This window comes from Roseateles sp. (assembly GCF_047654785.1).
Lineage (GTDB): Bacteria > Pseudomonadota > Gammaproteobacteria > Burkholderiales > Burkholderiaceae_C > Pelomonas.
This window is the reverse complement of record NZ_JASGKQ010000003.1, coordinates 279335-336496: the sequence shown is the minus strand read 5'-3', so window position 1 is coordinate 336496 and position 57162 is coordinate 279335. Positions and strand designations below refer to the sequence as shown.

At 72.2% G+C, this 57162-nt stretch carries 48 protein-coding genes (2 of these 48 only partly in view); 22 read left to right on the top strand and 26 right to left on the bottom strand.

Annotation, left to right across the window (positions count from 1 at the left end):
• The 7 genes from xrtB to QM788_RS10635 all read right to left on the bottom strand — a co-directional run.
• On the bottom strand, window positions 1-912 hold the 5' portion of the coding sequence (gene xrtB / locus QM788_RS10665; protein ID WP_415661465.1) for an exosortase B. It extends 6 nt beyond the left edge of the window; only the first 912 of its 918 coding nucleotides appear in the window; its start codon is at window positions 910-912; its stop codon lies off the left edge, out of view.
• A 7-nt stretch (window positions 913-919) separates the two neighbouring features.
• Window positions 920-1783, bottom strand: a complete 864-nt coding sequence (locus tag QM788_RS10660) for a polysaccharide biosynthesis tyrosine autokinase (RefSeq protein ID WP_415661464.1) — start codon at window positions 1781-1783, stop codon at window positions 920-922.
• A 47-nt stretch (window positions 1784-1830) separates the two neighbouring features.
• Complete coding sequence (gene epsF / locus QM788_RS10655; RefSeq protein WP_415661463.1) at window positions 1831-3276, bottom strand: chain length determinant protein EpsF; 1446 nt, start codon at window positions 3274-3276, stop codon at window positions 1831-1833.
• 44 nt (window positions 3277-3320) lie between these two features.
• Window positions 3321-4157, bottom strand: a complete 837-nt coding sequence (epsE, locus tag QM788_RS10650; protein ID WP_415661462.1) for a polysaccharide export protein EpsE — start codon at window positions 4155-4157, stop codon at window positions 3321-3323.
• A 5-nt stretch (window positions 4158-4162) separates the two neighbouring features.
• Window positions 4163-5131 (bottom strand): EpsD family peptidyl-prolyl cis-trans isomerase, encoded by a 969-nt coding sequence (locus tag QM788_RS10645; protein WP_415661461.1) that lies wholly within the window; start codon window positions 5129-5131, stop codon window positions 4163-4165.
• 207 nt (window positions 5132-5338) lie between these two features.
• Window positions 5339-6070, bottom strand: a complete 732-nt coding sequence (ubiE, locus tag QM788_RS10640; protein WP_415661460.1) for a bifunctional demethylmenaquinone methyltransferase/2-methoxy-6-polyprenyl-1,4-benzoquinol methylase UbiE — start codon at window positions 6068-6070, stop codon at window positions 5339-5341.
• Window positions 6071-6144: 74 nt separating this feature from the next.
• Window positions 6145-6537 (bottom strand): gamma-butyrobetaine hydroxylase-like domain-containing protein, encoded by a 393-nt coding sequence (locus QM788_RS10635; RefSeq protein ID WP_415661459.1) that lies wholly within the window; start codon window positions 6535-6537, stop codon window positions 6145-6147.
• 89 nt (window positions 6538-6626) lie between these two features.
• On the opposite strand from QM788_RS10635, the gene QM788_RS10630 reads away from it, so the two are divergent.
• Window positions 6627-8657 (top strand): M13 family metallopeptidase, encoded by a 2031-nt coding sequence (locus QM788_RS10630; RefSeq protein WP_415661458.1) that lies wholly within the window; start codon window positions 6627-6629, stop codon window positions 8655-8657.
• Window positions 8654-9673, top strand: coding sequence for an asparaginase (locus tag QM788_RS10625; RefSeq protein ID WP_415661457.1), 1020 nt, complete (start codon window positions 8654-8656; stop codon window positions 9671-9673). The genes QM788_RS10630 and QM788_RS10625 overlap by 4 nt, the downstream gene beginning before the upstream one ends.
• Here QM788_RS10625 and hutF read toward each other — a convergent pair.
• The 5 genes from hutF to hutC all read right to left on the bottom strand — a co-directional run bounded on the left by hutF (window position 9660) and on the right by hutC (window position 14349).
• Window positions 9660-11033, bottom strand: a complete 1374-nt coding sequence (gene hutF / locus QM788_RS10620; protein ID WP_415661456.1) for a formimidoylglutamate deiminase — start codon at window positions 11031-11033, stop codon at window positions 9660-9662. The genes QM788_RS10625 and hutF overlap by 14 nt on opposite strands.
• The gene (hutG, locus tag QM788_RS10615; RefSeq protein WP_415661455.1) at window positions 11030-11824 is read right to left on the bottom strand and encodes an N-formylglutamate deformylase; all 795 of its coding nucleotides are present in this window, start codon (window positions 11822-11824) and stop codon (window positions 11030-11032) included. Before hutG ends, hutF begins: the two co-directional genes overlap by 4 nt.
• Window positions 11821-13008, bottom strand: coding sequence for an imidazolonepropionase (gene hutI, locus QM788_RS10610; protein ID WP_415661454.1), 1188 nt, complete (start codon window positions 13006-13008; stop codon window positions 11821-11823). Before hutI ends, hutG begins: the two co-directional genes overlap by 4 nt.
• Window positions 13005-13553, bottom strand: coding sequence for a HutD family protein (locus tag QM788_RS10605; RefSeq protein WP_415661453.1), 549 nt, complete (start codon window positions 13551-13553; stop codon window positions 13005-13007). The genes hutI and QM788_RS10605 overlap by 4 nt, the downstream gene beginning before the upstream one ends.
• A 64-nt stretch (window positions 13554-13617) precedes the next feature.
• The gene (gene hutC, locus QM788_RS10600) at window positions 13618-14349 is read right to left on the bottom strand and encodes a histidine utilization repressor (RefSeq protein WP_415661452.1); all 732 of its coding nucleotides are present in this window, start codon (window positions 14347-14349) and stop codon (window positions 13618-13620) included.
• A 67-nt stretch (window positions 14350-14416) separates the two neighbouring features.
• Here hutC and hutU point away from each other — a divergent pair, with 67 nt between their 5' ends.
• The 4 genes from hutU to QM788_RS10580 are packed head-to-tail and all read left to right on the top strand — an operon-like array spanning window position 14417 to window position 19638.
• Window positions 14417-16162 carry a urocanate hydratase gene (gene hutU, locus QM788_RS10595; protein WP_415661451.1) on the top strand — a complete coding sequence of 582 codons (1746 nt, stop codon included), beginning with the start codon at window positions 14417-14419 and terminating at the stop codon, window positions 16160-16162.
• Window positions 16159-17739 (top strand): histidine ammonia-lyase, encoded by a 1581-nt coding sequence (gene hutH, locus QM788_RS10590; protein WP_415661450.1) that lies wholly within the window; start codon window positions 16159-16161, stop codon window positions 17737-17739. Before hutU ends, hutH begins: the two co-directional genes overlap by 4 nt.
• A gap of 31 nt (window positions 17740-17770) precedes the next feature.
• A complete protein-coding gene (locus tag QM788_RS10585) occupies window positions 17771-18871 on the top strand; it encodes an ABC transporter substrate-binding protein (protein WP_415661449.1) in 1101 nt (366 codons plus the stop codon).
• Between the two features lie 23 nt (window positions 18872-18894).
• Window positions 18895-19638 (top strand): hypothetical protein, encoded by a 744-nt coding sequence (locus QM788_RS10580; RefSeq protein ID WP_415661448.1) that lies wholly within the window; start codon window positions 18895-18897, stop codon window positions 19636-19638.
• Between the two features lie 21 nt (window positions 19639-19659).
• Here the strand turns inward: QM788_RS10580 and clsB are convergent, their stop codons facing one another.
• From clsB to QM788_RS10555, 5 genes are all read right to left on the bottom strand, one after another.
• Window positions 19660-20922, bottom strand: coding sequence for a cardiolipin synthase ClsB (gene clsB / locus QM788_RS10575; protein WP_415661447.1), 1263 nt, complete (start codon window positions 20920-20922; stop codon window positions 19660-19662).
• A 238-nt stretch (window positions 20923-21160) separates the two neighbouring features.
• Window positions 21161-21952: an endonuclease/exonuclease/phosphatase family protein gene (locus QM788_RS10570; protein ID WP_415661446.1), complete on the bottom strand. Its 792-nt coding sequence runs from the start codon at window positions 21950-21952 to the stop codon at window positions 21161-21163.
• A complete protein-coding gene (gene nudB, locus QM788_RS10565; protein ID WP_415661445.1) occupies window positions 21949-22419 on the bottom strand; it encodes a dihydroneopterin triphosphate diphosphatase in 471 nt (156 codons plus the stop codon). Before nudB ends, QM788_RS10570 begins: the two co-directional genes overlap by 4 nt.
• A gap of 35 nt (window positions 22420-22454) precedes the next feature.
• A complete protein-coding gene (locus tag QM788_RS10560; protein WP_415661444.1) occupies window positions 22455-22865 on the bottom strand; it encodes a PaaI family thioesterase in 411 nt (136 codons plus the stop codon).
• 51 nt (window positions 22866-22916) lie between these two features.
• Window positions 22917-25604, bottom strand: a complete 2688-nt coding sequence (locus tag QM788_RS10555) for a zinc-dependent metalloprotease (RefSeq protein ID WP_415661443.1) — start codon at window positions 25602-25604, stop codon at window positions 22917-22919.
• Between the two features lie 123 nt (window positions 25605-25727).
• On the opposite strand from QM788_RS10555, the gene QM788_RS10550 reads away from it, so the two are divergent.
• The 12 genes from QM788_RS10550 (at window position 25728) to QM788_RS10495 (ending at window position 36635) form a co-directional block, all read left to right on the top strand.
• Window positions 25728-26336, top strand: a complete 609-nt coding sequence (locus tag QM788_RS10550) for a YqiA/YcfP family alpha/beta fold hydrolase (protein ID WP_415661442.1) — start codon at window positions 25728-25730, stop codon at window positions 26334-26336.
• Window positions 26333-28372, top strand: a complete 2040-nt coding sequence (locus tag QM788_RS10545) for a ribonuclease catalytic domain-containing protein (protein WP_415661441.1) — start codon at window positions 26333-26335, stop codon at window positions 28370-28372. The genes QM788_RS10550 and QM788_RS10545 overlap by 4 nt, the downstream gene beginning before the upstream one ends.
• Complete coding sequence (locus QM788_RS10540; protein ID WP_415661440.1) at window positions 28372-29226, top strand: energy transducer TonB; 855 nt, start codon at window positions 28372-28374, stop codon at window positions 29224-29226. Before QM788_RS10545 ends, QM788_RS10540 begins: the two co-directional genes overlap by 1 nt.
• Window positions 29223-30083: a shikimate dehydrogenase gene (aroE, locus tag QM788_RS10535; RefSeq protein ID WP_415661439.1), complete on the top strand. Its 861-nt coding sequence runs from the start codon at window positions 29223-29225 to the stop codon at window positions 30081-30083. The genes QM788_RS10540 and aroE overlap by 4 nt, the downstream gene beginning before the upstream one ends.
• Window positions 30083-30799: a monofunctional biosynthetic peptidoglycan transglycosylase gene (mtgA, locus tag QM788_RS10530; protein ID WP_415662974.1), complete on the top strand. Its 717-nt coding sequence runs from the start codon at window positions 30083-30085 to the stop codon at window positions 30797-30799. The genes aroE and mtgA overlap by 1 nt, the downstream gene beginning before the upstream one ends.
• Complete coding sequence (locus QM788_RS10525; protein WP_415661438.1) at window positions 30796-31383, top strand: hypothetical protein; 588 nt, start codon at window positions 30796-30798, stop codon at window positions 31381-31383. Before mtgA ends, QM788_RS10525 begins: the two co-directional genes overlap by 4 nt.
• A complete protein-coding gene (locus tag QM788_RS10520) occupies window positions 31380-31916 on the top strand; it encodes a TlpA disulfide reductase family protein (protein ID WP_415661437.1) in 537 nt (178 codons plus the stop codon). Before QM788_RS10525 ends, QM788_RS10520 begins: the two co-directional genes overlap by 4 nt.
• Before the next feature lie 128 nt (window positions 31917-32044).
• Window positions 32045-32491 (top strand): type II 3-dehydroquinate dehydratase, encoded by a 447-nt coding sequence (gene aroQ, locus QM788_RS10515; protein WP_415661436.1) that lies wholly within the window; start codon window positions 32045-32047, stop codon window positions 32489-32491.
• 64 nt (window positions 32492-32555) lie between these two features.
• Window positions 32556-33020, top strand: a complete 465-nt coding sequence (gene accB, locus QM788_RS10510) for an acetyl-CoA carboxylase biotin carboxyl carrier protein (RefSeq protein ID WP_415661435.1) — start codon at window positions 32556-32558, stop codon at window positions 33018-33020.
• A gap of 241 nt (window positions 33021-33261) precedes the next feature.
• The gene (gene accC / locus QM788_RS10505) at window positions 33262-34611 is read left to right on the top strand and encodes an acetyl-CoA carboxylase biotin carboxylase subunit (protein WP_415661434.1); all 1350 of its coding nucleotides are present in this window, start codon (window positions 33262-33264) and stop codon (window positions 34609-34611) included.
• 40 nt (window positions 34612-34651) lie between these two features.
• Window positions 34652-35548: a 50S ribosomal protein L11 methyltransferase gene (gene prmA, locus QM788_RS10500; protein ID WP_415661433.1), complete on the top strand. Its 897-nt coding sequence runs from the start codon at window positions 34652-34654 to the stop codon at window positions 35546-35548.
• Window positions 35549-35660: 112 nt separating this feature from the next.
• Window positions 35661-36635 carry a zinc-ribbon and DUF3426 domain-containing protein gene (locus QM788_RS10495; protein WP_415661432.1) on the top strand — a complete coding sequence of 325 codons (975 nt, stop codon included), beginning with the start codon at window positions 35661-35663 and terminating at the stop codon, window positions 36633-36635.
• Between the two features lie 138 nt (window positions 36636-36773).
• Here QM788_RS10495 and QM788_RS10490 read toward each other — a convergent pair whose 3' ends face one another.
• The 7 genes from QM788_RS10490 to QM788_RS10460 all read right to left on the bottom strand — a co-directional run bounded on the left by QM788_RS10490 (window position 36774) and on the right by QM788_RS10460 (window position 46805).
• On the bottom strand, window positions 36774-37367 hold the full coding sequence (locus QM788_RS10490; RefSeq protein ID WP_415661431.1) for a histone: 594 nt from the start codon (window positions 37365-37367) through the stop codon (window positions 36774-36776).
• A gap of 209 nt (window positions 37368-37576) precedes the next feature.
• Window positions 37577-38737, bottom strand: a complete 1161-nt coding sequence (locus QM788_RS10485) for a ribonucleotide-diphosphate reductase subunit beta (RefSeq protein ID WP_415661430.1) — start codon at window positions 38735-38737, stop codon at window positions 37577-37579.
• A 155-nt stretch (window positions 38738-38892) separates the two neighbouring features.
• Entirely contained in the window at window positions 38893-41796 is a 2904-nt protein-coding gene (locus tag QM788_RS10480) for a ribonucleoside-diphosphate reductase subunit alpha (RefSeq protein WP_415661429.1), read from the bottom strand.
• 719 nt (window positions 41797-42515) lie between these two features.
• Window positions 42516-43964: a sigma-54-dependent transcriptional regulator gene (locus QM788_RS10475; RefSeq protein ID WP_415661428.1), complete on the bottom strand. Its 1449-nt coding sequence runs from the start codon at window positions 43962-43964 to the stop codon at window positions 42516-42518.
• A complete protein-coding gene (locus tag QM788_RS10470) occupies window positions 43961-45691 on the bottom strand; it encodes a sensor histidine kinase (protein WP_415661427.1) in 1731 nt (576 codons plus the stop codon). The genes QM788_RS10475 and QM788_RS10470 overlap by 4 nt, the downstream gene beginning before the upstream one ends.
• Window positions 45688-45930: a PP0621 family protein gene (locus QM788_RS10465; RefSeq protein ID WP_415661426.1), complete on the bottom strand. Its 243-nt coding sequence runs from the start codon at window positions 45928-45930 to the stop codon at window positions 45688-45690. The genes QM788_RS10470 and QM788_RS10465 overlap by 4 nt, the downstream gene beginning before the upstream one ends.
• On the bottom strand, window positions 45927-46805 hold the full coding sequence (locus QM788_RS10460; protein ID WP_415661425.1) for an inner membrane protein YpjD: 879 nt from the start codon (window positions 46803-46805) through the stop codon (window positions 45927-45929). The genes QM788_RS10465 and QM788_RS10460 overlap by 4 nt, the downstream gene beginning before the upstream one ends.
• Window positions 46806-46865: 60 nt before the next feature.
• Between QM788_RS10460 and ffh the strand changes: the two genes are divergently transcribed.
• A complete protein-coding gene (gene ffh / locus QM788_RS10455; protein ID WP_415661424.1) occupies window positions 46866-48245 on the top strand; it encodes a signal recognition particle protein in 1380 nt (459 codons plus the stop codon).
• Window positions 48246-48247: 2 nt separating this feature from the next.
• On the opposite strand, the gene QM788_RS10450 is transcribed toward ffh, so the two are convergent.
• On the bottom strand, window positions 48248-48637 hold the full coding sequence (locus QM788_RS10450) for a hypothetical protein (protein WP_415661423.1): 390 nt from the start codon (window positions 48635-48637) through the stop codon (window positions 48248-48250).
• A gap of 19 nt (window positions 48638-48656) precedes the next feature.
• A complete protein-coding gene (gene ftsY / locus QM788_RS10445) occupies window positions 48657-49859 on the bottom strand; it encodes a signal recognition particle-docking protein FtsY (RefSeq protein WP_415661422.1) in 1203 nt (400 codons plus the stop codon).
• A gap of 122 nt (window positions 49860-49981) precedes the next feature.
• Here ftsY and QM788_RS10440 point away from each other — a divergent pair, with 122 nt between their 5' ends.
• The 3 genes in view from QM788_RS10440 to QM788_RS10430 are tightly spaced (at most 21 nt apart) and all read left to right on the top strand, a layout consistent with a single transcriptional unit that may run on beyond the window.
• Window positions 49982-53881 carry a beta-galactosidase gene (locus QM788_RS10440; RefSeq protein WP_415661421.1) on the top strand — a complete coding sequence of 1300 codons (3900 nt, stop codon included), beginning with the start codon at window positions 49982-49984 and terminating at the stop codon, window positions 53879-53881.
• Complete coding sequence (locus QM788_RS10435; RefSeq protein ID WP_415661420.1) at window positions 53878-56289, top strand: glycoside hydrolase family 2 TIM barrel-domain containing protein; 2412 nt, start codon at window positions 53878-53880, stop codon at window positions 56287-56289. Before QM788_RS10440 ends, QM788_RS10435 begins: the two co-directional genes overlap by 4 nt.
• Before the next feature lie 21 nt (window positions 56290-56310).
• Window positions 56311-57162, top strand: the 5' portion of a protein-coding gene (locus QM788_RS10430; RefSeq protein ID WP_415661419.1) for a glycoside hydrolase family 88/105 protein. The gene runs 312 nt beyond the window's last position; the window shows 852 of its 1164 coding nt (coding positions 1-852); the start codon lies at window positions 56311-56313; the stop codon falls past the right edge of the window.

Sequence of the window (57162 nt, the reverse complement as noted above, 5' to 3'; positions counted from 1 at the left end):
CTTGGGCTCCTTGCGATGCGCCGGCAAAAACAAGCCCAATATTCTATCCAGCACCAACATCAACCCCAGTGCAACAATGAAGAGCACCATGCCGGCGAAACCATGCACGAATCCCTGCCCCGCTTCATCGCCAAGATAATAGGTGACCAACACAAGAATCATCACGCGCACGATATTGGCCAAGAAGGCCGTAGGCACCAAAAGAAGGGCCAGCGCAACATTACGAACCGGATTGGTGTAAGCCATGAGGTTCATGTACAACATGCCCAAGGCTTCCAGCGTGAACATACTATTCAAGCCGGCACAGGCATCAGCCACCAGCAACTGATACTGCCCCACAGTCATGACGACGCCTGAGCGTCCCACCGGATAGCCACAGATGTACAGGATCGCGCTGGCACTTGCTGACACGGCCGACTTCAATGGAGCAGTAACCGCCGCCACCAAGGCCTCGGGCAGTGGCACCATGAACAACATGAAAAACAGCGGAAACCAAAGCAACCGCAGCGCCGCTCGTCCCTTGAATATCAGCAAAAAGGACATCAGCATGCCGATCTGTGAGCCGATGGCAAATGTGATGATGTCCTGGGAGCGCCCAATCACATATAGCGCCAAACTGAACAGCAAGATCGGCCAACCCAGCCAACCCATAGGCCGCACAGGCAAAGCGGCTAATTCATGCCGGCGGACATACAGCAACCAGCCGCTCACCGCAAGGATGATCGGGCCATGGCCCTGTTCGTCAGTGGCCCAGATGGTGCTGGCCAGTCCCACCCAAGACGGCACATAGAGCAGGGCAAAACCGGCCAGCAGCAAGCCCAGAACCACCAGATCGGTCCCGGCGGGCAGGAGGGGTTTGCGCTGGCGCGACGTGGGAGGCGCCACATCGCGCGGATCTGTCGTGGCAGCCATGTACAGGTCAGAACTCGTTGAAAACCACGCCAGCCAGCGTTGCAGGTGTTTCGGCGAGATTGGCTACCAAATCTTGCAGCGTCGCAACACTTGCTCGGTCTTTGCGTGCCAACACCAGGGCCGCACCACAGCGTGCAGCGATGACCGCACTGTCACTGCCGTAACACGCTGCTGGCGTATCGACCACCACATGATCGAACTTGGAGAGCAACTCGCGGACCAATAGCCCGAATGCCGGTCGCTCTACGAGTTCAAGTGGATTTGGGGGCGTGATACCCACCGGCAATACGAACAGGCTGGGTACGCCAGCCACTTGCTGGATGACATTGGCCTCGGCCCGGCCGCTCAGGATTCCCGACAACCCTGCCTTGTTGTCCAAACCGAACACGTCGTGCTGGCGCGGATGGCGCATATCGGCATCCACCAGAAGGGTACGTCCACCGAGCTGAGCCAGCACGACTGCCAGGTTCGCGGCGAAAAAGCTCTTGCCATCGCCGGATTCGGGGCTGACCACCGCGATGGCGCGACGCTCCTGGCCCTCGTTGAAAAGCCGCATCATGAGCTGACTGCGGATGGCCCGGAAACTCTCAGCCTGTACGCCGAACGGTTGGTTCAGCGCCACCAACTCCGGGCTGGCCTCGCGGCGCTCTTCGGGGGCATAGGGGTAATGGAACTGCTGGCTCAGCGCAACCAGCACGTCATCGTTGCTGGCAAAGCCCAGCGCCACGGCGGCCTCGCCAAAGCGCACGCTCTTGTCGCGCTGGTGGCGCACGATCCTTTCGACCTGATCGGCGGACAAATTGCGCAGATCAGCCAGGATGCTGCCGATCGAGCGGTCAGCGACATTGGAATCTTGAGTGTCGACGGTCACAGGGCAGACTTTCTGTACGGCTGGGTTCGGTGATCAGACGACACAGGTCAGATACCACCAGATTGAGCGCCGGGGGCCGGAAGGCTCACGGCTCGCTGCTGAGGAATAAAGCCCAGCCCAACGGGCCGCGCTGGGTTGAAACGCTTGGCGTTCGGGGCTGGCAACGAACCAAGCACCGGCAGACCCAGTGCAAGAACCGCATCTTCAGGGTCACGGACCCGGCGATCCGCCATCTCCATCAACAGCGCGACACCCACCGCCAGCAACCCACCCAGGAAGATGGCGAGTAGCGTGTTCAGAACAATCTTGGGGCTGCTGTGCTTTGTCGGTGCCTGGGCCACGGTCAGCACGCTTGCATAGCTCTGGGTGTTCTGAGCCTCAAGAGCAGACTGGTTCATCCGCAGCACCAGGTTGTCAAATACGCGCTGCGCGTTATCGACATCTCGCTGCAGCACCAGCCCGTCATCACGTACCGCCTTCATCTGCAGCACCTTGGCACGCTGGGCATCCAGCGCTGCACGCACCTGGCCCTCACGCGCCTTGTTGATCGTGTTGCTCACGGTCACACCACTCGTGACGCGACGAGTTTCCGCATCGATCTTGCTGCGCAGTTCAGCGTTGTTCGCACGAACTTCAAGCACCTGGGGATGCTTGTCCCCCAGCCGTTGAGAAAGCTCCTGAAGCTTCGCCTCATTGCGGCTCAGGTCTGCCTTCAACCCGCTGATCAGCGGATTGTTCAGAACCTCTTGCAAACGATCACCCTGACTGCTTTGCGCCTGGGCTTGCCGGCTGCTGCTTTCGGCAGAAACCGCCTGCGACTGGGTGAATTGGCTGTTCAATTCCGCCAGACGTGCACTCTCGATGTCCAGCCGCTCGTCGGTAGCAATGATGCCATTGGCCTGCTGAAAGGCAGACAGGCGTTGCTGAGCTTGCTCCAATGCATCACGAGCCTCTTTGGTCTGCGCCTGGAAGAAGCTGTTGAACTGCTTGGCGGGATCGGAACGCAACTCCAACGTCGTGGAGATATAGGCCTGCGCAAATGCATTCGCCAAGCCAGCAGCAAACTGCGGAGACGGGCTCTTGTATTCGATGTTGATGACGTTGCTCTGCTGGCTCGGCTTCACATCCAGCTGCCTCTGCAGAAACTGCACCAAATACTGCTCCAACGTGCCTTCGCCATTGGTCTCAGCCTGCCATTGCTCACGGATGCCCGGACTCTCTGTCAGCTTCAAATCACGAATGACCCGCAGCGCGACCCGCTCGCTTTGCAAGATATCGACCTGAGTGGCCATAAACCCTGGCGTGGTCAACCCTTGGAACGCCGTCACCGACACCGGATCGGGCTTGATATCCACCACCACGCTGGACGCGCCGGTGTACTGCTTGGGCAGCAACAGGCTGACCACCACGGTTATCACCACCACGAGAGCAAACACGAACAACGCGGCCCACTTTCGCGCACGCAATATCGACAAAAACTGTGCAAAAGTCATTCAAAAACCCTTCATTCCATTGGCCGCAGCCAAGTGCAGCTCGTTCAGAACAAGCTTTCCTTGACGTACACCACGTCGCCATCCTTGACGCCATCGTCCATCGCCGGCTGCAGGACCTGCACCTTGCCGTCGCCGCCCTTGCGGTGCAACCGGATGCCGCGCTCGGTGCCGCGCTGGTTCAGGCCGCCGCCGGACGCCAGCACCTGCATCAGCGTCATGCCGCGCTCCAGCCGCATCGGGCCGGGGCGCTGCACTTCGCCGTAGATGTAGACCAGCGGTGCGCGGTCCACCCACAGCACGTCGCCGTTCTGGATCAGCACGTCGTTGATGCGGCCCTGGTCGCCGTTGGGGCCGAACACGCTGGGCAGGTCGATTTCCATGCGCATCGGCTTGCCGTTGCGCATGCCGGTCAGCACCAGCTGGTCGCCGCCGCTGCTGGCGACGCCGCCCGCGTAGGCCAGCAGGTCGGTCAGCCGCATGTCCGCGGTCTCGATGGGGTAGCGCCCCGGGCGGTTGACCTGGCCGAGCACGCTGGCCTGGTTGCCCTTGACCTGCAGCAGCGCGAGCGTGACCTGCGGCGCCTTCACGAAGTTGCCGTTCTTCAGGCCGTCGGCGATCAGCTTCTCGGCGGCGCTGACGCCCAGCCCGCCGATGCGGATGTTGCCCAGCAGCGGGAAGCTGATGACGCCGGTCTCGGAGACGCGGGTCTCCAGCGTCAGGTCGGGGTTCTGGTAGACGACGATGCGAATCACGTCGCCGGCGCCCAGCCGGTATTCCGGCGACACGGCCGGGGCCGCTGCCGCAGCGGCGGGTGCCTGCGCGTGGGCGGCGAGGGAAGCCAGGCCCAGCGAGGCGGCGAGGAGGAGGGAATTCAGACGCATCTTCATCATTTCAGGCCCATGCCCTTGGAGATGGAAGCAGGATCCAGGCCACTGGCCGCCGGGGCGGCGGGCGCGGCCGGTTCGGCGGCAGGCACCGACTCCAGGGCCGGCGCGCTGGCGGCGGCCGGGGCCGGCTCGGCGAACTTGCCGACGTATTCGATCTTGGAGCTTTCGCGCAGCGCCTTCAGGTCCTTCTGCACCACTTCGGCCTTGCGCTGATTCATCAGGAAGGCCTCGATGGCCGGGCGGGCGCGGGCTTCGTCCACGGGCTGGCTGCGCGAGCCGACGAGGGTGAGCACGGTCAGCCCGGCGGGGCTGGCGCTGACGACTGAGTCGCCGTCCTTCATCTTGGCGATGGCGTCCAGGTTGGCCAGCGGCAGCTGCTCGGCGGCGCGCACGGCCTGGTTGCCGTTGAAGCGGTAGTCGCCCGCCTTCAGGAACTCGACGAACTCGGCCAGGTTCTTGGCCTCGGCGAGCTTGGCGCGGATGGCGCCGGCCTGCTCGGGCCGGGCCTCGATCTGCAGCTCCTGCAGGCTGTAGATGCGGCGGTCCTTGAACAGTGCCGGCTTGTCGGCGTAGTACTTGGCGATTTCCTCGTTGCTCGGCTTGGCCACGCTCTCGCCGACGCGCTCGACATAGGCCCGGGCGATGATCTCGCGCTTGGCGGCCTCGATCTGCTGCACCACGCGCGGGTCGCGGTCGAGCTTCTGCTCCTCGGCCTTCTGCACGGCCAGTTCCTGGTCGATCAGGCGCTCCAGCACCTGGCGGCCGGCGGCCTCGGCCTGCTCGGGCTTGAGGCCGGGCTGGCGCTGCAGCACGAAGTTGATCTGGTGGACGGTGATCTCTTCCTTGTTGACCTTGGCGGCCGTCTGGGAAGCCTTCTCGCCCTTGTCACCACCGCAGGCCGCGAGCAGCGCGGCGGCCGCGACGGCGGCCAGCAGCGAAGCGCGGGGGTTGATCAGTCGCTTTGCCATCTTTTCGAGGTCCTTGTCGTGCGTAGAAGGGCGTCCAGCCCAGGGAACCCGGGAGTGTAGCGGCCGGGCATGACGCATCTGCGGCCGCCCGGCCCTCCCGGGGGGTCGGATTGACCAGCGGTTAGAGCCGTTTCAAGGGACAAGTTCCCGCACCCCCGCGTTCTTGGGGGGTGCGGCCGGCGCGCGGCTCAGGGCCGGCTCACGGCGTCAGCATTTGATGCCGGCGTGCAGCGCCACCAGGCCGGCGCTCAGGTTGTGCACGTCCACGTGGCCGAAGCCGGCCGCCTTCATCATGGCCTTCAGCGTCGCCTGGTCCGGGTGCATGCGGATGGACTCGGCGAGGTAGCGGTAGCTGTCGGCGTCGCCCGCGAACAGCGAGCCCAGCCGGGGCAGGATGTTGAAGGAGTACCAGTCGTAGGGCTTTCTCAGCGGCTCGGCGATCTTGGAGAACTCCAGCACCAGCAGCCGGCCGCCGGGCTTGAGCACCCGGCACATCTCGGCCAGCGCCTGGTCCTTGTGCGTCATGTTGCGCAGCCCGAAGGCGACGCTGACGAGGTCGAAGCGCTCGCTCTGGAACGGCAGCTTCTCGGCGTCGGCCAGGCTGGTGGGCAGGATCAGGCCCTCGTCCAGCAGCCGGTCGCGGCCCTGGCGCAGCATGGCCTCGTTGATGTCGGTGTGCACGACGACGCCCGTCTCGCCCACCTTGCGGGCGAAGGCGCGCGCCAGGTCGCCGGTGCCGCCGGCGATGTCCAGCACGCGCTCGCCCGGCTTCAGGTTGGCCACCTGCACCGTGTAGGCCTTCCAGGCCCGGTGCAGGCCGGCGGACATCAGGTCGTTCATCAAGTCGTACTTGGACGCGACGGAATCGAACACGCCGCGCACCTTGCCGGCCTTCTCCTGTTCGTCGACCTGCTGGAAGCCGAAATGGGTTTGACTCATGGGCGCCCCTCGGCCGGCGTGGCGGCGGCCCGGCGCTCGGCCCGCGGGCGGGCTGGAATGATGGTGGTCATGGCTCAATGCGAATGGCAGGACCCGCCCGACTTCACCGGCATCGGGTCGTCGCGCCCCTTGCCGGCGGCGGCCAGGCGGGCCTCGTAGTCGCGCCAGAGCGCGTCCTGCTGGCTGCCGAGCTTGTAGAGATAGTCCCAGGCGAACAGGCCGCTGGCGTGGCCATCGGAGAACTCGGGGCGCACCGCGTAGTGGCCCACCGGCTCCAGCGCGGTGACCAGCACGTCGCGCTTGCCGGTTTGCAGCACCTCCTGGCCCGGGCCGTGGCCCATCACCTCGGCGGAGGGGCTGTAGACGCGCATCAGCTCGAACGGGATGCGGAAGCGCGCGCCGTCGTCGAAGCCGATTTCCAGCACGCGGGATTGCTGGTGGACGGTGAGGTCGGTCGGGGCGGGCATGGCGCCAGTGTAGGCGGGCCGCACGCCCCGCTTTCCGGCCGGCGGGCGCGGCGGGCGCTCTAATCGGGGCTTTTCAGCCCTGCAGACCCATGCCCCGCCTCCTCCGTCACCGCCTGGCCGCCGCGGCCGCCCTGTTCGGCCTGGCCACCGCCGCCCCGGCGCTGGACCTCGCCGGCCTGTCCAAGACCGTCTCGCCCTGCGACGACTTCTACGCCTTCGTCAACGCCAACTGGGAAGCCGCCACCGAGCTGCCCGCCAGCCGCGCGCGCATCGGCAGCTTCGAGCAGCTGCGCCAGGCCAACGACGCGCTGCTGAACCAGGCCCTCAAGGCGCTGGCCGACCAGCCCGCGCTGCAGACCACGCCCGGCCTCAAGCTGATCGCCGCCTACTACGCCAGCGGCATGGACGAGGCCGCCATCGAGGCGCGCGGCCTGACCGCCATCGCGCCGCTGCTGAACCGCATCGACGCGCTGCAGCGCCGTGAGGACCTGCCCGCGCTGCTGGCGCTGCTGAACCGCAGCGGCGTGGCCGCGCCGCTGGGCTGGGCCGTGCAGCCGGACCGCAAGGACACGCGACGCAACGTGCTGGGCCTGTCGCAGTCGGGCCTGGGCCTGCCGGACCGGGACGACTACTTCCGCAGCGACGAGCGCACCCGCACCGTCCTGGCCGCCTACCGCCGCTACGCCGGCGCGCTGCTGGCCGCCGCCGGCCGCCCGGCCACGGGCGGCGAGCTGGACGCGCTGCACCAGTTCGAGACGCGGCTGGCCGGCGCCACGCGCCCGCGCGCCAAGCTGCGCGACCCCAACGCCAACTACAACCCGATGACCCCGGCCGAGCTGGCCGCCGCCGCGCCGGGGCTGGACTGGCCCGCCTACCTCGCCGTGCTGACGGCCGGCGCCAAGGCGCCGCAGCGCCTCATCGCCGGCCAGCCGGAGTTCCTCGCGCACGTGGCCCAGCTCGCCGCCGACGCGCCGCTGCCCACCTGGCGCCAGTACCTCGCGCTGCGCGTGCTCGACGCCGCCGCGCCGCGCCTGCCCAAGGCGTTCTCGACGGCGTCCTTCGAATACCGCGGCAAGGCCCTGACCGGCCTGCAGGCGCCGCCGCCGCGCAACGAGGAGGTGATCCGCCAGATCGGCGGCAACTACGGCAACGAGCCGGTGGCGCTGGCGCTGGGCGAGCTGTTCGTCGCCCGCGCCTTCTCGCCGGAGGCGCAGCGGCGCTCGCTGCGGCTCGTCGAGGACATCCGCGGCGCCATGAAGGCGCGCATCGAGCGGCTGGACTGGATGACGCCCGCCACCAAGGCGCGCGCGCTGGACAAGCTGGCCCGCATGCAGCCCATGATCGGCGCGCCCGACCAATGGCCGCAGTACGAGGGCCTGCAGATCAGCGCCACCGACTACGCCGGCAACTGGCTGCGCGCCGCGCTGTGGCACAGCGACCGGCTGGCCCGCGACCTGGACGCGCCCGTCGAGCGCGGCCGCTGGCGCACCAGCCCGCACATCGTCAACGCGTTCGCGGGCGGGCTCAACCAGATCATCTTCCCCGCCGGCATCCTGCAGCCGCCGTTCTTCGACGCCCGGGCCGACGACGCGGTCAACTACGGCGGCATCGGCATGGTCATCGGCCACGAGATCACGCACCACTTCGACGACAGCGGCCGCAACTTCGACGCCGGCGGCTCGCTGGCCGACTGGTGGACGCCCGCCGACGCCGCCGGCTACCAGGCGCGCGCCGACAAGGTGGCCGAGCGCTACGGCGCCATCTCGCCGCTGCCCGGCCACACCATCAACGGCCGCCTGACGCTGGGCGAGAACATCTCGGACGTCTCGGGCCTGGCCATCGCCTACGAAGGCCTGCAGCAGGCGCTCGAGCGCAGCGGCGGCGCCGGCAAGAAGCTGGACGGCTACACCCCGGCGCAGCGCTTCTTCCTCAGCAACGCCCTGGTCTGGCGCACCAAGGTGCGCACCGAGTTCCTCATCAACCAGCTGCGCACCGACTCGCACTCGCCGGCCCGCTACCGCGTGCTCACGCCGATGAGCAACTCGCCCTATTTCGCGCAGGCCTTCAGCTGCAAGCCGGGCAGCGCGATGGTGGCGGCGGACCCGCTGACGGTGTGGTGACGAGCCCCGTGCTGGTGGAGGTGCTGCGCGGCGGCACCGTCGAGTCGCGCCACACCGGGGCGCTGGCCATCGTCGATGCGGCCGGCGCCGTGCACACCGCGCTGGGCGACATCGACCGCCCGGTGTTCCCGCGCTCCGCCGTCAAGCTGCTGCAGGCGCTGCCGCTGGTGGCCGGCGGCGCGGCCGACGCCTTCGGCCTGGACGACGCCGAGCTGGCGCTGGCCTGCGCGTCGCACAGCGGCGAGCCCGCCCACGTGGCCACCGCCGCCGGCCTGCTGGCCCGGCTCGGCCTGACGGCCGACGCGCTGGAGTGCGGCACCCAGTGGCCCGGCCGCGAGCCGGTGCTGCGCGCGATGGCCGCGCGCGGCGAGGCCGTCACGCCGCTGCACAACAACTGCTCGGGCAAGCACGCCGGCTTCGTCTGCGTGGCCTGCCTGATGGCGCGCGCTGCGGGCGCCGAGCCGGCCGCGTTCGCGCGCGGCTACGTGGCGGCGGCGCACCCGGTCATGCGCGAGGTGTCGGCCGCGCTGTCGCTGGCCACCGGCGTGGACGTGGAGCGCGCGCCGCGCGGCACCGACGGCTGCTCCATCCCGACCTTCGCGCTGCCGCTGCGCGCGCTGGCGCTGGCCTTCGCGCGCGCCGGCACCGGCCAGGGCCTGCCGGACGCCCACGCCCGCGCCGCCCGCCGGCTGCGCCGGGCCGTGGCCGCCGCGCCGTTCATGGTGGCCGGCAGCGACCGCTTCGACACCCGCGTGGCCACCGCCTTCGGCGAGCGGCTGTTCTGCAAGATCGGCGCGGAAGGCATGTACTGCGCGGCGCTGCCCGAGCTGGGCCTGGGCGTGGCGCTGAAGATCGACGACGGCGCCGCCCGCGCCGCCGAGGCGGCGATGGCCACGGTGGCACAGGCGCTGCTGCGCAGCGGGCACGAGGTGCTGCGGGCCGCCAGCCACGCCGTGCTGCGCAACTGGCGCGGCACCGAGGTGGGCGCGCTGCGCCCGGCGTTCACCCTGGGCTGAGCCCGGGCGTCCAGAGCTCGCGCATCGCCTGCTCGAAGGCCTCGCCCACGCGCTGCGGCGCGCGCCGGGGCAGCGCCCGGCCGGCCACCCAGACGGACTGCCACGGCGCGCCGTGGCTGCCGAACACCACGGCGTCCAGCAGCGCCTCGTCCGGCAGGCCGCGCAGGCCGTCAGCCTGGCGGTCGAGCACCAGCGCGTCGGCGCGCGCGCCGGGCACCAGGCCCCAGGCCGCAAAGCCGGCCGCGCGGGCGCCGCCGCGCACCGCCGCGTCGAACAGCCGCGCCGCGCTGGACGGCTGCACGCCCGGCGCCGCGGCGACATTGCGCTGCCGCAGCGCCAGCCGCTGGCCGTACTCCAGCCAGCGCAGCTCCTCCACCCAGCCGCGCGTGACCTGGCTGTCGGAGCCCACGGCCAGCGGCACGCCGTGCCGCAGCCAGCCGGGCAGGTCGGCCAGACCGTCGCCCAGGTTGGCCTCGGTGCCGGGGCACAGCACCAGGCCGGCGCCGCTGCGCGCCACGGCCTCGATCTCGTCGTGCTGCGCATGCGTGGCATGCACCAGCTGCCAGCGCGGGTCCAGCCGGCCGGACGCGGCCAGCCACTGCAGCGGCCGCTGGCCGGTGGCGGCCAGGCAGTCGGCCACCTCGGCCGTCTGCTCGGCCACATGGATGTGGACGGGCAGGTCGGTGTCGCCCACGAGGCGGTGCAGCCGCGCGATGTCGTCCGGCGACGCGCCGCGCAGCGAGTGCAGCGCCACGCCGGCGGTCACGCGCGGCAGGCCGGCGGCGCGGATGCGCTGGCAGGCGCGCCAGGCCCAGTCGGCATCCGCCGCGAAGCGGTGCTGGTCGGGGCGCAGCCCGGCGGCGCCGAAGCCGCTGCGCGTGTAGACCACCGGCAGCAGCGTCAGGCCCAGGCCCACGTCCTGGGCGGCCCCGGCGAGCGCCCAGGCCATGTCCAGCTCGTCGCCGAAGCGCTCGCCCCGCGCCGGGTGGTGCAGGTAGTGGAACTCGCACACCTGCGTGTAGCCGCCGCGCAGCAGCTCGGCGTAGAGCTGGCCGGCCACGGCGCGCAGCTGCTGCGGCGAGATGCGCAGCGCCAGCGCGTACATGCGGTCGCGCCAGCTCCAGAAGTCGTCCTGCCCGGCGGCGCGCGTCTCGGCCAGGCCGACGAAGGCGCGCTGGAAGGCATGGCTGTGCGCATCGACGAGGCCGGGGAGGACCGGCCCGGCCAGCGCCTCGGCGTCGGCCGGCGCGGGCTGGCCGGGGCTGACCCCGGCCCAGTGGCCGGTGGCATCGACGGTGAGCAGCACGTCGCGCTGCCAGCGGCCGCCGACCCAGGCCAGCGGCGCGTGCAGCCGCCTCATGCCAGCATCTCCGCCAGCAGCCGCTCGACCAGCGGCGCCACCGCGGCGGCCGCGGCCTCGTCGTAGGCCTGGCGCGGGTCGGCGGCCTCGTCCATGTAGCAGCGCTGGCACATCTCCAGCTGCACCGCCTGCACGCCCTGCTGCGGCCGGCCGTAGTGGCGGGTGATGTAGCCGCCCTTGAAGCGGCCGTCGACGACCTGGCTGTACCGCTGCTGCCCGGCCAGCACCGCGCCCAGGCGCGCGGCCAGGGCCGGCGTGCAGGCGGCGCCGTCGGCGGTGCCGAGGTTGAGCGCCGGCAGCTGGCCGTCGAACAGCCAGGGCAGCTCGGAGCGGATGCTGTGGCCGTCGAACAGCAGCGCGCGGCCGTGCGCGGCGTGCAGGCGGGCCAGCTCGGCGGCCAGCGCGTCGTGGTAGGGCCGCCAGCAGGCCTCGCGGCGCGCGGCGACGTCGGCCGCGTCGGGCTCGGCGCCGTCGCGGTACAGCGGCTCGTCGGTGAAGAAGCGCGTGGGCACCAGGCCGGTGCCGCCGCGGGCGCCGGGGTAGAGCGGCTGGTCGTCGGGCGGGCGGTTCAGGTCGATGACGTAGCGGCTGTAGCGCGGCACGATGAGGCTGGCGCCCAGCCGCTCGGCCAGCGGCGCGTACAGCCGCTCCAGGTGCCAGTCGGTGTCCTCGCTGGCCAGCGCGCGGGGCACGAGCCGGGCGGCCAGCGCCGGCGGGACCTCGGTGCCGACGTGCGGCAGGCTGATGAGCAGCGGCACGCGCCCCTGTCGCAGGTGAAAGACCTCGTTCATATGCCTCCCGGGTTGCCCTGAAACACCCGCGTGATCAGCGGGTTGTGCCCGAAGCTCGCCGCCAGTTCGCGTGGATGTGCCAGGTCCCACACGCAGAAATCGGCCCGCTGGCCGGCCGCCAGCCGGCCGCGGTCGGCCCGGCCCAGCGCGCGGGCGCCGTTGACGGTCAGGCCGCGCAGCGCCTCCTCCGGCGTCAGCCGGAACAGCACGCAGGCCATGTTGAGCATCAGCAGCGGCGACAGCGTCGGCGAGCTGCCGGGGTTGTGGTCGGTGGCCAGCGCGATGGGCACGCCGGCCTCGCGCAGCGCCTGCACCGGCGGCAGCCGCGTCTCGCGCAGCGCGTAGAAGGCGCCGGGCAGCAGCACGGCCACGGTGCCGGCCGCGGCCAGCGCCTGCACGCCGGCGGGGCTGAGGTATTCGAGGTGATCGCAGCTCAGCGCCCGGTGGCGGGCCGCGAGCTGGGCGCCGCCCTGGTCGCTCAGCTGCTCGGCGTGCAGCTTGACGGGCAGGCCCAGGCGCTGCGCCGCGTCGAACAGGCGCGCCACCTGCGCGGGGCTGAAGGCGAGGTGCTCGCAGAAGGCGTCCACCGCGTCCACCAGGCCTTGCGCGTGCAGCCCGGGCAGCCAGGCGGCGACGGCGTCGATATAGGCGTCGGCGTCGTTGAACTCGGGCGGCAGCGCATGCGCGGCGAGGTAGGTGGTGCACACGTCCACGCCCAGCGTTTGCAGCCCGCGCGCGACGCGCAGCATGCGGGCCTCGGTGGCGGCGTCCAGCCCGTAGCCGGACTTGACCTCCAGCGTCGTCACGCCTTCCGCCATCAGCGCCCGCGCGCGCTTGGTGGCGGCGGCCAGCAGCTGCGCCTCGCTGGCGGCGCGCGTCGCGGCGACGGTGGACCTGATGCCGCCGCCGGCCCGGGCGATGTCGGCATAGCTCGCGCCGTGCAGGCGCTGCTCGAACTCGTCCGCGCGGCTGCCGCCGTAGACGAGGTGGGTGTGGCAGTCCACCAGGCCCGGCGTGACCAGCGCGCCGCGCAGCTCGACCACCTCGTCGGCCGGCGGCGCGTCGGCGCTCGGGCCCACCCAGCGCAGCCGGCCGCCCTCGACCAGCAGCGCGCCGTCGTCGATCAGCCCCCAGCCGCCGTCGCCGGCCAGCGTGGCCAGCCTGCCGCCCCGCCACAGCGTCATTCGTCGCTCCAGCTCAGCCACCAGGCGTGGCCGCCGCCGGCGTCCGGCCCCGTGAACACGCAGCTCTGCGCGGCCGGCGCCTCGCACCAGGCCAGCGTCAGCGGCGCCAGCGGCATCGCCCGGTGGCCATGCTCCAGCAGGCCGCCCTCGACGGTGAACAGCCCCACCCAGGGCGTGCGCGGCAGCAGCACCTGGCCGGCGGGCGCCAGCTCCAGGTTGCCGCGGCGCTCCATCGCGTTGAACACGTCGGTGGCGCCGCGGGTCAGCGTGGCCTGCGGCGCCAGGCCGCCGTCGAAGCGCAGCGGCTCGTCGCCCCGGCCCTGCGGCCAGTCGAACAGGCTCAGCCCGGCGCCGCCGATGACGGCCAGCCAGCGGTGCACGCCGGGAAAGGCCGAGAACGGCCCGTCACGTTCGACGCGCGCGACGCTGACGCGCAGCGCCCAGTCGTGCGCATGCGGCCAGGCGAGCAGCTCGCGCGTCGTGCCGCCCCCGTTCTTCCAGGGTTGCGGCTGCACGTCCGCCGCGCTGACCTTGCTCCAGCTCATGGTCCCGTCCTTGCCCCGGTGACGCGGGGAATGGCGCATTCTGCGCAGCCGATCCCGGCCCCGCTCATGCCGAGAAGCTCCCTTGCAATTGGTAACGCGCGCCGGGGTGGGTCAGCTTGACGCTGGTGACGGCCACGCCGCGGCTGTAGGTGATGCGCTTGACCACCAGGCAGGGGTCGCGCCGGCCGATGCCCAGCAGCCGCGCCTCGACCTCGCCGGGCAGCGCCGCCTCGATCATGTAGCGCGCCTCGGACAGCGGCGCCACGTCGAGCAGGTAATGCGTCGGCGTGATGCGGGTGAAGTCCTGCGCCAGGTAGTCGGGCGCGCAGGCCGGGTTGACGGCGCGCTCCTCGCACTGGATGGGCTGGCCGTTCTCCAGGTGCACGATGAGGCTCAGGAACACCGGCGCACCGCGCTTGAGCCCCAGCTCGGCCGCCTGCTGCGGCGTGGCCTTGCCGCGCAGCAGCGCGTGCACGCGCGCCTCGTGCCGGCCGCCGCGCTCGGCGATCTCCTCCTGCACGTCGCGCACGTTCAGCGTCGACGAGATGCGGTGCAGCTGCGCGACGAAGCTGCCCACGCCCTGCACGCGCTCGATCAGCCCCTCCTGCACCAGCTCGCGCAGCGCGCGGTTCACCGTCATGCGGCTGACCTCGAACTGCGCCACCAGCGCGCCCTCGCTGGGCAGCAGGTCGCCGGCCACCCAGTGGCCGCCGGCGATGCCCTCGCGCAGGTGGTTCTTGACCCGGAGGTATTGCGGCTCGGGGCCTGCCGGGGCGTTCCTTGGAGTTCTGGCCATGGCGGCGATCCTAGTTGACCTTGCTTGTATAGACAACTAGAGTCCGCCCGACGCATCAGGAGAAGCCATGACCGCCCTGCCCCGCCCCGTCAAAGCGCCGACCGGCCCCCAGCTGCACTGCAAAAGCTGGCTGACCGAGGCCGCCTACCGGATGATCCAGAACAACCTCGACCCCGCCGTGGCAGAGAACCCGGATGCGCTGGTCGTCTACGGCGGCATCGGCAAGGCGGCGCGCAACTGGGAGGCCTTCGACGCGATCCTGAACAGCTTGCGCGAACTGGGCGACGACGAGACGCTGCTCGTGCAGTCCGGCAAGCCGGTCGGCGTGTTCCGCACGCACGCCGACGCGCCGCGGGTACTGCTGGCCAACTCCAACCTCGTGCCGGCCTGGGCCACCTGGGAGCACTTCCACGAACTGGACCGCCAGGGCCTGATGATGTACGGGCAGATGACGGCCGGCAGCTGGATCTACATCGGCAGCCAGGGCATCGTGCAGGGCACCTACGAGACCTTCGCCGAGGCCGCGCGGCAGCACTACGGCGGTGTCGCGCCCCCGAGCGCCGGGCCGTCCCAAGCCGGGGGCGATCCCCTTGGGGGATCGACTGCCGTACCCGGCAGTCAAGGGGCGCCAGGAATCGGGCGCTGGGTGCTGACGGCCGGCCTCGGCGGCATGGGCGGCGCGCAGCCTCTGGCGGCCACCTTCGCGGGCTTCTGCTCGCTGAACATCGAGTGCCAGCAGAGCCGCATCGACTTCCGGCTCAAGACCCGCTACGTGGACGAACAGGCCGCCGACCTCGACGACGCGCTGGCCCGCATCGCCAGGTACACGGCGGCCGGCGAGGCGCGCTCCATCGCGCTGCTGGGCAATGCGGCCGAGGTGCTGCCCGAACTGGTCAAGCGCGGCGCCAGGCCCGACCTCGTGACCGACCAGACCTCGGCCCACGACCTCATCAACGGCTACTGCCCGCCGGGCTGGAGCGTCGAGCAGTGGAGGGCCGCCGCCGCCGACCCGGCCCGCCACGCCTCGCTGCGCGCCGCCGCCGCCGCCGGCTGCGCGGTGCACGTGCGGGCGATGCTGGCCTTCAAGGCGCAGGGCATCCCGACGGTGGACTACGGCAACAACATCCGCCAGGTCGCCAAGGACCAGGGCGTGCAAAACGCCTTCGACTTCCCCGGCTTCGTGCCGGCCTACGTCCGACCGCTGTTCTGCGAGGGCAAGGGCCCGTTCCGCTGGGTGGCGCTGTCGGGCGACCCCGAGGACATCCACAAGACCGATGCGAAGCTGAAGGAGCTGTTCCCACGGCATGCGGCGCTACACCGCTGGCTGGACATGGCGGCCGAGCGCATCGCCTTCCAGGGCCTGCCGGCGCGCATTTGCTGGCTGGGCCTGGGCGAGCGCCACGTCGCCGGGCTGGCCTTCAACGAGATGGTGAAGAACGGCGAGCTGAAAGCCCCCATCGTCATCGGCCGCGACCACCTGGACAGCGGCTCCGTCGCCAGCCCCAACCGCGAGACCGAGGGCATGAAGGACGGCTCGGACGCCGTGTCCGACTGGCCGCTGCTGAACGCGCTGCTGAACACGGCGGGCGGCGCCACCTGGGTCAGCCTGCACCACGGCGGCGGCGTCGGCATGGGCTATTCGCAGCACAGCGGCGTCGTCATCGTCTGCGACGGCACCGAGGCCGCCGCCCAGCGCATCGGGCGCGTGCTGTGGAACGACCCCGGCACCGGCGTCATGCGCCATGCGGATGCGGGCTACGAGACGGCCATCGCCTGTGCCAAGAAGAACGAACTGAACCTGCCCTCGCTATGAAATTGATCCCCGGACACCTGACCCTCGCCCAGCTCGCCGCCATCGCCGCCGGCACGACGCTGGAACTGGACGACTGGGCCGCCGTCGATGCCAGCGCGGCCCTCGTCGCCGCAGCGGCGGCGGGCGACGCGCCGGTCTACGGCGTCAACACCGGCTTCGGCAAGCTCGCGAGCACGCGCATCGCCAAGGACCAGCTCGCCCAGTTGCAGCTGAACCTGATCCGCAGCCATGCGGTCGGCGTCGGCGCACCGATGTCGCCGGCCGTCGTGCGGCTGATGCTGGCGACCAAGGCCGCCAGCCTGGCGCGCGGCTTCTCGGGCGTGCGGCGCGTCGTCGTGCGGTCGCTGCTGGACGCGTTCAACGCCGGCTTCGTGCCCTATGTGCCGGCGCAAGGGTCGGTCGGCGCGAGCGGCGACCTCGCGCCGCTGGCCCACCTGACGCTGGCGTTGATGGGCGAAGGTGAAGCGCTGGTGAAGGGCCAGCGCGTGCCCGCCCGCGAGGAACTGGCGCGCCTGAACCTGCCGCCGCTGACGCTGGCCGCCAAGGAGGGCCTGGCGCTCATCAACGGCACGCAGGCCAGCACGGCGCTGGCGCTGCATGCGCTGCTGCGCTTCGAGGGCCTGTTCGCGACCGCGCTGGCCTCGGGCGCGATGACGCTGGACGCCGCGCGCGGCAGCGACGGCCCCTTCGACGCCCGCATCCACGCGGTGCGCGGCCAGCCGGGCCAGATCGAGGTGGCGGCCGTCTACCGCGAGCTGCTGGCCGGCAGCGCCATCCGCGCCAGCCACCGCGACGGCGACGAGCGCGTGCAGGACCCCTACTGCCTGCGCTGCCAGCCGCAGGTCATGGGCGCCTGCCTGGACCAGGCGCGGCACGCGGCCGAGGTGCTGGTACGCGAGGCCAACGCGGTGACGGACAACCCGCTGGTGTTCGACGACTGCATGGCCGACGCCAGCGCCGGGCCGCCCCAAGCAGGCGGCGAGCCCCCTCGGGGGGCAGCCCCGCAGGGGCGTGGGGGCATTGTTTCAGGCGGCAACTTCCACGCCGAACCGGTGGCCTTCGCGGCCGACAACCTCGCGCTCGTGATCGCCGAGGTCGGCGCCATCGCCGAGCGCCGCATCGCGATGCTGATCGACCCAGGCATCTCGCGCCTGCCGCCCTTCCTGACCGCCGATGCCGGCCTGCACAGCGGCTTCATGATCGCCCACGTGACGGCGGCGGCGCTGGCCAGCGAGAACAAGAGCCTGGCTCACCCGGCCAGCGTGGACAGCCTGCCGACCAGCGCGAACCAGGAAGACCACGTCAGCATGGCCACCTTCGCCGCGCGCCGGCTGCACGCGATGCTGGACAACACCGCGCACATCGTCGCCATCGAGTTGCTGGCCGCCGCGCAGGGCATCGACTTCCTGCGCCCGCTGCAAAGCTCCGCCGCCGTCGAGGCGCTGCACGCGCGGCTGCGCGCGGACTGCGCCAGCAGCCCGGCCGACCACTACCTCGCGCCCGACATCGAGCGCGCCGCCGCGCTGGTGCAGGCCGGCGCGCTGACGCCGCCCCACGCGCCGCGCTTCGGCGGCTGAGCGCCCCGGCCGGGCGGCGGACAATGGGCGCATGCCCGCCCTCGTCCGCCGCCTCACGCTGTCCTGCCTCCTGGCCGCCGCACTGGCCGCGCCCGCGCTGGCCCAGCGCGTGGGCTTCATCAACCCCGGCCGCGCGGACGAGCCCTACTGGGCCGGCGCCAGCGAGACGATGCAGGCGGCGGCCCGCAGCCTGGGGATGGAGCTGGAGGTCCTCTACGCCAGGCGCGACCCGGCCCGGGCGATGCAGTTGGCCCGCGACATCGCCGCCCGCCCGGCCGGCCAGCGCCCGGACTATGTGATCCTGGTCAACGAAAAGGGCACGCTGGTCAGGAACGCCCGCGTGCTGGGCGCGGCCGGCATCAAGACCTTCGCGGCCTTCAACGGCCTGCTGCCGCAGGAGCGCCTGCGCTGGGCGCCGCGCAGGGGCCTGCCGCTGCTGCTGGGCAGCCTGGAACCGCGCGCTGAGGACGCCGGCTACCTGACCGCCCGCGCGTTGATCCAGCGGGCGCTGGCCGAGCACGGGCCGGGGCACGGCGGCAAGCTGCAGATGCTGGCCATCAGCGGCGACCGCTCGACGCCCACCTCCATCCAGCGCCATGAAGGCATGCGCCGGGCCGTGGCCGAGGCGCCCGAGGTCGAGCTGGTCCAGCAGGCCTTCGCCGACTGGCAGCGCGACCTGGGCCGCGACACCATGGCCGGCCTGCTGGCCCGCCACCCGCGGGCACGCCTGCTGTGGGCCGGCAGCGACCTGATGGCCTTCGGCGCGATGGACGCCATCGCCGCCTCCCGCCAGCAGCCGGCCCGCGACTGGCGCATCGCCACCATCAACGCGACGCCCGGGGCGCTGCGGGCGCTGCTCGACGGCCGGCTCCACGTGCTGGCCGGCGGGCATTTCCTGGCCGGCGCCTGGAGCCTGGTGATGGTCTACGACCACGCCCATGGCCACGACTTCGCCGACGAGGGGCTGGAGCTGGCCCGGCCCATGTTCATGCTGTTCGGCAAGCCCGAGGCGCGGCGCTTCCTGGCCCGCTTCGGCCACGGCATGCCGCAGCTGGACTTCCGGCCCTACAGCAAGGCGCTCAACCCCGGGCTGAAGCAGTACCGCTTCGACATCGAGGCGCTGCTCAACTGAACGTCCTTCCCACCTTGCCCGCCATGCCGCCGCCGCGCCCCCACCCCCTGCGCATCGCAGCCCTGGCCGTGCTCGGCCTGGCCGGCGCGGGCGCGCGGGCCGACGCGATGGTGATCCACCACGGCCCGCTGGCCGGGCTGACGGCCAGCGGCGTGCCGGACGCGGACCTCAGCCGGCGCACGGCCTACTGGGCCGCGCAGGCCGGCCTGGCGCTGCGCTGGGTGGACGTGCCGCTCAAGCGCAGCCTCGAGGAGCTGCGCCGCAACGAGCAGCCCTTCTGCGTGCTGGGCGCGTTCGACCTGCCGGAGCGGCGGCGCTATGCGCGCTTCTCGCTGCCGCTGGCGGCCGGCGAGGGCCAGGTGCTGCTGGCGGCGCGCCGCGTCGCCGCGCAGATGCGCGCGCTGCCGGACGTGCGCAGCGCGCTGCTGGACCCGCGCTTCGAGCTGCTGGCCTTCGACGGCGTGGCCTACGGCACGACGCTGGACCGCTGGATCGGCGAGCGCACGCGCAAGCCGCTGTGGGTGGGCACCGGCATGGCGCGGCTGGCGCCGATGCTGGCGCGCGGCCGCGCGGACTTCACGATCTCGGTGCCGTCGGCGCTGCAGGAGCTGCGCGCCACCGATGGCGCCGAGGCCGCGGAGATCGAGGCCTTGGTGCTGCCCGGCATGCCGCCGCCGCCGACGCGCCACCTGGCCTGCAGCCTGAGCGTGCCGGCCGCCTGGCTGGCGCGCTTCGACGCGGCGGTGCGCCGCGGCCCGCCTCGGTAACGGCCGCTCAATGACGCCCGCTCAGTAACGCCCGGCCGCCCCCGCCACGCGCAGGAACACGTAGGCGAACCACGCCACCACCGCGCGGTGCAGCAGCGCGCGCAGGCCCCGGCCGCCGTGCTCGCTGACGCGGGCCGACACGGCCAGCGCCGTCTCCACCTCCTGCGCCAGCCGCGCGGCGAACGGCCGGTCCCACACCACCACGTTGGCCTCCAGGTTGACCAGCAGCGACAGCGGGTCGATGTTGGAGCTGCCCACCGTGGCCCAGTGGCCGTCCACCACCGCCACCTTGGCGTGCAGGAAGGCGGGCGTGTACTCGTAGATCTCCACGCCGTGGCCCAGCAGGTCGGCGTACAGCGCCTCGGCGGCCCAGCCGGCGATGCGGTAGTCCAGCTTGCCCTGCAGCAGCAGCCGCACGCGCACGCCGCGCCGCGCCGCGCCCTGCAGCGCATGGCGGATGCGCTGGCCGGGGTAGAAGTAGGGGCAGATCAGGTCCACCGTCTGCTGGGCGTTGCGGATGGCGTGCGCGTAGGCGTGCTCGATGGTGCGGCGGCGGCGCAGGTTGTCGCGCAGCACGAAGGCGGCCATCACCGGCGCCAGGCTGGGCCCGGGCTCGGGCAGGCGCTGCGGGCCGCGCCACAGCTGCGCCAGCCACAGGCTCATGCGGCGGCGCAGCGGCACGTAGTCCAGCAGCGCGTCGTCGAAGTCGCGCCCCAGCCAGGCGCGCGACCAGATGGCGCGCACGCTGGCCGCCACCGGCGCCACCACGGCGCCGCGCACCGCGACGGCGAAGTCCAGCCGGGGCAGCTCGCTGGCGCCGTGGTGCAGGTCGTTGCGGTCGTCGATGACGTTGATGCCGCCGACGAAGGCGATCTCGCCGTCCACGACGCACAGCTTCTGGTGCAGCCGGCGCAGCTGGCCGGGCTGCAGCCAGCGCCACCAGCGGTCCATGGGCCGGAACACCGCGAACGCCACGCCGCTGTCCGCGAAGCGCTCGCGCAGCGCGGCCAGGCTGGCGCCGCTGCCGAAGCCGTCCACCACCACGCGCACCCGCACGCCGCGGCGGTCGGCGGCGCGCAGCGCGTCGGCCAGCGCGAGCGAGGTGGCGTCGTCGTGGAAGATGTAGGTGGCCAGCCACACCTCGCGGTGCGCCGCCGCGATGGCCTCGTGCATGCGCGGGAACAGCGCATCGCCGCCGCGCAGCAGCTCGACCTCGTTGCCGCCGCTGAAGCCCGCGTCCACGGCCGGCGGCCGGCCGCGCCGGCGTGCCCCCAGCTGCCTCATCTCAGCTCGCCATGGTGCTGCGCACCGCCGGAAAAAGCGGGCCGAGCGCCGGGCCGCTCCCAAGTCGGCCCGCTCAGGCGATGTGCTTGCCGGTCGAACCGGCAAGCATCGCCGTCCCCTCGGGGGCTGAGGCTGGACACATGGCGTCCTGTGGACGGCATGTGCCTGCCGAAGGGCTGCGGCACATGCCGCAGCGCGGCCTGCAAGGCCGGCCAAGGTACGCCTTGGACGAGGGGCTTCAACATTCCAGGGCCAGCTCCACCAGGAGCGGCAGGTGGTCCGACATGCGCGCCCACTGCGGGCCGCGCGGCACCTGCACGCCGGTGCAGCGCAGGCCGCGCGTGTAGACGCGGTCGAGCGCGAACACCGGCAGGCGCGACGGGAAGGTGGGCGCGCGCGGCCGCCCCTGCGGCGCGGCGGCGCGGCCCAGGCCGTGGGTGCGCATCAGCGCGTCCAGCCGCTCGCCCCAGTCGTTGAAGTCGCCCGCGATCAGCATCGGCGCGCCGGGCGGCACGTGCTCGCGCACGAACATCGACAACCGCTCGACCTGACGCACCCGGCTGGCATGGATCAGCCCGAAGTGCGCGACGACGACGTGGACCGCCGTGCCCCGCCAGTGCACCGGCACGTGCAGCAGGCCGCGCTGCTCGAAGCGGTGGTCGGACACGTCGTGGTGGCCGACGTCGCCCAGCGGCCAGCGCGACAGCAGCGCATTGCCGTGCTCGCCGAACTTGGTCGTCGCGTTGGTGCGGTAGGCCACCTCGTAGCCCTCGGGCGCGAGGAACTCGGCCTGCCCGCCCTCGGGCCAGCCGAACCAGGTGTGGTCGAAGCGGGCCGCCTCGCGGTGGTGGAACAGGCGCACCTCCTGCAGGCACACCAGGTCGGCGTCCAGCGCCTGCACGCCCATCTGCAGGTTGTGGATCTCCAGCCGCCGGGCCGGCCCCATGCCGCGCACGCCCTTGTGGATGTTGTAGGTGGCCACGCGCAGCACGTCGCCGGGCGGGTGGGGCGGGGGGCGGAAGGGGCTCATCGGGACGGGGGACTGAAGCGCGGCAGCTGCAGCACCGCTTCGGCGTTGGACGGGGAGAAGCAGCGGTCGGCCGCCTCGTGCCAGGGCAGCCAGAGCCACGACAGGTGCTCGCGCGGCGCCAGCGTGGGCACGAGCGCGGCCGGCAGCCGCAGGCCGAAGACATGCTCGGTGTTGCGCGTGACGCCCGGCGCGTAGCGGTGCCGCCAGCGGGGATAGATGTCGTAGACGTTGGCGAGCCGCCAGTCGCTCAGCAGCGCGCCCGGGGCGTCGGCGTCGAAGCCGGTTTCCTCCCGCACCTCGCGCCGCGCGGTGGCGGCCGGCGGCTCGTCGGCCCGGTCCTTGGAGCCGGTGACGCTCTGCCAGAAGCCGGGCGAATCGGCGCGCTCGAGCAGCAGCACCTGCAGGTCCGGCGTGTGGATGACGACGAGGACCGATTCGGGGATCTTGTAGGGTGGGGCCGGGGGCATGCCGTCAGCATAGCGGCGGCCCGCGGCCGCGCCGCTCAGCGGCGGTAGAGCAGCATCTGCGTGCAGCGGAACAGCGCCAGGGTCTTGCCGGTGTCCTTGCTGGTGACGACGGCGTCCCACACCTGCGTGGTGCGGCCCAGGTGGGCGGCGGTGGCCACGCAGGCCAGCGTGCCCTCGCGCGCGGTGCCGAGGTGGTTGGACTTCAGCTCGATGGTGGTGAAGCCCAGCGCGCCCTCGGGCAGGTTGGCCATGCAGCCATGGCCGGCGCAGGTGTCGGCCAGCGTGACGATGCCGCCGGCGTGCAGGAAGCCGTTGGGCGCCATCAGCTCGGGCCGCACCGGCAGTTCCGCGCGCACCTCGGCGCCGCCCACGTGGAGGAGGACGATGCCGAGATGGCCCGGCAGGTCGCGGTTGGCGGCGGGGTTCGGCGGGACGGCATCGGTCATGGCGGCTCCTGGTGGCGAGCCGGCATGGTAATGAGCCCCGCCGGGCTGGGGTCAGGTCCGGGTCATCGTGGCCTTCAGCATGCCGTTGAGCATGTCCAGCGTCTCGGCCAGGTGGGCGCGGGTCTCGACGGACAGGCCCGGCCGGACCGCCGCGGTACGCAGCTCGCCGGCCAGCTGGCTGGCATGCCAGCGCGCCATCGAGAAGGCGTCGGCGTACACGGTGGCGCCGGCCGCCGAGCGGTTCAGCTGCGCCTGCAGGCGGCGCAGGTACTCGCGCTGCAGGCTACGGCGCATGCGGTCGATCTCGCCGCCGGCCCTGAGCTCGCTGAAGATGGCGCCCTGCAGCGTGCCGTAGACCTCGCCGAGCGTCACCGCGCCCTTGCGCTGCGCCTCGGGCAGGTAGCTGGCCTGCTCGATCAGGCGGCGCGCGGTCAGCGGCGACATCAGGCGGTCCAGCACGCGGCCCTGCAGCGCGGCGACGTAGTCCGGCACGGCCAGCGGCAGGCCGCGGTCGCGCTCGTTGTAGTCCACGGTCTGCAGCGCCAGGAACTCGGGGCTGAACTTGAACGAGGCGCTGGACAGCAGCCCGGTGGCGATGAAGCGCAGCGCGTCGCGCTGCTGCGCGTTGTCCACCGGCTTGAAGGCCGGGCCGGCGGTGACGCCCGGCACGACGCGCTCGGCATGCAGGCCGCCGACGTATTTGCTGACGTTGTGGGCCGTCAGGCCGAGCTGGCGGAAGGACTCGAACACCGAGCGGCGCGCGCGCAGCGGGTCGTCGCCCACCTCGGGCCTGCGCGCCTGCACGCGCTCCCACAGCTCCTGGCTGAGCTTGAGGCGCTTCCTGGCGTAGGCCAGCGGGTCGTCGCCCAGGTCGCGCTGGTTGGTGCGCGGGTCGAAGCCGTCGTAGTTGCCGCCGACGCCCTGGTCGAAGTCGTCGCCGTAGGCGAGCAGCGGCTCGGTGGAGCGCGCGGCGATCTTCGCCAGCTCGGCGGCCTCCTGCCCGGCCGGGAGCGGCTTGTAGGCGTACTCGATGGCCCAGTAGTCGTAGGCGCCCAGCGTGGTGTTGGTCAGCGTGGAGCGGGGCTCGCCCCTGAGCGGCAGGTTGTAGGCGTTGTAGTCCATCACCGAGCTGGAGATGCCGTGCGCCTCGGTCCAGGCCTTGTCGCGCAGCTGCGCCTGGGTGACGGTGGTGGACGCGCGGAAGTTGTGCTTCAGGCCCAGCGTGTGGCCCACCTCGTGCATCACCACGTCCTTGACGACGGCCTGCGCCAGCGCCTCGGCCTCGGGGCCGGCCATGTCCTGTCCCTCGGCGCCGCCGCGCAGGGCCAGCAGGTCCAGCGCGAAGCCGAGTTCGTGGGCCTGGTCGTCCATGTAGCTGCAGCGCTGCTCGATGGCGGCACGGCTGCGCTCGCCCATCCAGCCGGCGGCCGGCGCGGCGCCGTGGTCGTGGTCGTGGTCGTGGTCATGCAGGCCCGGCACGTCGTCGGCGGCCAGGCGGCGCGAGCTGCGGCCGAAGACGTCGCTCATGCCGATGTCGGCGTCCAGGATCTCGCCGGTGCGCGGGTCCCGGCTGCTCGGGCCGATGGCGAAGCCGACGTCGGCGCCGGTGAACCAGCGGACGGAGGCGTGCGCGGCGTCCATGTTGTCCCAGCCGGCGTCGTCGGGCTGCTGGCGGGCCTGCACGGCGTCCTTGAAGCCGATCTTCTCGAAGGCCTTGTTCCACTCCAGGATGCCGGCCCTGACGGCCTCGCGGTACTTGGCCGGGATGTTCTTGTCCAGCCAGTAGACGATGGGCTGCACGGGCTCGGACAGCGCCGCGGCCGGGTCCTTCTTCTCCAGGCGCCAGCGGGCGACCAGGTGGACGCGCGGGTTGGCCGCGAGGTCGTCGCCGAGGTTGCTGTAGCTCTCGGTGAAATGGCCCAGGCGCGGGTCGGCATGGCGCACGGCGGCCGGCGCCTCGGGCAGCGCGCGGAAGTTGTAGACGAAGCTGAAGAACATCGAGCGCGGGTCCGGCGTGGCCTGCGGCGGCGCGGGCAGCGGCACCGGCGGCGGCACCAGCGGCGGCGCGGGGATGCGCGGCGTGGCGAAGTGGACGCGCGCGGTCAGCGTGGTGAGCTGCGCGTCGGCGCGGCTGGCCTGGATGTGGGAGTTGGCGCGGTCGGGCGCGTAGGGCAGGCGGAAGGCCGCCTCCAGCCGCGTCGAGTAGCCGGGGATGTCGCCCAGCAGCAGGCCGCCGGCGTCCACCAGCACGGACCTGCGGTCCACGTGCTCGGCGCTGGCCACCGGCGCGCCGGCGATCAGGCTGGGCGAGAAGGCCTGCTCCAGCACCAGCCGGGCGGCGGGGTCGTCGGCGCGAAACTTGGTGTTCAGCGCGATCAGCTGCACCTGGTTGCCGACGCGGCGCCACTCGGCCAGCTCGTCGCCCAGCATCTGGCTGGCGTACAGGCCGCGCTCGCCGATCGCGTTGGCGACGTTGACGCTGAACAGGAAGGGCTTGCCGAAGGCCTCCTTGGGGATCTCGATCCAGACCTTGTCGTCCTTGCGCCAGACCGGGAACAGGCCCGGCTGCTCGCGGGCGCCGCGGATGACCTCGGCGAAGGGCTTGGGCGCGGCGGGGTCGGCCGGCGGGCGGGCGGCGGGGGCGGAAGCGGGGGCCGATGCGGCGGGGGCCGGCGTCTGCGCCGCGGCGGCGGCGGCCAGGACGAGCAGCGCGGCCGAGGCCAGGACGGTGCGGGACATCGCGGTCATGAAGGGTCCGGAGAATGCGAAAAGGCGGCACTGTGGCGGGCGGCGACACTGGCGTCAATCGGCCCGCCGCCGCCCCGTCGCGGACCGGCACGGCTTCACGAAAAAACTTCCGTCATGGCACTCACGCATCTGCTGTACCTGCATGGTTTCCGCTCCTCGCCCGCGTCGGCCAAGGCGCGCCGCATGGCCGCCTGGGCCGCGACGCAGCCCGGCCTCGTGTTCGCGTGCCCGCAGCTGCCGCCGTCGCCGCGCGAGGCGATGGCGCTGGCGCAGGCCCTCGTCGCCGGCTGGCCGGCCGAGGGCGCGGCCGTCGTCGGCAGCTCGCTGGGCGGCTTCTACGCGACGGCGCTGGCCGAGCGGCCCGCGCAGCGCGGCTGGCGCGTCGGCGTGCTGAACCCGGCCGTCGATCCGGCGCGCGACCTCGCCCGCCACATCGGCGAGCTGGCGGCCTGGCACGACCCGGCGCTGCGGTTCAGCTTCACCGCCGAACACGTCGCCGAACTCGCCGCGCTCGCGCCGCCCGCGCGGCTGAGCAACCCGGCGCGCTACTACGCGCTGATCGCCAAGGGCGACGAGCTGCTGGACTGGCGCGAGATGCTGGCCCGCTACGCGGCCTGCGACGGCGAGCTGCTGGACGGCGGCGACCACGGGCTGACCGACTTCGACGCCCACCTGCCCGGCCTGCTGAGGCACCTCGGTGCGGCGACAATCCCGCCCCTATGACGTTTGCGCTGTTCGATGACGCCGGCAAATTCCTCGCCGGCCGGGTGATGAGCGAGGCCGATGCCTCGCTGCAGGTGGAGCTGGACTCGGGCAAGCGGGTCAAGGTCAAGGCCGCCAACGTGCTGCTGAAGTTCGAGCAGCCCGCGCCCGCCGCGCTGCTGGCCGAGGCGCGCGCGCTGGCCGACGAGATCGACCTGGACCTGGCCTGGGAGTTCGCGCCGGAGGGCGAGTTCGGCTTCGCCGACCTGGCGCGGGACTATTTCTCGGCGTCGGCCGGCGCCGTGCAGCAGGCGGCCGCGCTGCTGCGCCTGTTCGACGCGCCGCACTACTTCCGCCGTGCCGGCAAGGGCCAGTTCAGGAAAGCGCCCGAGGAGATGGTGAAGGCCGCGCTGCTGGGCATCGAGCGCAAGCGCCAGCAGGCGCTGCAGATCGAGGCCTGGGCCGCCGAGCTGGCCGCCGGCAGCTGCCCGGCGCCCATCCAGGAGCAGATCTACAGGATCCTGTTCAAGCCCGACAAGAACGGCCCCGAGTACAAGGCCGTCGTCGAGGCCAGCCGGCAGTCGCACAAGCCGCCGCTGGCGCTGCTGCAGGCGGCCGGCGCGATCACCAGCGCCTACCAGTTCCACTGGAAGCGCTTCCTGTTCGAGAACTTCCCCAAGGGCGCCGGCTTCCCGGCGCTGAGCGCGCCGGAGATCCGGGACGAGCTGCCGCTGTCGCCCGCCCGGGCCTTCTCCATCGACGACTCGCAGACGACCGAGATCGACGACGCGCTGTCGGTGCAGGGCCTGGGCACGGGCACCGTCACCTTCGGCGTGCACATCGCCGCGCCGGGGCTGGCGATCACGCCGGACTCGGCGGTGGACAAGGTGGCCCGCGAGCGGCTGTCCACCGTCTACATGCCGGGCTGGAAGATCACCATGCTGCCCGACGACGTGGTGCAGGCCTACACGCTGATCGAAGGCCGCGACTGCCCGGCCGTGTCCATCTACTTCACGATGGACGAGGCCACGTTCGAGGTCCGGGCGCGGGAGACCCGGCTGGAGCGCGTACACATCGCCGCCAACCTGCGCCACGACAAGCTGGACGGCGTGGTCACCGACGCCACGCTGTCCGGTGCCGCCGCCGCCGACTACGCCTTCGCCGCCGAACTGGCCTTCGCCTGGCGCCTGGCCAAGCACCTGAAGGCGCAGCGCGAGCTGGTGCGCGGCAAGCCCGAGACCTTCAACCGGCCGGACTACAACTTCCGGCTGGCCGGGGACCGCAGCGAGCCGCCCGACGGCACCGAGGCCATCGAGATCGGCGTGCGCGCGCGCGGCAGCTCGCTGGACCTGATCGTCGCCGAGGCCATGATCCTGGCCAACGCCGCCTGGGGCGGCTGGCTGGCCGAGCTGGGCCTGCCGGGCATCTACCGCAGCCAGGCCAGCCTGGCCCCGGGCATCAAGGTGCGCATGGGCGTCAAGCCGCTGCCGCACGCGGGCATGGGCGTGGCGCAATACACCTGGGCCACCTCGCCGCTGCGCCGCTACGTGGACCTGGTGAACCAGTGGCAGATCATTGCCTGCGCCCGCCATGGCCGCACCGCCGCGCTGGCCGCGCCGTTCAAGCCCCGGGACGCGCAGCTGTTCTCCATCATCTCGGCCTTCGAGGCCGCCTACGCGGCGTACAACGGCTTCCAGAACGGCATCGAGCGCTTCTGGACGCTGCGCTGGCTGCAGCAGACCGGCACGACCGAGCTGACCGCCACCGTGATGAAGGACGGCCTGGTGCGCGCCGACGAGCTGCCGCTGGTGTTCAAGGCGCTGGGCTGCGAGCCGCTGCCGCGCGGCAGCCACGTGCGGGTGCGCCTCACCGGCCTGGACGAAATGACGCTGGACGTGCATGCCACGCTGGCCGAGCGGCTGGACGGGGCGGCCGAGGCCGCCGACCCCGAGGGCGACGACGAGGACCTGGCGGCCGCGGCGGCGCCGATCGCGCTGGCCATCGACCTGGACGACAGCTCCGGCGAGGCCGGGCCCGCCGACGCCCCGCAAAGCTGATGCGCCGGCCGAGCACGCTGCAGACCGCCCTGGCGCTCTCGCTGGGCGTGCATGCGGTGCTGCTGAGCCTGCGCGTCGCCGCGCCCGAAGCGTTCAACCGCATCTTCCAGGACACGCCGCTGGAGGTGGTGCTGGTCAACGCCCGCTCGAACGAGGCGCCGGCCAAGGCCGCCGCGCTGGCCCAGGCCAGCCTGGCCGGCGGCGGCGACGTGGACGCCGGCCGCGCCACGTCGCCGCTGCCGCCCGCGCGCCACAGCGAGCGGGGCGACGCGGCCGAGGCGCAGAGCGCGCGGATCTCGCAGCTGCAGCAACAGCAGCAGCAACTGCTGGCGCAGGTGCGCCGCGAGCTGGCGCGGCTGCCGCCGCCCGACCCGCGGCGCGAGAAGGCCGACATGGCCGAACGCGCCCAGGCCGAGAAGCGCCGCCAGCTGGTGGAGCTGCTCGCCGAGATCGAGAAGCGCGTCAACGAGGAAAATGCCCGGCCGCGCAAGCGCTATGTGAGCCCGGCCACGCGCGAGGTGGTCTATGCGCAGTACTACGACGCGCTGCGCCGCCGCATCGAGGAGCGCGGCACGCGCGACTTCCCGCAGGCGCGCGGCAGGAAGCTGTACGGCGAGCTGACCATGAACCTCCACATCGACCACCAGGGCCGCGTCATCGACACCGAGATCGTCGCCTCCAGCGGCAACCCGACGCTGGACAGGCGCGCCATCGCCATCGTCCGGGCGGCCTCGCCGTTCGGGCACTTCAGCCGCGAGATGCTGCGCGGCGCCGAGGTGCTGGTCATCACGTCGCGCTTCCGCTTCACGCGCGACGAGGGGCTGGAAACGACCTTGACAGGACAACAACCATGACCGCCTCCCCCGGCCGCAGCGCCGCCGCGCCCGCCGACCGCTATGCCGTGGTCGGCAACCCGGTCGCGCACAGCCGCTCGCCGGCCATCCATGCGATGTTCGCCGCGCAGACCGGCCAGCACCTCGCCTACGAGCGCCTGCTCGCGCCGCTGGACGGCCTGGCGGCCACGCTGGCGGCCTTCGCCGCCGCGGGCGCCCGCGGCTGCAACATCACCGTGCCCTTCAAGTTCGACGCCTTCGCGCTGGCCGCGCGGCCCAGCGAGCGCGCGCGGCTGGCGGGCGCCGTCAACACGCTGCGCTTCGACGCGGACGGCTGGGCCGGCGACAACACCGACGGCGCCGGCCTCGTCAACGACATCCAGCAGAACGCCGGCCGCCCGCTGGCCGGCCTGCAGGTGCTGCTGGTCGGCGCGGGCGGCGCGGCGGCGGGCGTGCTGGGCAGCCTGGTCGCGGCCCGGCCGGCGTGCATCACGGTCGTGAACCGCACGCCGGACAAGGCGCAGGCGCTGGTCGCCGCCCACGCCCGCCTCGGCCAGGCGCTGGGCGTCGGGCTGGCCGCCGCCACGCTGGCCGACGCGCCGGCCGCGCAGCAGGTCGTCGTCAACGCCACCAGCAGCAGCCTGGCCGGCGCCGCCGCGCCGGTGGACGCCCGGGTGCTGGCCCCCGGCGCGCTGGCGCTGGACATGATGTACGGCGCGCAGGCGCAGGGCTTCCTCGACTGGGCCGCCGCCCACGGCGCGGTGCCGCGCGACGGCCTGGGCATGCTGGTGGAGCAGGCCGCCGAGGCCTTCTTCTTCTGGCGCGGCGTGCGGCCGGACACCGCGCCGGTGCTCGCCGCGCTGAGGGGCGCGCCGTGATCCGCCACGCCGCGCGCCTGCTCGCCGTGCTGCTGCTGGCCGTGCTGTGCCTGCAGCTGTGGTTCGCCGGCCGCATCCTGCTGATGCGCGCCGTCGCACCGCAGTCCACCAGCTTCCAGCGCAGCGAGATCGCCCGGCTGCTGGTGGAAAAGCACCAGGTGGCCTGGGCCCAGCAGTGGGTGGACGACGAGCAGCTGCCCCGCACGCTCAAGCGCGCCGTCATCGCCAGCGAGGACGACGGCTTCGCCGGCCACGGCGGCGTGGACTGGGACGCCATCCAGGGCGCCTGGAAGCGCAACGAGAAGGCGCAGGCCCGCGCCGAGGCGCGCAAGGCACGGGCGCCGGCCAAGGTCATCGGCGGCTCCACCATCACCCAGCAGCTGGCCAAGAACCTGTTCCTGTCCGGCGAGCGCACGCTGCTGCGCAAGGGCCAGGAGCTGCTGCTGACGCTGATGCTGGAGGCGCTGCTGGACAAGCGGCGCATCCTGGAGATCTACCTGAACAGCGTCGAATGGGGCGAAGGCGTGTTCGGCGCGCAGGCCGCCGCGCGGCACTACTTCGGCCGCGACGCGGCGCGGCTGGGCAGCTTCGAGGCGGCGCGGCTGGCCGTCATGCTGCCCGCGCCCAAGCGCTTCGAGCGCCAGCCGGGCTCGCCCTATGTGATGGGCCGGGCCGGCCTGATCGCCGGCCGCATGGCCAGCGCGCAACTGCCATGAACGCCGCCGAGGACATCGCCGCCGCCGCCGCCCGGCTGATCGTCGACGAGGGCATGGACTGGGGCCCCGCCAAGCAGCGCGCCGCCCGCGACCTCGGCGCCCCGCGCGCCGCGCTGCCCGGCAACGACGAGGTGGAGGACGCCGTGCGCGCGCACATCGCCCTCTTTCACGCCGACACCCAGCCCGCCGAACTGCGCGCGCTGCGCGAGCTGGCCGCACTGTGGATGGCGCGCCTCGCCGAGTTCCGCCCGCACCTGGCCGGCGCGGTCTGGCGCGGCACGGCCACCCGGCTGTCCAACATCCACCTGCAGCTGTACTGCGACGACGGCAAGGCCGCCGAGATCGCGCTGCTGGACCGCGGCGTGGACTTCGACGTGGCCGAGGCGGCCGGCCCGCGCGGCCGCACGGTGGACATGCTGCTGCTGGACGCGCCCTGCCCGGCGCTGGGCGAGCGCGTCACGCTGTGCCTGAGCATCCTGGACTTCGACGACCTGCGCGGCGCGCTCAAGCCCGACGCGCGCGGCCGCACCGAGCGCGGCGACCTCGCCGCGCTGCAACGCCTGCTGGACGAACCCGAGCCATGAGCGCCACGCCCCCACTTCCCCGCCGCCTGCTGCTGGCCGGTGCCGGCGTCGGCGCCGCCGCGCTGGGCGCCGCCTTCGCCTGGCGGCGCCTGGCCCCGCCGGCCCTCCCGGCCTCCCCCGCCGCCCAGGCCTTCTGGCAGCGCCTCTTCCCCGGCCTGGACGGCACCGAGCTGGACGCCGCCCGCTGGCGCGGCCGGCCGCTGCTGGTGAACTTCTGGGCCACCTGGTGCCCGCCCTGCGTGAAGGAGCTGCCGGAGATCAACCAGTTCTACAACGAGGCCAAGGGCCGGGGCTGGCAGGTGCTGGGCCTGGCGGTGGACCAGGCCGGGCCGGTGAGCGCCTTCCTGAAGAAGACGCCGCTGGACTTCCCCGTCGCGCTCGCCGGGCCGCAGGGGCTGGCGCTGGTGCGCGAGCTGGGCAACCCGGCCGGCGGCCTGCCGTTCTCGCTGGCGTTCGACGCCGACGGCGAGATCCGCTGGCGGCGCCTGGGCGTCAGCCGGCTGGAAGAACTGCGCGAACTGGCGCGAACCTGAGGGCCTCGGCGCCCACCCCAGAATTTCCCCAATCCGGCGGGAATTCGGCGGCAAAAAGCGTAAAGTTCGCCCTTCCTCAATTTAGTGGCGCTGCCCTGGACCGTTCCGGCCCCTCGCCCGCCACGTGTTTGATGCAAGTTCTCGTCCTGCACGGACCCAACCTCAACCTGCTCGGCAGCCGCGAGCCGGAGGTGTACGGCTCGCAGACCCTGGCCCAGATCGACGCCGAACTGCGCGAGATCGCCGCAGATGCCGGCGCCACGCTGGACAGCTTCCAGAGCAACCACGAGGGCGCGCTGGTCGACCGCATCCAGGCCGCGCGCAGCGACGGCACCCGCTTCATCCTGATCAACCCAGCCGCCTACACGCACACCAGCGTCGCCATCCGCGACGCGCTGGCGGCCGTCGGCCTGCCCTTCATCGAAGTCCACCTGTCCAACATCCACCGCCGCGAGGCCTTCCGCCACCACAGCTACCTGAGCGAGCTGGCGGTGGGCGTGATCTGCGGCCTGGGTGCCAACGGCTACCGCCTGGCCCTGCGCCACGCGCTCGAATCGCTGGAGGCCGGCGCCTGACCCGGCGCCGCGCCCACCGCCCGCCTCCCCTCCCCCACAACAACTACATCGCCTGGAGCCCTCCATGGACCTGCGCAAGCTCAAAACCCTGATCGACCTGGTCTCGGAATCCAACATCTCCGAACTGGAAATCACCGAGGCCGACGGCAAGGTCCGCATCGTCAAGTCCGACCCGGCCGCCGCCGTGGCCGCGCAGCCGGTCTATGCCGCACCGGCCGCGCCGGTCGTCCATGCCGCGGCCGTGCCCGCCGCCGCCCCGGCGGCCGCCGCGCCCGCGCCGGCCCCCGTCGAGACCGGCCACGTCGTCACCTCGCCGATGGTCGGCACCTTCTACCGCGCGTCCAGCCCGAACGCCAAGCCCTTCGCCGACGTGGGCCAGCAGGTCAAGGAAGGCGAGGCCATCTGCATCATCGAGGCGATGAAGATCATGAACGAGATCGAGACCGACAAGAGCGGCACGATCACGAAGATCCTGGTCGAGAACGGCCAGCCCGTCGAGTTCGGCCAGCCGCTGTTCATCCTCGAGTAAGGGCTTCTGATGTTCAAGAAGGTCCTGATCGCCCACCGAGGCGGTCACGCGACGCGTGGACGTGCCGCAGGCACGGCAAATTGCGCGGTTCGCGCAGCGAACAAGGGCGATGGAGCCGAGTGACCATGTTTAAAAAAGTTCTCATCGCCAATCGAGGCGGTCACGCGATGCGTGGACGTGCCGCAGGCACGGCAAATTGCGCGGTTCGCGCAGCGAACAGGGGCGATGGAGCCGAGTGACCATGTTTAAAAAAGTTCTCATCGCCAACCGAGGCGAAATCGCTCTGCGCATCCAGCGCGCCTGCCGCGAGCTGGGCATCAAGTCGGTCGTCGTCTACTCCGAGGCCGACCGCGACGCCAAGTATGTGCGCCTGGCCGACGAGGCGGTCTGCATCGGCCCGGCGCCGTCCGCGCAGAGCTACCTCAGCATGCCGGCCATCATCGCCACGGCCGAGGTGACCGACGCCGAGGCCATCCACCCCGGCTACGGCTTCCTCAGCGAGAACGCCGACTTCGCCGAGCGCGTCGAGCGCAGCGGCTTCACCTTCATCGGCCCGACGCCGGAGTCCATCCGGATGATGGGCGACAAGGTGTCGGCCAAGCAGGCCATGATCCGCGCGGGCGTGCCCTGCGTGCCGGGCTCCGAGGGTGCGCTGCCCGACGACCCGAAGGAGATCATCAAGATCGCCCGCTCGGTGGGCTACCCGGTCATCATCAAGGCGGCCGGCGGCGGCGGCGGGCGCGGCATGCGCGTCGTCCACACCGAGGCGGCGCTGGTGCACGCGGTGCAGACGACGCGCGCCGAGGCGGGGGCGGCCTTCGGCAACCCCGAGGTCTACATGGAGAAGTTCCTGGAGAACCCGCGCCACGTGGAGATCCAGGTGCTGGCCGACACCTTCAAGAACGCCGTCTGGCTGGGCGAGCGCGACTGCTCGATGCAGCGCCGCCACCAGAAGATCATCGAGGAGGCGCCCGCGCCCGGCATCCCGCGCCGCACGATCGAGAAGGTCGGCGACCGCTGCGCCGCCGCCTGCAGGAAGATGGGCTACCGCGGCGCCGGCACCTTCGAATTCCTGTACGAGAACGGCGAGTTCTACTTCATCGAGATGAACACCCGCGTGCAGGTGGAGCACCCGGTCACCGAGCTGGTGACCGGCATCGACATCGTGCAGCAGCAGATCAAGATCGCGGCCGGCGAGAAGCTGCCGTTCACGCAGCGCCAGATCGAGATGCGCGGCCACGCGATCGAGTGCCGCATCAACGCGGAAGACCCGGTCAAGTTCGTGCCCTCGCCCGGCCGCATCACGATGTGGCACGCGCCCGGCGGCCCCGGCGTGCGCGTGGACTCGCATGCGTACACGAACTACTTCGTGCCGCCCAACTACGATTCGATGATCGGCAAGATCATCGTCCACGGCGACACCCGCGAGCAGGCGCTGGCGCGCATGCGCATCGCGCTGAGCGAGACGGTCGTCGAAGGCATCCAGACCAACATCCCGCTGCACCGCGAGCTGATGGCGGACGCCAAGTTCATCGAAGGCGGCACCAGCATCCATTACCTGGAAGGCTGGATGGCCGCCCGCAAGCGATGACCCGGGCCGGCGCCACGGCAGCCGCCTGGGAGTGTGCGACATGAGCCACCTTTTCGAGCTGGCGCTGGTATGCCGCGAGGCGGACGTCGAGACCGTCAGCGACGCGCTGATGGAGATCGACGCGCTGGCCGTGTCGGTCGAGGACGCCGATGCGGACACCGACGCCGAGCAGGCGCTGTTCGGCGAACCCGGCATGCCGGCCCCCAAGGCCGGCTGGGAGCGCTCCGTCGTCAAGGCGCTGTTCCCCGGCGAACCCGAGGCCACCGAGGCCGCGACGCTGCTGCTGGCCCAGGACTGGGCGGCCGACGTCCATGTGCAGGCCATCCAGGCCGTGCCCGAGCAGGACTGGGTGCGGCTGACGCAGAGCCAGTTCGCGCCGGTCGAGATCACGCCCGAGTTCTGGATCGTGCCGAGCTGGCACGAGGCGCCGCCCCAGGCCCGGCGCGTCATGCGCCTGGACCCGGGGCTGGCGTTCGGCACCGGCACGCACCCGACGACGCGCATGTGCCTGCGCTGGATCGCCACGCACGGCGGCGGCTGGCCCCGGGTGCTGGACTACGGCTGCGGCTCCGGCATCCTCGCCATCGGCGCGGCGCTGCACGGCGCGCAGGACATCGACGCGGTGGACATCGACCCGGCCGCCATCACCTCGTCGCGCGACAACGCGGCGGCCAACGGCGTCACGCTGAACACCGGCCTGCCCGAGCTGGCCCGGGGCGAGTACCCGCTGGTCATCGCCAACATCCTCGCCACGCCGCTGAAGCTGCTGGCGCCGCTGCTGTGCAGGCACGTCGCGCCCGGCGGGCACCTGATCCTGGCCGGCATCCTGTCCCGCCAGGCCGACGAGCTGAAGGCGGCCTACGCGCCCTGGCTCGCCCTCGACGTCGGCGACGAGGAGGACGGCTGGATCCTCATGACCGCGCGGCGGCAGGTATGAGCGCCGCGCAGGGCCGCCCCCAAGCAAGCTCGCTCCCGCCTGGCGGGACAGGCCGCAGGCCGAAGGGTGCGTCAATGAACGCCGCGCAGGATCGCCCCCGGGGAGCCGCACGATGGACGCGCCCATGAGCCTCGCCACGCGCTGCACCGCCTGCGGGACGGTCTTCCGCATCGTCGAGGACCAGCTGCGCGTCTCGGACGGCTGGGTGCGCTGCGGCCGCTGCGCCGAGATCTTCGACGCGCGCGAACTGCTGTTCGACATCGAACGCGAGGAGCCGCCGGCCTGGCCGACCGCCTTCACGCCGCCGCAGGCCGAGACGCCGGAACCGCAGCCGGCCCTGCCGGAACCCGAGCCGGAGCCCGAACCCGAGCCACCGCCGCCAGCGCCCGAGTGGACGCCGCCGCCCGAGCCGGCGGCGCCGCCCGTGGACATGCTGCCCGCCGGCTGGGCGACCGGCACGACCCGCCACGAGCCGCGCTGGGCCGACGACGCCGGCCCGCAGGATGCGCCCGCCGCCGTGGCCGCCGAACCGCCGACGATGGCGGCCGAGCCCCCGGCAGCGCCGTCGGCCGCCGTGCCCGAGTTCATGCGCCGCGCCGAACACAGCGCGCGCTGGCAGCGGCCGGGCGTGCGGCTGGCGCTGGCGGTAGCGGCGGCGCTGCTGTTCGTGCTGCTGTTGCTGCAGGCCGCGCTGCACTTCCGCGATGCGCTGGCCGCGCTGCATCCGCCGCTGCGCGGCCCGCTGCAGGGCTTGTGCAGCGCCTTCGGCTGCGAGCTGAAGCCGTGGCGCCGCATCGATGCGCTCGGCATCGAGTCCACGTCGCTGAACCCGGTCGGCAGCGGCAACAGCTACCGGCTGAACCTGGTGCTGCGCAACAAGACCGCGGTGGACGTCGCGATGCCCTGGGTGGAGCTGAGCCTCACCGATGCCGGCGGCACGCCGCTCGCGCGCCGGGTGCTGGCGCCCGAGGCCATGAGCCCGCCGCTGCGGCAGCTGGCCGCCCATTCGGAGCAGGCGCTGTCGCTGAACTTCACGACCGGCAGCCAGCGCGTCAGCGGCTACAGCGTCAACATCTTCCACCCCTGAGCCGCCGGCCGCGCCCGCCGTGGCGCCGGGACGGCCTGGGAATGCACGCCAACAAAAAAAACCCGGCGCCGCAGACGCGGGCCGGGTTTCGCGGCGACGGGCGGAACGGGGCGGCAGGCCGCCCGTTCCGTCAGACGCTCAGGGCTTGTTGCCGGTGGGGAAGGGCCAGGCGGCTTGCGGGCTCAGCGCCGTCTTGGCGGCGGGGGCCGCAGCAGCGGGCTTGGCCGCGGCGGCCTTCTTGGGCGCCGCCGCCTTCTTCGCCGGGGCGGCGGGCTTCTTGGCGGGGGCCGCCGTCTTCGCCGGAGCCGCCTTCTTGGCGGGTGCGGCCTTCTTGGCCGGCGCAGCCGCCTTCTTCGCGGGCACCGCCTTCTTCGCCGGGGCGGCGGCCTTCTTCGCGGGCGCGGCCTTCTTGGCCGGTGCAGCGGCCTTCTTCGCCGGTGCCGCCTTCTTGGCCGGCGCAGCCGCCTTCTTCGCGGGCGCGGCCTTCTTCGCCGGAGCGGCGGCCTTCTTCGCCGGTGCCGCCTTCTTGGCCGGCGCAGCCGCCTTCTTCGCGGGCGCGGCCTTCTTCGCCGGTGCAGCGGCCTTCTTCGCCGGTGCCGCCTTCTTGGCCGGCGCAGCCGCCTTCTTCGCGGGCGCGGCCTTCTTCGCCGGAGCGGCGGCCTTCTTCGCCGGTGCCGCCTTCTTGGCCGGCGCAGCGGCCTTCTTGGCCGGAGCCTTCTTCGCAGTTGCCATGGTTTTCTCCTTGATCAAGTGGAAAAGTCACCGCCCCGCGCGAACCGGTTCGAGCAGATGCGGCTATCCACCGCCCGAGAGTCGCTCAGGAGGAACGCCTCGGTGCGGTGAATGGGATCGCCATGCAGCCCCGCCACCTCGAAGGTGCTGGTGCGGGTTTCGCTCGGTGACTGCATTGGCCAGGTCTTGATCTTGTTGCGGCTGGGGGGTCAGTCCCAGCTCAGGGCCCCGCCCGACTGGTACTCGATGACGCGGGTCTCGAAGAAGTTGCGTTCCTTCTTCAAGTCGATCATCTCGCTCATCCACGGGAAGGGGTTTTCTTCGTTCGGGAACAGCGCCTCCAGGCCGATCTGCACCGCGCGCCGGTTGGCGATGAAGCGCAGATAACCCTTGAACATCGAGGCGTTGAGGCCCAGCACGCCGCGCGGCATGGTGTCCTCGGCGTAGCGGTACTCCAGCTCGACGGCCTTCAGGAACAGCGCCTTGATCTCGGCCTTGAACTCGGCCGTCCACAGGTGCGGGTTCTCGAGCTTGATCTGGTTGATCAGGTCGATGCCGAAATTGCAGTGCATGGACTCGTCGCGCAGGATGTACTGGTACTGCTCGGCCGCGCCGGTCATCTTGTTCTGCCGGCCCATCGCGAGGATCTGCGTGAAGCCGACGTAGAAGAACAGGCCTTCCATCAGGCAGGCGAAGACGATCAGCGACTTCAGCAGCGTCTGGTCGTTCTGCGGCGTGCCGGTGTGGAAGCCCGGGTCCATGATCGCGTCGATGAACGGGATCAGGAACTCGTCCTTGTCGCGGATGGACTGGACTTCGTTGTAGGCGTTGAAGATCTCGCTCTCGTCCAGGCCCAGGCTCTCGACGATGTACTGGTAGGCGTGCGTGTGGATCGCTTCCTCGAAGGCCTGGCGCAGCAGGAACTGGCGGCACTCGGGCGCCGTGATGTGGCGGTAGGTGCCCAGCACGATGTTGTTGGCGGCCAACGAGTCGGCGGTGACGAAGAAGCCGAGGTTGCGCTTGATGATGCGGCGCTCGTCGTCGGTCAGGCCGTTGGGGTCCTTCCAGAGCGCGATGTCGCGGCTCATGTTCACTTCCTGCGGCATCCAGTGGTTCGCGCAGGTGGCGAGGTATTTCTCCCAGGCCCACTTGTACTTGAACGGCACCAGCTGGTTGACGTCGGTCTGGCCGTTGATGATGCGCTTGTCGGCGGCCTTCACGCGGCGCGCGGTGGTGGACTCGCCGGACAACTGGGGCGCGGGGGAGGAAGCGGTGGCGGCGGCCGACGCCAGCGGCGCCGAAGGCAGGGCCGCGAACGGCTTCGCGGCGTGGGTGTCAGTGGACTTCAGGTCTTCGTCCCAATCCAGCATGGTGTGCTTCCTATCGCGTTCAATTATCGGCAGGGCTCGTACGAATCAACAAGAACCCGCCAGTGCTATTTGCATCATTCGCGCGGCCTTTGTTGCGCGAGGGCATCGAAAACCGCGGCCCCGACTTGTCTATACAAGCCGGGACCACGGCCGATTCACTGGCAAGCCTCGCAGTCGGGGTTGTCGATCGAGCAGAACTTCATGTCCGTCGCCGGCAGTTCGGGCTCGACGGCGGCGACCGGCGCGGCGGGCTGGGCCATCACCGGCGCGGCGCCGGCGGACACCGCGTTGAGCTGGCCCGAGCGCGTGACCGTGCTCTTCTCGGCCTGCGTCGCGCTGATGGTGCGCAGGTAGTAGGTCGTCTTCAGGCCACGCTGCCAGGCGAGCTTGTAGGTCTCGTCGAGCTTCTTGCCCGACGCGCCGGCCATGTAGATGTTCAGGCTCTGCGCCTGGTCGATCCACTTCTGGCGGCGCGCGCCGGCTTCGATCAGCCACGCGGTGTCGACCTCGAAGGCGGTCGCGTACAGCGCCTTGATGTCCTCGGGCACGCGGTCGATGCGGCGCAGCGAGCCGTCGAAGTGCTTGAGGTCCATGACCATCACGTCGTCCCACAGGCCGAGCGCCTTCAGGTCGCGCACCAGGGACTCGTTGATGACGGTGAACTCGCCCGACAGGTTGGACTTGACCGACAGGTTGCCGAAGCAGGGCTCGATGGAGGCATCGACGCCGATGATGTTGGAGATGGTCGCGGTCGGCGCGATGGCGACGCAGTTGCTGTTGCGCATGCCGTGCGTGGCGATGCGGGCGCGCAGCGCGTCCCAGTCCATCGTCGCGGAGCGGTCCACGTCGACGTAGCCGCCACGCGCCTCGGCCAGCAGGTCCAGCGAGTCGATCGGCAGGATGCCGCGGTCCCACAGCGAGCCCCGGTACGAGGAATAGCGGCCGCGCTCCTCGGCCAGCTCGGTCGAGGCCCAGTAGGCGTGGTAGCAGACGGCTTCCATCGAGCGGTCGGCGAACTCGACGGCGGCCTCCGAGGCGTAGGGCGTGCGCAGCTGGTAGAGCGCGTCCTGGAAGCCCATGATGCCCAGGCCCACCGGGCGGTGGCGCAGGTTGGAGTCGCGCGCCTTCTTGACGGCGTAGTAGTTGATGTCGATGACGTTGTCGAGCATGCGCATCGCCGTGCGCACGGTCTGCTTCAGCTTGGCCTGGTCGATCGCGCCATCCTTGATGTGCTGGGCCAGGTTGACGGAGCCGAGGTTGCAGACGGCGATCTCGCTGTCGTTGGTGTTCAGCGTGATCTCGGTGCAGAGGTTGCTCGAATGCACGACGCCAACGTGCTGCTGCGGGCTGCGGACGTTGCAGGCGTCCTTGAACGTGATCCAGGGGTGGCCCGTCTCGAACAGCATCGACAGCATCTTGCGCCACAGGTCCTTGGCCGGCATGCGCTTGAACAGCTTCAGTTCGCCGCGGTCCACCTTCTGCTCGTAGCCGACGTAGGCCTCCTCGAAGGCCTTGCCGAACTTGTCGTGCAGGTCGGGGCAGGTGGAGGGGCTGAACAGCGTCCAGTCGCCGCCCTCGATGACGCGCTTCATGAACAGGTCGGGAATCCAGTTCGCCGTGTTCATGTCGTGCGTGCGGCGGCGGTCGTCGCCGGTGTTCTTGCGCAGGTCGAGGAACTCCTCGATGTCCAGGTGCCAGCTCTCCAGGTAGGCGCAGACGGCGCCCTTGCGCTTGCCGCCCTGGTTCACGGCGACGGCGGTGTCGTTGACGACCTTCAGGAAGGGCACGACGCCCTGGCTCTTGCCGTTGGTGCCCTTGATGTGCGAGCCCAAGGCGCGCACCGGGGTCCAGTCGTTGCCCAGGCCGCCGGCGAACTTGCTCAGCAGCGCGTTCTCCTTCAGCGCCTCGTAGATGCCGTCGAGGTCGTCGCTGACGGTGGTCAGGTAGCAGCTCGACAGCTGCGAGCGGCGCGTGCCGCTGTTGAACAGCGTCGGCGTGCTGGACATGAAGTCGAAGCTGGACAGCACCTCGTAGAACTCGATGGCGCGCGCCTCGCGGTCGATCTCGTTCAGCGCCAGGCCCATGGCCACGCGCATGAAGAAGGCCTGCGGCATCTCGATGCGCACGTCCTCGATGTGCAGGAAGTAGCGGTCGTACAGCGTCTGCAGGCCGAGGTAGTCGAACTGCAGGTCGCGCTCGGCCTTCAGCGCGGCGCCGAGGCGGGCCAGGTCGTACTGCGCCAGCTTCTCGTCCAGCAGCTCGGCCTGGATGCCCTTCTTGATGTAGCCGGGGAAGTAGTCGGCGTAGCGCGCCTGCATCTCGGCCTGCGTGACCTCGCCGCCGACGATCTCGCGGCGGATGGTGTGCAGCAGCAGCCGGGCCGTCGCGCGGCTGTAGCCGGGGTCCTTCTCGATCAGCGTGCGCGCGGCCAGGATGGCGGCCTTGTAGACCTCGTCGATGGCGACGCCGTCGTACAGGTTGCGCTGCGTCTCGGCGAGCACGGGCTCGGGCTTCACGTCGGCGCCCAGGTTCTCGCAGGCGGAGGCGATCAGCGACTTCAGCGCGGCGAGGTCCAGCGGGCGGCGCTCGCCGCCGTCCACCACCATCAGCTGCGGCTCGGCGGCGCGGGCGGCCTCGCCCTGCGCGGCGCGCTCCTGCGCGCGGCGCTCGCGGTAGAGCACGTAGGCGCGGGCGACCTCGTGGTGGCCGCTGCGCATCAGGCCCAGCTCGACCTGGTCCTGCACGTCCTCGATGTGGAAGGTGCCGCCGCTCGGACGCGAGCGCAGCAGCGCGCGCACGACGGCCTGGGTCAGCTGCTCCACCGTCTCGCGCACGCTGGCCGAGGCCGCGCCGCTGGTGCCGTGCACGGCCAGGAAGGCCTTCATCAGCGCCACCGCGATCTTGCTGGGCTCGAACGACACCACCGCGCCGTTGCGGCGGATGATCTGGTAGGCCTGGTAGGTGTTCAGGGCCGGGGCGCTGGCAGCGTCGGATCCAAACGCGGCCGGTGCGTTCAGTGCGGCAGGGGCGGTATGGCCCGTGGCGGCTTCATGCAGCATGAGGGAATCCTTCATCAAGAAATGGCGGGCAAATGCGCGGCGCAGACCCGGTGGCGGATCGACGCGCTGCGCGCTGCTGGGGTGGAAGTGTTTCGGCCCGGCCGGTCCGTTGCCTGGCCGCTGTGGCAGCGGCGCTCCCGGCGGCACGACTGCCACGGCAGGGCCGTGGCGCACAGCGATTCCGGGAAGAGGGCCATGGGTCGACTGGGTTCGCAGAATATCACGACGGGACACTATATCTAGTGCCTGGACCCCTGGGTAGGCCACATCCCTAGCGTCAAACCCGACCGTCGATCGGGCTGGACAAATCGTCGTCGGGCGCCATGCGCCGATCGCATCGGGCATCGCAGGCGGCGGCCCGCACCGGCATTGGCCTGGCGGGCCGAGGCAGGCCGCCAGGCCGCGCCGTTGCTGGGGTGGCGAAGCCGCGCCGCGCGCCGCAATGCCGGGTTCGCAGGATTCAAGCAGGGCAAATCCCAGGGGCCAATGACGCGCGGAATTCGCGGGCCGAGCGCCGGGCCGCTCCCAAGCCGGCCCGGCGGGCGATGTGCTTGCGGCTCAATGCCGCAAGCATCGTCATCCCCTCGGGGGCTGAGGCCGGACACGGCGAGCCCAGTGGGCTCGCTGTGCCTGCCGAAGAGCAGCGGGCTGGCCCGCTGCGCGGTCTGCAAGACCGAGCAGACCCGCCCGCGTTCAGCGCGGCGAGGCTGGGCGAGGGGTCAACTTTCAGCGGCCGAGATCGCCAGCCGCGCCATGCGGTAGCGGATCTGCCGCAACGACAGCCCCAGGCTCGCCGCTGCGGCCGTGCGGTTGAAGCGGTGCGCCTCCAGCGCGCGCAGCAGGATGGCGCGCTCCACCTCGTCGAGGTACTGCGCCAGGTCGCCCGGCAGCTGCTCGGGCAGCGACAGCCCCTCGGCCACCGGCGCCGCGGCCACCGGCGTGTCCAGCGCCGCGAACTGCGACTCGCTGCGGTCCCCGTCCAGCAGCGCGTCGGGCAGGCCCAGGTCGCCCGCGTCGATCCACTCGCCGCCGGCCAGCGCCAGCGCGCGGTGCAGCAGGTTCTCCAGCTCGCGCACATTGCCCGGGAAGGCGTAGCGCGACAGCGTCTGCAGCGCGCCGGCCGTCAGCCGCGGGGTGGGCGACACGCCCGCGTCCTGCGCGATGCGGGCCAGCACGCGGGCGCTGATCAGGCCCAGGTCCTCCAGCCGCTCGCGCAGCGGCGGCACGCGGATCTGGATGACGTTGAGGCGGTAGAACAAGTCCTGCCGGAAGCGGCCGGCCGCGACCTCGGCGGACAGGTCCTTGTGCGTGGCGCTGAGGATGCGCACATTGACCGGGCTCTCGGCCGTCGCGCCCACCGGACGCACCGAGCGCTCCTGGATCACGCGCAGCAGCTTGCTCTGCATCGCCAGCGGCAGGTCGCCGATCTCGTCGAGGAACAGCGTGCCGCCGTCGGCCGCCTGGAAGAAGCCCTCACGGTCCTCGTTCGCGCCGGTGAAGGCGCCCTTGCGGTAGCCGAAGAACTCGGCCTCCAGCAGGTTCTCGGGGATGGCGCCGCAGTTCACCGCGACGAAGCGCTCGCCCGCGCGGGCGCCGTGGTCGTGGATCGCGCGCGCCACCAGCTCCTTGCCGGTGCCGGACTCGCCCTGCACCAGCACCGGCGCCATGCTGCGGCCCACCTTGTCGATCAGCGAGCGCACCGCGCGGATGGCCGGCGACTCGCCCACCAGCCGCGGCGCGGTGGGCCCATCCGCCGCCACGGCCGGCGCGGCGGCGGGCGGCGCCGGGGCCACGCGGCCCAGCGCCGAGCCGATGACGAGGCGGAACTGGCGCAGGTCCACCGGCTTGGTCAGGTAGTCGAACGCGCCGGCCTTCAGCGCCTCCACCGCGTTCTCGGCCGAGCCGAAGGCGGTGATGACGACCGCCTTCTCGGGCCGCCCGGCCTGCTCCAGCCAGCGCAGCAGCGCCAGGCCGGAGCCGTCGGGCAGCCTCATGTCGGTGATGACGGCGCTGTACGGGCGGGCGTTCAGCTGCGCCAGCGCCTCGGCCACCGAGCCGGCGCTGTCGATCTCGTAGCCCTCGCGCAGCAGCGTCAGCTCGTAGAGCGTGCGCAGGTCGGGCTCGTCGTCGACGACCAGCAGTCGCGGCGCGGAAGAGGCGGTCGTCATGGGGCGGCAGGCGTGCGCAGATGCACGCAGAACTCGTTGGACGCCGCGTCGGCGGCGCGTCGGTACTCGATGCGGGCGCCATGGCGCTCGCACAGCTCGCGGCAAATATAGAGGCCCAGGCCCGAGCCCCGGCTGCGCGTCGAGAAGAAGGGCTCGAACAGGTGGCGCTCCACGTCCGGCGGCACCGGCGGGCCGGCGCTGCGCACCACCAGCGTGAGCGCGGCGCCCGCGGCCTCGCGGCCGGGAGGGCCGCCGGGGGGGGCGCCCGGGCCGCCGTCGCCGCGCGCCAGCGTCACGCGCACCGCGTCGGCGCCGCCGTCGCCGTGGCGCAGCGCGTTGTCCAGCAGGTTGACGAGCACGCGGCGCAGGTGCTCGGCGTCGAACAGCGCCACCAGCCCGGGCTCGGCCACCTGCAGCCGGAAGCGGCTGCCCGCGCCCGGCTCCAGCCCGTTCACCAGCATCCAGTCCGCGCAGGCCTCGCGCACCAGCGCGCTGGCGTCCAGCGCCTGGGTGGCCGGCTGCACGCCGGGGGCCAGCTCGGTCACGTCGTCCACCAGGCGCTTGAGCCGCTGCACGTTGGCGGCCACCATGCGCGTCAGCGGTTCGGCGCGCTGGCCGGCCACGTCCTCGGCGATCAGCGCATTGGCCTGGGCGATGGCCGCCAGCGGGTTGCGGATCTCGTGCGCGATGCCGGCGGACACGCGACCCATCGCGGCCAGCTTCTCCTGGCGGGTGCGGGCCAGCAGCTCGCGGTTGTCCTCCACGAACAGCACGCACAGCTCCTCGCTGCCCTCGCGCTGGCGCGTGAAGCGCAGCCGCAGCCGCAGGCTGCGCAGCGCGCCGCCCGGCAGCGGCAGCGCCACGTCCAGCTCGCCGGCCGCCGCCCCGCCGCCATAGGCCTGCTCCAGCGCCTGCACCAGCGGCTGCCAGTCGCTGCGGCCGCGCAGCTGCCCGCTCGGCTCGCCGCCGGCCGCGCCCAGCAGCGCGCGCGCCGCCGGGTTCATCGCCCGCACGCGGCCGCGGCGGTCCACCACCAGCACGCCCTCCTGCATCTCGTCGATGACCAGCCGGCTCAGCTGCTCCTGCTGCCGCGCCAGCGCCAGGCTGCCGCGCGCGGCCTGCTCCTCGCGCGCCAGGCGCGCGCTCAGCTCGCCGGCCAGCAGACTGACGGCGAACAGGCCGCCGCCCACCAGGCCGGCCTGGGTCGTCTTCAGGCTCACGTCCATGCCCAGCATCAGCAGCCACAGCGACGAGCCCAGCAGCCCCAGCGTGGCCGTCGCCGCGGTGGCCAGCGCCAGCCGGCGCGGGCACAGCACGGCCGCCATCAGCACCGGCATCACGAACAGCGCGCCGTAGTTGACGCCGCTGGCGTCCAGCGCCTGCAGCGTGCCGAACAGCACCAGGTCCAGCCCGATCGCGCTCCACCAGTGCACGCTGCTGATGCGCGCCAGGCTGCGCGCCGACGCGCCGCGGCGCAGCCCCGGCAGCAGCCACAGCGCGACGGTGGCCAGCGCATAGAAGGCGCTCAGCGCCAGCGTGGAGCGGGCCGGCGGCGACGCCACCCACGCGGCGACGAGCTGCGCGGCGATCAGCGCCAGGCCCAGCGCCGCGCGTGCGGACACGAAGGCGCGGTACAGCCGGGCGAACGCCGCGCTGCCCCCGGCGGGCTCGGCCGGCGCCTGCTCGATGAACCAGCCGGCGGCGGCGGGCGCCGTGGCCGCGCTCAAGCGGAGCCCTGCCGCGCCTCGAAGCTGGCGCGATGCGCGGCGCCGCAGAACACGCCGCCCTGGCCCGGCAGCGCCTCGTCCGCCGGCAGGTGCATGCCGCATTCCGCGCAGCGCAGCATGGCCCGCGGCGGCGCGGGCGGCCGGGGCGGGTCGGCCTCGGGCGGACGCGGCCGCCCGCGCCGGGCGCCCAGCACGAAGAACAGCCCGGCCAGCAGTGCCAGCAGCAGCAGGTACTTCACGCCACGCCTCCCGTCGCGCCGCGCTGCAGGATGACCTCGAGCACGAAGCGCGAGCCGGCATAGGACAGCAGCAGCAGCGCCGCACCCGCGTACAGCCAGCGCGTGGCGCGCCGCCCGCGCCAGCCGTAGACGCGCCGGCCCACCAGCAGCCCGGTCAGCACCAGCCAGCCCAGCACCGCGAGCAGGTTCTTGTGGTCCCACTTCCACTGCGGCGTGAACCCCCAGCCCAGCAGGATGGCCAGCGACAGCACGCCCACGCCGGCGGCGACGAACTGGAAGGTCAGCCGCTCCAGCTGCAGCAGCGGCAGGCCGCCGGACGCCGCCTGCTTGCGGCGCAGCCGGCTCTCGGCGCGGTTCATCAGCGCGGCGTGCAGCACCGCGACGCCGAACAGGCCGTAGGACGCCAGCCCCAGCACCCAGTGCAGCGGCGCCCAGGGCGAGGCCGCCAGCGGCCGGCTCTCGCCGGGGAAGGCCCAGGCCAGCAGCACCGCCGCCGCCGCCAGCCAGGCCAGCGCGCGGCGCACGCTCTGCAGCGGCAGGAAGCGGCTCTCGACCAGGTAGACCGTCAGCACCAGCCAGATCGTCATGGACAGCGCCGGCGCGAAGCCGAAGCGCGCGCCCGGCACGGCCAGGCCGTAGCCGCTGATGTCCAGGAACAGCGCGGCGAACTGCGCGCCCCAGGCCAGCGCCAGCGGCGCCGCCGAGCGCAGCGGGCGGTGCGCCGCGGCCTCGCCCGCCGCCGCGCGGGCCGGCCGCAGGCCCACCCACACATAGCCCAGCAGCGCCAGCGCGCTGGCGGCGGCGAGCGCGGCGGCCGGCCCGGCACCATGGGCGCCGGCAGCGGCGTCTCCGAGGGGGGCGGGCGATAAACTCATGGGCCGCAGTGTACTTTTGGCCTGCTGCCGTCCCGGCGGCCCGGCCCCTTCCGAATCCCCATGGCATCCACCCTCACCGACCGCCTGAGTCGCCTCGTCAAGACGATGCGCGGCCAGGCCCGCATCACCGAGAGCAACGTGCAGGACATGCTGCGCGAGGTGCGCATGGCGCTGCTGGAGGCCGACGTGGCGCTGCCGGTGGTGCGCGACTTCATCGCGCGGGTCAAGGAGAAGGCGCTCGGCCAGGAGGTGGTCGGCTCGCTGAACCCGGGCCAGGTGCTGGTCTCCGTCGTCCACAAGGAGCTCGCCGCGACCATGGGTGCCGGCGTGGCCGACATCAACCTCGCCGCGCAGCCGCCCGCCGTCATCCTGATGGCCGGCCTGCAGGGCGCCGGCAAGACGACGACCACCGCCAAGCTCACCAAGCACCTGATCGAGAAGCGCAAGAAGAAGGTGCTGACGGTCTCGGCCGACGTCTACCGCCCCGCCGCCATCGAGCAGCTGAAGACAGTGACGAAGCAGGCCGGCGGCGAGTGGTTCCCGTCCGCGCCCGACCAGAAGCCGCGCGACATCGCGCTGGCCGCACTGGACCACGCGAAGCGCCACTACTTCGACGTGCTGCTGGTCGACACCGCCGGCCGCCTGGCCATCGACGACGCGCTGATGGCCGAGATCAAGGAACTGCACGCGGCGCTGAACCCGGTGGAGACGCTGTTCGTCGTCGACGCGATGCAGGGCCAGGACGCGGTCAACACCGCCAAGGCCTTCAAGGAGGCACTGCCGCTGACCGGCGTGATCCTGACCAAGCTGGACGGCGACTCGCGCGGCGGCGCGGCGCTGTCGGTGCGGCAGATCACCGGCGCGCCGATCAAGTTCGCGGGCGTGTCCGAGAAGATCGACGGGCTGGAGGTGTTCGACGCCGAGCGCCACGCCGGCCGCGTGCTGGGCATGGGCGACATCGTCGCGCTGGTCGAGCAGGTCACGCAGAGCGTGGACCTGGCCGACGCGCAGGCCATGGCGGAGAAGCTCAAGACCGGCGGCTTCGACCTGAACGACTTCCTGCAGCAGATCGCGCAGATGAAGAAGATGGGCGGCCTCGGCGGCCTGATGGACAAGCTACCGACGCAGATGATGGGCAACAAGCAGCCGGGCCAGGCCGACATGGACCGCGCCGAGCGCGACATCAAGCGCATGGAAGGCATCCTGCGCGCGATGACCGCCAAGGAGCGCGCCCGCCCCGCGCTGCTGATGGACGGCAAGACCAAGGCCAGCCGCAAGCGCCGCATCGCCACCGGCGCCGGCGTGCAGATTCAGGACGTCAACCGCCTGCTGAACCAGTTCGACCAGATGCAGCAGATGATGAAGAAGATGAAGGGCGGCGGCCTGATGAAGATGATGAAGAAGCTGGGCGGCATGAAGGGCATGCTGCCCGGGATGTGAGCTCATCCGGGTACGAAATGGCGCCTGAAGACGGCGCGCACCAGGGCCAGGCCGGCCATCATCGCGGCGCCCAGCACCAGGAAGGTCAGGGCCTGCGGCCCGAGGCCGCCGAGGCCCGCCCCGCGCGCTGCGAGCCGCGCCGCCGCCAGCCCGGCCGTGACCGCATAGACGGCCCCGCACAGGCCCAGCGTCCATCCCAGGCGCAGCGTCCTGAAATTGCGCTGCGCGACCTGCAGGCCCAGCACGAACGGCGGCCCGGCGAGTGCGCCCAGGCCCATCAAGGCCAGGTCGCCCCAGGTCAGGGGCGGCTGGCTGGCGGCGGCCGACGCCAGCGCCATCGGCCCGCTGCAGGCGCCCGCCAGCGCGGCGGCGGCGAGCAGCCCGCGACGCATCAGCGCGCCGGCTCGCATCTCACTCCAGCAGCGCCCGGGCGAACTCGCGGGCGCTGAAGGTCTCCAGGTCCTCCAGCTTCTCGCCGACGCCGATGAAGTAGACCGGCACCGGCCGCTCGCGCGCGATGGCCGCGAGCACGCCGCCCTTGGCGGTGCCGTCCAGCTTGGTGACGATGAGGCCGGTCAGGCCCAGCGCGTCGTCGAAGGCCCGCACCTGGTTCAGCGCGTTCTGGCCGGTGTTGCCGTCCACCACCAGCAGCACCTCGTGCGGCGCATCGGCCTGCGCCTTGGCGATCACGCGCTTGATCTTCTTCAGCTCCTCCATCAGGTGGATCTGCGTCGGCAGCCGGCCGGCGGTGTCGGCGATGACCACGTCGGCGCCGCGCGCGCGGCCGGCGTTCACCGCGTCGAAGGACACGGCGGCCGGGTCGCCGCCCTCCTGGCTGACGATCTCGACCTGGGCGCGGTCGGCCCAGACGCCCAGCTGCTCGCGCGCGGCGGCGCGGAAGGTGTCGGCCGCGGCCAGCAGCACCTTCTGGTCGGCCTCGGCGAGATGGCGGGTCAGCTTGCCGATGCTGGTGGTCTTGCCGGCGCCATTGACGCCCACCACCATCATCACCGTGGGCGTGAAGCGGCCCACCTCCAGGCCCTTCTCCAGCGGTGCCAGCAGCGCGGCCAGCGCGTCGATCAGCAGCGCGCGCACGGCCTGCGGGTCGGTCGCGCGGGCGTCCTTGACGCGGCGCTTCAGGTCGTCGAGCAGGAACTGCGTGGCCTTGACGCCGGCATCGGCCATCAGCAGCGCCTCCTCCAGCTCCTCGTAGAGCTGCTCGTCGATCTTGGTGCCGCTGAAGACTCCCGCGATGCTGCCGCCGGTCTTGCGCAGGCCGGCACGCAAACGCTCCATCCAGCTCTGGCGCGGTGCCGGGGCGGGTGCCGGTGCCGGTGCCGGTGCCGGAACCGGAGCGGGTGCAGGCGCTGGCGCTGGCGGCGGCGGTTCGACGGGTGCCGGCGGCGCGGGGAGCGCGACCGGCGCTGGCGCTGGCACCGGCGCGGGTGGCGGCACCGGCGCGGGAGGCGGTGCGGCCACCGGCTCGGCCACGGGCGGCGGGGGCGGAGGCGGCGCGCTGGCCGGCCGGGTGGCCCAGCCTTCGGGCAGCAGCGTGGGCGCGTCGGTGTCGGCGGGCGCGGGGGCCGGCGCCGACTTCTTGAAGAAACTGAACATGCGCGGCATTTTCGCCGGGACGCGGGCCGGGCCGCCGCGCGGCCTTTCTCGCATGCGCTTGATTTTTTGGCGCCGGGGAACGGGGTGACACTTCCCCGCGCTTCCCGCACTCCCGGTCCGCCATGCACGCTGCCCTGCTTCCTGCCCTCCGGTCCCTCCCGCTCGCCGCGCTGCTGCTGTGGACCGCCCCCCAGGCGCAGGACCTGCCGGGCCAGCAGCCGCCGACGGCGGTCAGCACGCCGTCGCTGCCGGTCCGGCCGCCCCCCCGGGGCGAGACGAGCTTCCTGATGTCGGCCTTCACGGCCACCTCGCAGGACCGGCTCAGCCTGTTCACCTCCAGCGACGGCATCGGCTTCACGTCGCTGGGCTCGGAGGTCTACCAGCCGCCCCGGGGCCTGCTGCGCGACCCGTCCATCATCCGCGCGGCCGACGGCCTGTACTACATCGCCTACACGACGGGCTGGAGCGGCTCGACCTTCGGCCTCGCCCGCTCCGCCGACCTGAAGCACTGGACGCACCTGGCCGACGTGCCGGTGCGGCTGCCGGGGGTCAGCAACGTCTGGGCGCCCGAGTGGTTCCGCGACGCCGACGGCAGCCTGCGGCTGGTCGTGAGCCTGTCCCGCACCGGCACGCAGGGCCCGTTCGGCGCCTACACGCTGAAGGTGCTGGACGCCGGGTTCACGGCCTTCTCCGACCCGGTGCCGATGCGGGGCCTGGAGCACAACACCATCGACACCTTCGTCGTGCGGGACGGCGGCCGCTACACCGCGTTCACGAAGAACGAGACGACCAAGTTCATCGAGCTGGCCACCGCGCCCGCGCTGGACGGCCCGTGGACCGTGCAGAAGACCGGCGACTGGGCCGGCTGGGGCGGCTGGACGGAAGGCCAGTCGCTGGTGCCCATCAAGTCGAGCGACGGCCGCCCCGGCTGGCGCATCTACTTCGACGACTACACGACGAAGCGCTACTGGTACTCGGACAGCTTCGACGGCTTCGGCACCTGGACGCCGAAGCGGGAGCTGGGCGGCGTGTCCGGCACGGTGCGCCACTTCACCGTGATCCCGCAGGACACCGCGCAGCTGCAGCGCGCGACCGCGCCGAAGAACAAGCCCCGGACCATCGCCTGGGACCGCCACTCGCTGATCATCGACGGCCGGCGCGAGATGATCTTCGGCGGCGAGTTCCACCCCTTCCGCCTGCCCTCGCCCAGCCTGTGGCGCGACGTGCTGCAGAAGATGAAGGCCTCGGGCCTGAACGCGGTGGCCTTCTACTTCGCCTGGGGCTACCACTCGGCCAAGCCCGGCCACTACGACTTCACCGGCATCCGCAACGTCGAGCGCGCCATCGAGATGGCCGAGGAGGAGGGCCTGTACGTCATCGCCCGCATGGGCCCCTACGTGAACGCCGAGCTGACGGCCGGCGGCTTCCCCGGCTGGCTGCTGCGCCAGCGCGCCGAGGCGCGCACCGACGCGGCCGAGTACCAGGCCGCCACCGACGAGTGGATGACGCAGATCAACGCCATCCTCGCGCGCCACCAGATCACCGACGGCGGCGGCAATGTCATCGCCTACCAGCTGGAGAACGAGCTGTTCGCGGTGAACCCGAAGAACGTCCGCCACATGCAGCACCTGGCGGACAAGGCGCGCGCCGACGGCATCACCGTGCCGCTGTTCCACAACGCCGCGTCGCGCCTGCCGGACTGGACGCCGAAGAACTCCACCGCGCCCTTCGCCAACCCCGGCCCGACCGACCTCTACGCCTTCGACGGCTACCCCGGCGGCGTCTGCGACGTGTTCGGCCACCCCGGCGCGCCCGCGCCCGCGCCGGACTGGGGCCTGTACGGCAAGAACTTCCCCAAGGTCGGCGCGCTCGCCTCGCCCAACACGCCGGGCTTCGTCGCCGAGATCGGCGCGGGCTGGTTCGACTACTGGGGCAGCAACGGCAGCTACGAATGCACCGCCAGGCGGCAGGGCCCGGGCTACCAGCGCGTGTTCTACGGCGGCAGCCTGATCAACGCGCTGACCATCCACTCCCTCTACATGGCCTTCGGCGGCACCAGCTGGGGCTGGCTGGGCGGGCCGGTGGTCTACACCAGCTACGACTATGGCGCGCCGATCAGCGAGGCGCGCGTGATGCGCGACAAGGCCATGGTGCTCAAGCAGATGGGCGGCTTCGTGCAGGCCGCCACGCCGGTGCTCGCGGCGATGGACAAGGGCGACGTGCTCGACCCCGGCAATGCCAACGTCAGGCTCTATCACAACGTCAACCCGGCGCTCGGCAGCCATGTGCTGCTGGCCCAGCACAACCACCTGGACGGCACGGCCGCCTTCGGCTTCACGCTGCAGACCCGCGACGGCCGCTATGCGATCCCGCAGGCCGGCCGGCTGACGCTGACCGGGCAGGACGCCAAGCTGCTGCTGGCCAGCTATGCGCTGGAGCGCCAGCACCTGGTCTACAGCACCAGCGAGCTGCAGGCGCAGCTGCGGCAGGGCGCGCGCGACCTGGCGCTGCTGTACGGCCGCGACGGCGACGACGGCGAGACGGTGCTGCGCTATGCGAGCCGGCCGACCGTGAAGCTCCTGCGCGGCAACGCGCAGGTGACCTGGGACGCCCGGCGCGGCGACCTGCGGCTGAACTACGCGCACCACGGCCTGATCGAAGTGCTGGTCAGCGGCGGCGGCCGCGCGCCGCTGTTGCTGCTGCTGGCCGACGAGAAGACCGGCTGGGAGTTCTGGCGCCTGCAGGCCGGCGACCAGCCGGCGCTGGTGCGCAGCCCGGCGCTGGTGCGCCAGGCCGCGATCAACGGCGGCACGCTGGCGCTGACCGGCGACACCACCGCGCCCAGCGCGCTGCGCGCCTGGGTGCCGGAGGGCATCGCCGCGCTCAGCTTCAACGGCCAGCCGGTGGCCAGCCGCGCGCAGGACTTCAGCCTCGCCGCCCGCGCCGCGCTGGCCGGGCCGGACGCCGTCACGCTGCCCGACCTGATGCAGCAAGCCTGGACCCGCCGCTTCGACTCGCTGGAGGCCGACCCGGCGTTCGACGATGGCGCCTGGCGCCGGGCCGACGCGCCGGTGTCCGCCGCCAACGTCTACACCGCGACCGACAAGGGCCAGCCGGTGCTGGCGATGAGCGACTACGGCTTCCACCACGGCGACGTCTGGTACCGCGGCCGCTTCAAGACCACCGACAGCCAGCCACTGCAGCTGGAGCTGTTCTTCGGCGGCGGCGGCGCCGGCATGATCCAGGCCTGGGTGGACGGCCGGTTCATCGGCCAGCAGGACCTGGACACCGGCCGGCCCTTCCCCGAGACCACCGACACCTTCCGCCAGACGCTGAAGGGCCTGCCGCCGGGCGAGCACGTCATCGCCGTCGTCGTGCGCAACAACTCGCACAACTGGGACCTGTTCGCCGACGACGTCCACAAGGAGGCGCGCGGGCTGATCTCGGCGTCCCTGACGCCGCGCGGGGGCCCGCGCTTCGGCCTGCCCATCGCGTGGAAGCTCCAGGGCAACAAGGGCGGCGAGGACATCGCCGACCTGGTGCGCGGCCCGCTGAACAACGGCGGCCTGCACGGCGAGCGCATGGGCTGGCACCTGCCGGTCGATCCCGCGCAACCGCAGGACGGCTGGGCCGCCACCCAGCCCGGCGCCGCGCCGCCCGCGCCCGGCACCTACTGGCTGCGCACGAGCTTCAAGCTGGATCTGCCGCAAGGCCACGACGTGCAGCTGGGCCTGGCCTTCGGCGACACCAGCAAGCCGCGCTCGGCGCGCGAGAACCGCGCGCTGATCTTCGTCAACGGCTGGAACCTGGGCCAGTTCATCGCCCACATCGGCCCGCAGCGCGTGTTCGTGCTGCCGCCGGGCATCCTGAACCCGAACGGCGACAACACGCTGGCGCTGGCGGTCACGACCGACGGCGACGCGGCCAACGCGCTGGAGCCGGTGCGGCTGCTGCCGCTGGCCGTGGCGCGCGGCGGCGTGCCGCTGGAAGCCGTGGCGCAACCGCGCACCCTGCAGCGATGAAGACGAGGCACCGCACCGCCATCGCCGCCGCGCTGCTGGCGCTCGGCGCCGCGGCCTTCGCGCAGCGCCAGGTGCAGCGGCTGGACGCCGGCTGGCGCTTCCAGAAGGGCGACCCCGGCGCGGCCATGCAGCCGGCCTTCGACGACCGCGGCTGGCGCGTCGTGCGCGTGCCGCACGACTGGAGCATGGACGAGCCCTTCCGCCCCGACTTCGGCAGCGGCAACGGCTACGCGGCCGGCGGCATCGCCTGGTACCGGCGCAGCTTCACGGCCGGTGCCGAGCAGCGGGGCCGGGTCGCGCGCATCAGCTTCGATGGCGTGTACGACCACGCCCAGGTCTGGATCAACGGCCAGTACCTGGGCGGCCGGCCCTACGGCTACAGCAGCTTCGAGTTCGACCTGACGCGCTACCTGAAGCTGGACGGCAGCCCCAACGTGCTGGCCGTGCGCGTGGACCATTCGCGCGAGGCGGACTCGCGCTACTTCACCGGCTCCGGCCTCTACCGCGACGCGCGGCTGAGCTTCACCGACGCGCTGCACATCGCGCCCTGGGGCACTTACGTGACCACGCCCGCCGTCAGCGCGGCCCGGGCCGACGTCAAGGCCGAGGCCGAGCTGGTCAACGCGGCGGCCGAGGCCCGCGCCTTCACGCTGCGCAGCGAAGTCGTCGCGCCGGACGGCCGCGTCGTCGCCGCGCACGAGGCCCGGGCCCGCCTGGCGGCCGGCGAGCGCCGCACGCTGTCCCACCGGCTGGCGGTGGACCGGCCGCTGCGCTGGTCGCCCGACACGCCGCAGCTGTACACGCTGCGCCAGACCGTGCGGGTGGACGGCAAGCCGGTGGACCAGGCCGACACGCCGTTCGGCATCCGCAGCTTCCGCTTCGACCCCGACACCGGCTTCTCGTTGAACGGCCGGCCGCTCAAGCTCAAGGGCGTGTGCCTGCACCACGACGCCGGCAGCCTGGGCGCGGCGGTGCCCGCGTCGGTGCTGGAGCGCCGGCTGCGGCAGCTCAAGGCCATCGGCGTCAACGCCATCCGCACCAGCCACAACCCGCCCGCGCCCGAACTGCTGGACCTGGCCGACCGCCTGGGCCTGCTCGTGCAGGCCGAGGCCTTCGACGAGTTCACGCCGACCAAGAACAAATGGATCGCCGGCTGGAACGTCGGCGTGCCGGGCCGCCAGGGCTACGGCGAACTGTTCGCCGAATGGGGCGTGCGCGACGTCGAGGCCATGGTGCGCCGCGACCGCAACCACCCCAGCATCGTCATGTGGAGCGTGGGCAACGAGGTGGACTACCCCAACGACCCCTTCTCGCACCCGGTGCTGGGCGCCAAATACCGCCCCGCCGCGCCGCCGGCCAGCGACCTGCTGCGCTGGGGCCCGCCGCTGGTGGACGCCGTGCGCCGGCTGGACCCGACGCGGCCGGTCACCGCGGCGATGGCCTCCGTCGAGATGAGCGACGCGGTCGGCTTCGCCGCGCTGTTCGACGTGGCCGGCTACAACTACCAGGAAGCGCGCTACGCGGCCGACCACGCGAAGTTCCCCAGGCGCGTCATCTACGGCAGCGAGAACCGCCACGACTACCGCGCCTGGGCCATCGTGCGCGACACGCCCTGGATCTCGGCCCAGTTCCTGTGGACCGGCTTCGACTACCTCGGCGAGGCGCCCGCCTGGCCGCAGCGCGGCGCGGACTTCGGCCTGTTCGACCTGGCCGGCTTCATGAAGCCGCGCGGCGCCTTCCGCGCCAGCCTGTGGAGCGAGCAGCCGGTCGTCCACCTGGCCGCCGCGACGGCCTCGGCCACGCGGGTGGCCTCGCAGTCCGGCCAGGGCGCGCCGCTGCTGGACCAGCAAAAACGCGCCCGGGTCGCCGCGCACTGGAACTGGCCGGCGGGCGAGCCCATGGTGGTGTCCGCCTACGCGAACACGCCGGAGGTGCAGCTGTGGCTGAACGGCCGGCGGGTCGGCACGCAGCAGGCGGCCGACGCCATCGAGGGCGTGCTGACCTGGACGCTGCCCTTCGAAGCCGGCGAGCTGAAGGCCGTCGGCCTGCGGGACGGCCGGCCCGTCGCCGAGTCCCGGCTGGAGACGGCCGGCGCGGCCGCGCGCATCGAGCTGCAGCGGGTCGCTGCCGGCGCCGACGGCGTGGAGCAGATCGCCTTCTTCGTCGTCGATGCCGCCGGCCGGCGCGTGCCGGACGCCGCGCACCGGCTGCGCTTCGAGCCGCAGGGCGGCCTGGAAATCCTCGGCATCGGCAACGGCAACCTCGCCGACGTGGACGATCCGCGCGACGCCGAGCACGCCGCCTTCGAGGGCCGCGGCCTGGCCGTGCTGCGCCGCGCCGACCCCCATCAACCCGCGCGCCTGCGCGTCACCGCCGCCGGCCTCGCGCCGGCCGAGCTGGCGCTCTGAGCCGCACCCGGAGACAAACCCATGCCCCAGCAAATCCTCAAGCCCGTCGATTCCTCCAAGATCCATCCGCTGCTGGCCCACCACACGGCCCAGCTCGGCGCGGACCGCGACGACATCCGCGGCGCCATCGCCCGGCTCATCGACAACCTGGTCCACATCGAGGACGCCGACGGCCAGTTCCTGCTGCGCCTGGACGACGGCCGCGTGCTCGACACCAAGGGCTGGAACGGCTTCGAGTGGACGCATGGCGTGGGCCTGTACGGCGTCTACAAGGTCTGGGAGCTGACCGGCGACCCCGCGGCCTGGGACATCATGACGAGCTGGTTCGAGGCGCGCTTCAAGGAAGGCATGCCCAGCCGCAACATCAACACGGTGGCGCCCTTCCTGACGCTGGCCTGCCTGTTCGAGCGCAGCGGCGAGCGCCGCTACCTGCCCTACCTCGACCGCTGGGCCGAATGGGTCTACCGCGACCTGCCGCGCACCGAGGAAGGCGGCTTCCAGCACATCGTCTACAACAGCGTGAACCACCAGCAGCTGTGGGACGACACGCTGATGATGTCGGTGCTGCCGCTGGCCAAGTTCGGCCTGCTGCTGGGCCGCCCGCACTACGTCGAGGAGGCCAAGCGCCAGTTCCTCGTCCACATCAAATACCTGGCCGACCGCCGGACCGGCCTGTGGTTCCACGGCTGGACTTTCGAGGGCCGGCACAACTTCGCCAACGCGCTGTGGGCGCGCGGCAACTCCTGGGTCACCATCGTCATCCCCGAGTTCATCGAGCTGCTGGACCTGCCGGAGGGCGATGCGTTCCGCCAGTTCCTGCTCGGCACGCTGGAGGCGCAGGTGCAGGCGCTGGCGGCCTGCCAGTCGCCATCC

Coding starts and splice junctions, on each gene's coding strand:
- QM788_RS10495 (WP_415661432.1), top strand. CDS start 35,661: ATGGACGCGCCCATGAGCCTCGCCACGCGCTGCACCGCCTGCGGGACG.
- QM788_RS10635 (WP_415661459.1), bottom strand. CDS start 6,537: ATGCCCGCCCCGACCGACCTCACCGTCCACCAGCAATCCCGCGTGCTG.
- epsE (WP_415661462.1), bottom strand. CDS start 4,157: ATGCGTCTGAATTCCCTCCTCCTCGCCGCCTCGCTGGGCCTGGCTTCC.
- QM788_RS10560 (WP_415661444.1), bottom strand. CDS start 22,865: ATGACCGATGCCGTCCCGCCGAACCCCGCCGCCAACCGCGACCTGCCG.
- QM788_RS10630 (WP_415661458.1), top strand. CDS start 6,627: ATGCCCCGCCTCCTCCGTCACCGCCTGGCCGCCGCGGCCGCCCTGTTC.
- QM788_RS10440 (WP_415661421.1), top strand. CDS start 49,982: ATGCACGCTGCCCTGCTTCCTGCCCTCCGGTCCCTCCCGCTCGCCGCG.
- ftsY (WP_415661422.1), bottom strand. CDS start 49,859: ATGTTCAGTTTCTTCAAGAAGTCGGCGCCGGCCCCCGCGCCCGCCGAC.
- QM788_RS10585 (WP_415661449.1), top strand. CDS start 17,771: ATGCCCGCCCTCGTCCGCCGCCTCACGCTGTCCTGCCTCCTGGCCGCC.
- prmA (WP_415661433.1), top strand. CDS start 34,652: ATGAGCCACCTTTTCGAGCTGGCGCTGGTATGCCGCGAGGCGGACGTC.
- QM788_RS10475 (WP_415661428.1), bottom strand. CDS start 43,964: ATGACGACCGCCTCTTCCGCGCCGCGACTGCTGGTCGTCGACGACGAG.
- QM788_RS10540 (WP_415661440.1), top strand. CDS start 28,372: ATGCGCCGGCCGAGCACGCTGCAGACCGCCCTGGCGCTCTCGCTGGGC.
- epsF (WP_415661463.1), bottom strand. CDS start 3,276: ATGACTTTTGCACAGTTTTTGTCGATATTGCGTGCGCGAAAGTGGGCC.
- QM788_RS10485 (WP_415661430.1), bottom strand. CDS start 38,737: ATGCTGGATTGGGACGAAGACCTGAAGTCCACTGACACCCACGCCGCG.
- QM788_RS10460 (WP_415661425.1), bottom strand. CDS start 46,805: ATGAGTTTATCGCCCGCCCCCCTCGGAGACGCCGCTGCCGGCGCCCAT.
- ubiE (WP_415661460.1), bottom strand. CDS start 6,070: ATGAGTCAAACCCATTTCGGCTTCCAGCAGGTCGACGAACAGGAGAAG.
- QM788_RS10645 (WP_415661461.1), bottom strand. CDS start 5,131: ATGGCAAAGCGACTGATCAACCCCCGCGCTTCGCTGCTGGCCGCCGTC.
- QM788_RS10525 (WP_415661438.1), top strand. CDS start 30,796: ATGAACGCCGCCGAGGACATCGCCGCCGCCGCCGCCCGGCTGATCGTC.
- hutI (WP_415661454.1), bottom strand. CDS start 13,008: ATGACGCTGTGGCGGGGCGGCAGGCTGGCCACGCTGGCCGGCGACGGC.
- QM788_RS10580 (WP_415661448.1), top strand. CDS start 18,895: ATGCCGCCGCCGCGCCCCCACCCCCTGCGCATCGCAGCCCTGGCCGTG.
- accC (WP_415661434.1), top strand. CDS start 33,262: ATGTTTAAAAAAGTTCTCATCGCCAACCGAGGCGAAATCGCTCTGCGC.
- accB (WP_415661435.1), top strand. CDS start 32,556: ATGGACCTGCGCAAGCTCAAAACCCTGATCGACCTGGTCTCGGAATCC.
- hutU (WP_415661451.1), top strand. CDS start 14,417: ATGACCGCCCTGCCCCGCCCCGTCAAAGCGCCGACCGGCCCCCAGCTG.
- QM788_RS10450 (WP_415661423.1), bottom strand. CDS start 48,637: ATGCGTCGCGGGCTGCTCGCCGCCGCCGCGCTGGCGGGCGCCTGCAGC.
- hutG (WP_415661455.1), bottom strand. CDS start 11,824: ATGAACGAGGTCTTTCACCTGCGACAGGGGCGCGTGCCGCTGCTCATC.
- QM788_RS10545 (WP_415661441.1), top strand. CDS start 26,333: ATGACGTTTGCGCTGTTCGATGACGCCGGCAAATTCCTCGCCGGCCGG.
- hutH (WP_415661450.1), top strand. CDS start 16,159: ATGAAATTGATCCCCGGACACCTGACCCTCGCCCAGCTCGCCGCCATC.
- hutC (WP_415661452.1), bottom strand. CDS start 14,349: ATGGCCAGAACTCCAAGGAACGCCCCGGCAGGCCCCGAGCCGCAATAC.
- QM788_RS10480 (WP_415661429.1), bottom strand. CDS start 41,796: ATGCTGCATGAAGCCGCCACGGGCCATACCGCCCCTGCCGCACTGAAC.
- QM788_RS10605 (WP_415661453.1), bottom strand. CDS start 13,553: ATGAGCTGGAGCAAGGTCAGCGCGGCGGACGTGCAGCCGCAACCCTGG.
- QM788_RS10570 (WP_415661446.1), bottom strand. CDS start 21,952: ATGAGCCCCTTCCGCCCCCCGCCCCACCCGCCCGGCGACGTGCTGCGC.
- QM788_RS10555 (WP_415661443.1), bottom strand. CDS start 25,604: ATGTCCCGCACCGTCCTGGCCTCGGCCGCGCTGCTCGTCCTGGCCGCC.
- QM788_RS10550 (WP_415661442.1), top strand. CDS start 25,728: ATGGCACTCACGCATCTGCTGTACCTGCATGGTTTCCGCTCCTCGCCC.
- QM788_RS10435 (WP_415661420.1), top strand. CDS start 53,878: ATGAAGACGAGGCACCGCACCGCCATCGCCGCCGCGCTGCTGGCGCTC.
- QM788_RS10490 (WP_415661431.1), bottom strand. CDS start 37,367: ATGGCAACTGCGAAGAAGGCTCCGGCCAAGAAGGCCGCTGCGCCGGCC.
- hutF (WP_415661456.1), bottom strand. CDS start 11,033: ATGAGGCGGCTGCACGCGCCGCTGGCCTGGGTCGGCGGCCGCTGGCAG.
- ffh (WP_415661424.1), top strand. CDS start 46,866: ATGGCATCCACCCTCACCGACCGCCTGAGTCGCCTCGTCAAGACGATG.
- clsB (WP_415661447.1), bottom strand. CDS start 20,922: ATGAGGCAGCTGGGGGCACGCCGGCGCGGCCGGCCGCCGGCCGTGGAC.
- QM788_RS10520 (WP_415661437.1), top strand. CDS start 31,380: ATGAGCGCCACGCCCCCACTTCCCCGCCGCCTGCTGCTGGCCGGTGCC.
- aroE (WP_415661439.1), top strand. CDS start 29,223: ATGACCGCCTCCCCCGGCCGCAGCGCCGCCGCGCCCGCCGACCGCTAT.
- nudB (WP_415661445.1), bottom strand. CDS start 22,419: ATGCCCCCGGCCCCACCCTACAAGATCCCCGAATCGGTCCTCGTCGTC.